Annotated in this window: 34 protein-coding genes (1 of these 34 only partly in view); 2 read left to right on the top strand and 32 right to left on the bottom strand. The window is 34.6% G+C overall.

All coding sequences use genetic code 11. The features are described 5' to 3' along the window. Positions 1–594: 594 nt before the first annotated feature. The 14 genes from LUA91_RS16450 to LUA91_RS16385 form a co-directional block, all read right to left on the bottom strand. Complete coding sequence (locus tag LUA91_RS16450) at positions 595–1,986, bottom strand: undecaprenyl-phosphate glucose phosphotransferase (RefSeq protein ID WP_231427210.1); 1,392 nt, start codon at positions 1,984–1,986, stop codon at positions 595–597. Between the two features lie 235 nt (positions 1,987–2,221). Continuing rightward, positions 2,222–3,364 carry a mannose-1-phosphate guanylyltransferase gene (locus LUA91_RS16445; RefSeq protein ID WP_231427209.1) on the bottom strand — a complete coding sequence of 381 codons (1,143 nt, stop codon included), beginning with the start codon at positions 3,362–3,364 and terminating at the stop codon, positions 2,222–2,224. Positions 3,365–3,377: 13 nt separating this feature from the next. Beyond that, positions 3,378–4,148, bottom strand: coding sequence for a WecB/TagA/CpsF family glycosyltransferase (locus LUA91_RS16440; protein WP_231427208.1), 771 nt, complete (start codon positions 4,146–4,148; stop codon positions 3,378–3,380). A gap of 1 nt (position 4,149) precedes the next feature. Next, positions 4,150–5,319 carry a glycosyltransferase family 4 protein gene (locus LUA91_RS16435; protein ID WP_231427207.1) on the bottom strand — a complete coding sequence of 390 codons (1,170 nt, stop codon included), beginning with the start codon at positions 5,317–5,319 and terminating at the stop codon, positions 4,150–4,152. Next, entirely contained in the window at positions 5,316–6,485 is a 1,170-nt protein-coding gene (locus tag LUA91_RS16430) for an O-antigen ligase (RefSeq protein ID WP_231427206.1), read from the bottom strand. Before LUA91_RS16430 ends, LUA91_RS16435 begins: the two co-directional genes overlap by 4 nt. Next, on the bottom strand, positions 6,485–7,597 hold the full coding sequence (locus tag LUA91_RS16425) for a glycosyltransferase family 4 protein (RefSeq protein ID WP_231427205.1): 1,113 nt from the start codon (positions 7,595–7,597) through the stop codon (positions 6,485–6,487). The genes LUA91_RS16430 and LUA91_RS16425 overlap by 1 nt, the downstream gene beginning before the upstream one ends. 9 nt (positions 7,598–7,606) lie before the next feature. After that, complete coding sequence (locus LUA91_RS16420; protein WP_231427204.1) at positions 7,607–8,569, bottom strand: hypothetical protein; 963 nt, start codon at positions 8,567–8,569, stop codon at positions 7,607–7,609. 2 nt (positions 8,570–8,571) lie between these two features. Further along, on the bottom strand, positions 8,572–9,996 hold the full coding sequence (locus LUA91_RS16415; protein WP_231427203.1) for an oligosaccharide flippase family protein: 1,425 nt from the start codon (positions 9,994–9,996) through the stop codon (positions 8,572–8,574). Position 9,997: 1 nt separating this feature from the next. Next, positions 9,998–11,230: an NAD(P)/FAD-dependent oxidoreductase gene (locus LUA91_RS16410; RefSeq protein ID WP_231427202.1), complete on the bottom strand. Its 1,233-nt coding sequence runs from the start codon at positions 11,228–11,230 to the stop codon at positions 9,998–10,000. A 3-nt stretch (positions 11,231–11,233) separates the two neighbouring features. Beyond that, positions 11,234–12,181, bottom strand: a complete 948-nt coding sequence (locus LUA91_RS16405; RefSeq protein ID WP_231427201.1) for a GDP-L-fucose synthase — start codon at positions 12,179–12,181, stop codon at positions 11,234–11,236. Next, positions 12,181–13,308, bottom strand: a complete 1,128-nt coding sequence (gene gmd / locus LUA91_RS16400; protein ID WP_231427200.1) for a GDP-mannose 4,6-dehydratase — start codon at positions 13,306–13,308, stop codon at positions 12,181–12,183. Before gmd ends, LUA91_RS16405 begins: the two co-directional genes overlap by 1 nt. 7 nt (positions 13,309–13,315) lie before the next feature. After that, complete coding sequence (locus LUA91_RS16395) at positions 13,316–15,673, bottom strand: tyrosine-protein kinase (protein ID WP_231427199.1); 2,358 nt, start codon at positions 15,671–15,673, stop codon at positions 13,316–13,318. Positions 15,674–15,682: 9 nt separating this feature from the next. Further along, on the bottom strand, positions 15,683–16,492 hold the full coding sequence (locus LUA91_RS16390) for a polysaccharide biosynthesis/export family protein (protein ID WP_231427198.1): 810 nt from the start codon (positions 16,490–16,492) through the stop codon (positions 15,683–15,685). Between the two features lie 141 nt (positions 16,493–16,633). Next, positions 16,634–18,358, bottom strand: a complete 1,725-nt coding sequence (locus LUA91_RS16385; protein ID WP_231427197.1) for a capsule assembly Wzi family protein — start codon at positions 18,356–18,358, stop codon at positions 16,634–16,636. Between the two features lie 265 nt (positions 18,359–18,623). On the opposite strand from LUA91_RS16385, the gene LUA91_RS16380 reads away from it, so the two are divergent. Together LUA91_RS16380 and LUA91_RS16375 are read left to right on the top strand one after the other, a co-directional pair. After that, positions 18,624–19,367, top strand: a complete 744-nt coding sequence (locus LUA91_RS16380) for a polysaccharide deacetylase family protein (protein WP_231427196.1) — start codon at positions 18,624–18,626, stop codon at positions 19,365–19,367. Positions 19,368–20,699: 1,332 nt separating this feature from the next. After that, positions 20,700–22,133 carry a DNA/RNA non-specific endonuclease gene (locus LUA91_RS16375; protein WP_231427195.1) on the top strand — a complete coding sequence of 478 codons (1,434 nt, stop codon included), beginning with the start codon at positions 20,700–20,702 and terminating at the stop codon, positions 22,131–22,133. A 331-nt stretch (positions 22,134–22,464) separates the two neighbouring features. Here LUA91_RS16375 and LUA91_RS16370 read toward each other — a convergent pair whose 3' ends face one another. The 18 genes from LUA91_RS16370 to LUA91_RS16285 all read right to left on the bottom strand — a co-directional run. Further along, entirely contained in the window at positions 22,465–23,091 is a 627-nt protein-coding gene (locus LUA91_RS16370) for a trans-aconitate 2-methyltransferase (RefSeq protein ID WP_231427194.1), read from the bottom strand. Positions 23,092–23,146: 55 nt separating this feature from the next. Further along, positions 23,147–24,799 carry a gliding motility protein RemB gene (locus LUA91_RS16365; protein ID WP_231427193.1) on the bottom strand — a complete coding sequence of 551 codons (1,653 nt, stop codon included), beginning with the start codon at positions 24,797–24,799 and terminating at the stop codon, positions 23,147–23,149. Between the two features lie 182 nt (positions 24,800–24,981). Continuing rightward, a complete protein-coding gene (locus LUA91_RS16360; protein WP_231427192.1) occupies positions 24,982–25,212 on the bottom strand; it encodes a polysaccharide biosynthesis protein in 231 nt (76 codons plus the stop codon). Between the two features lie 36 nt (positions 25,213–25,248). Continuing rightward, positions 25,249–26,184, bottom strand: coding sequence for a glycosyltransferase family 4 protein (locus LUA91_RS16355; protein ID WP_231427191.1), 936 nt, complete (start codon positions 26,182–26,184; stop codon positions 25,249–25,251). A 44-nt stretch (positions 26,185–26,228) separates the two neighbouring features. Next, positions 26,229–27,113, bottom strand: a complete 885-nt coding sequence (locus LUA91_RS16350) for an NAD(P)-dependent oxidoreductase (RefSeq protein ID WP_231427190.1) — start codon at positions 27,111–27,113, stop codon at positions 26,229–26,231. After that, on the bottom strand, positions 27,110–27,859 hold the full coding sequence (locus LUA91_RS16345; protein WP_231427189.1) for a glycosyltransferase family 2 protein: 750 nt from the start codon (positions 27,857–27,859) through the stop codon (positions 27,110–27,112). Before LUA91_RS16345 ends, LUA91_RS16350 begins: the two co-directional genes overlap by 4 nt. Further along, complete coding sequence (locus LUA91_RS16340; RefSeq protein WP_231427188.1) at positions 27,856–28,917, bottom strand: glycosyltransferase family 1 protein; 1,062 nt, start codon at positions 28,915–28,917, stop codon at positions 27,856–27,858. Before LUA91_RS16340 ends, LUA91_RS16345 begins: the two co-directional genes overlap by 4 nt. Continuing rightward, positions 28,883–29,881, bottom strand: a complete 999-nt coding sequence (locus tag LUA91_RS16335; RefSeq protein ID WP_231427187.1) for a glycosyltransferase family 2 protein — start codon at positions 29,879–29,881, stop codon at positions 28,883–28,885. Before LUA91_RS16335 ends, LUA91_RS16340 begins: the two co-directional genes overlap by 35 nt. A 1-nt stretch (position 29,882) precedes the next feature. Continuing rightward, positions 29,883–31,118 (bottom strand): O-antigen polymerase, encoded by a 1,236-nt coding sequence (locus LUA91_RS16330; protein ID WP_231427186.1) that lies wholly within the window; start codon positions 31,116–31,118, stop codon positions 29,883–29,885. Positions 31,119–31,184: 66 nt separating this feature from the next. Then, positions 31,185–32,141, bottom strand: coding sequence for a glycosyltransferase family A protein (locus tag LUA91_RS16325; protein ID WP_231427185.1), 957 nt, complete (start codon positions 32,139–32,141; stop codon positions 31,185–31,187). A gap of 1 nt (position 32,142) precedes the next feature. After that, positions 32,143–33,033, bottom strand: a complete 891-nt coding sequence (locus LUA91_RS16320; RefSeq protein WP_231427184.1) for a glycosyltransferase family 2 protein — start codon at positions 33,031–33,033, stop codon at positions 32,143–32,145. Between the two features lie 2 nt (positions 33,034–33,035). Further along, positions 33,036–34,025: a hypothetical protein gene (locus tag LUA91_RS16315; protein WP_231427183.1), complete on the bottom strand. Its 990-nt coding sequence runs from the start codon at positions 34,023–34,025 to the stop codon at positions 33,036–33,038. Positions 34,026–34,047: 22 nt separating this feature from the next. Further along, the gene (locus LUA91_RS16310; RefSeq protein ID WP_231427182.1) at positions 34,048–34,818 is read right to left on the bottom strand and encodes a DUF5672 family protein; all 771 of its coding nucleotides are present in this window, start codon (positions 34,816–34,818) and stop codon (positions 34,048–34,050) included. Positions 34,819–34,853: 35 nt separating this feature from the next. Then, complete coding sequence (locus tag LUA91_RS16305) at positions 34,854–36,305, bottom strand: flippase (RefSeq protein ID WP_231427181.1); 1,452 nt, start codon at positions 36,303–36,305, stop codon at positions 34,854–34,856. A 3-nt stretch (positions 36,306–36,308) separates the two neighbouring features. After that, positions 36,309–37,373 (bottom strand): lipopolysaccharide biosynthesis protein, encoded by a 1,065-nt coding sequence (locus tag LUA91_RS16300; RefSeq protein WP_231427180.1) that lies wholly within the window; start codon positions 37,371–37,373, stop codon positions 36,309–36,311. A 3-nt stretch (positions 37,374–37,376) separates the two neighbouring features. Beyond that, on the bottom strand, positions 37,377–39,890 hold the full coding sequence (locus LUA91_RS16295) for an SLBB domain-containing protein (RefSeq protein WP_231427179.1): 2,514 nt from the start codon (positions 39,888–39,890) through the stop codon (positions 37,377–37,379). Between the two features lie 204 nt (positions 39,891–40,094). After that, entirely contained in the window at positions 40,095–40,823 is a 729-nt protein-coding gene (locus LUA91_RS16290) for a tyrosine-protein phosphatase (RefSeq protein WP_231427178.1), read from the bottom strand. 411 nt (positions 40,824–41,234) lie between these two features. Continuing rightward, positions 41,235–42,131, bottom strand: partial view of a nucleotide sugar dehydrogenase gene (locus LUA91_RS16285; RefSeq protein ID WP_231427177.1) — the 3' portion only. It continues 375 nt past the right edge of the window; 897 of the gene's 1,272 nt are visible here — the last part of the coding sequence; the start codon falls outside the window, past its right edge — the gene reads right to left on this strand; its stop codon occupies positions 41,235–41,237.

Here is a 42,131-nt window from a genome sequence, read left to right as displayed (position 1 = left end):
TAAAGCTAATAACGGAAGGCTGGCCCAATGACCAGCGAAATAAAACCTTTTTTTGGCCCAGTGACGAATGAAATAGGTGGCCCGCTATGCAGCGAAATGAGTGGCCCAGTGACTTGCGTTATAGACATGAGGCATGCTTAAGCCTAACACTAGGTAAACGGTTTGTGGTATTGTTGTCCGGTTTGCTCTACATGAAAGGGACACAATCCTTTCAGGCTTCAGCAAGTTTTAGCTAGAATAGGTATTGGTCCATAGCGTAAACCAATACTTTGATCAGTATATGGGATGATGGTTAGTGGCAACACAGATATGATAAGACTCAAAGAGTGGCTCAAAATTGATTGCATTAATCGCCTTGTTTACTATCCACAACGTCTGCCATTCGCGTATCAGATACTCAAAGATTGGACGAAGACCATGAGCTGGTTTCAGTCATAAACATTTTAAATCAGGTATTTTATGACATATTAAACTTTCTTTTGATAGGTATATGTGAAAAATCAAATATTTAAAAAAAAAGCGAAAAGAAAGTTAAAGCAAAGCCTGATCATTCATTTATGATATAGGTTTTTCTTTATTTTGAAAATATGTCAATTAAAAAGCATTCTCCTCACCTTTTATCATATTAATTATGGTCATAAATATAATTCGTATATCCAGAGCGGCCGTCCAATGTTCCAAATACCAAATATCGTGTTCTACACGTTTTACCATCTTATAGTCTTCTTTAGTTTCTCCCCTGTACCCATTTACCTGAGCCCAACCCGTAATACCTGGTTTCAAAAAGTGTCGTACCATAAATTGATCAACGATACCTTTATACTGCTCGGTATGGCTTAACATGTGAGGACGTGGCCCAACTACACTCATGTGCCCCATAAAAACATTAAAAAATTGTGGTAATTCATCTAAGCTAGATTTCCTTAAAAACTTACCAATGGGCGTTATACGATCATCATTTTTACTAGCTTGTCGTTTATCACTATCCAAATTCATCCGCATACTTCTAAACTTGAAACACCAAAAAGGTTCATCGTCTCGACCACTCCTTAATTGTTTAAATAATACAGGTCCTTTACTTTGTAATTTGATAAGTATGGCGATAATAGGATACAGCCAGGTTAATACAAAAAAAATCACTATGCTACTAAAGACAACATCAATCAAACGCTTTTTAAACCGATTATGCACCTTCTCCAAAGGCTCAGAACGAAGCGAGATTACGGGGAACTCATTGCCTAGATAACTTACAGTATATGGTGATAGTAAGGCGCCGCTAATATCAGGAATAAATTTTAACCGTACACACTGTCTCTCTGCTTCTTCAGTTAATAAAACCATATCACTCATTCTTTCTGGCGCAATGGTTACATAGATATCTTTAATTCCCTTATCTAATGCCAACTGAAAAGACCTTCCTACCATATCTGATAACCGTCCGTCACGTTCCAAATATTCATCAGGAACATTGGGTATAAAACCGTGAAATTCTATATATTTTTGTTTTTCAAAGTACTGAGCTAATTGTGTACCGGTAGCATTATTACCCATGATTGCAACTGATTTTACTCCCCTTAAATGATTAAATAGCATAAATTGAAAGGAAGTACCGATAAACCGATTAATAAGAAAAAGAATGCCTAAGGTGCCATAAAACACAAGAAGAAATGATCTTGAAAACTCATTCTGTTTAGAAAAGAACAAATAAACCGCAAACAAAATGGCATGTAAAATTACACTCCGCCAAGTACCGCGATATATACGTTCAATACGCCTTGACCCATATTCCGTATAAAGACCGAAAGAAGTTGTGGAAACAATCCAGAGTAAGCTACACACTACAACATAATGCCACTGCAACTCTGAACTCACCGTTTTACCAAGATAGCTTGTAAATTCGTATGAAAAAAAATAAACCCCAATAACCATCAAAAGATCGGTTATTGGTAAAATATATTTGAGAATGAATAGGTAACGTGTTTGCATAAGTTAGTTAAGGGCGTCAACCACGCAATACTCTTATCAAAATTAATGCCTCGTTTGTAATTTTGAAAAAGCAATGAAACTTTAATAGAATTAGTATTCCGTTTAAGCACAAAGATAACATTTTTAATAACTACCATTGATGAGTAGTTTTAAATGTCATTTGTACCGATCAATAATAGGAAGTATTAAATAAAAAATGGCCTATAAGTATGATAAGCAATTTTTGAGTAATAATTTAAGAATATTGGGTTCCGTATTTCTCTACCATTTCTTTCGCCACCCCTTTTATTTCCTGTTCTTCTGATTTAGGATAGATTAGAAGCACATGTTCATCATCAACTACAATATAATTGTCCAGCCCCCTGATAACAGCCGCCTTACCTTTTGGAAGATTGATCATGCAATCTGTAGTATTTTTTAAATGAATGTGATCTCCATTGAATACATTCAATTCCTCATCTTTTTCTGCAATTGCATGAAGCGATGCCCAAGTACCTAAATCCGACCAACCAATATCAGCAGGAATGGTATAAATGTTATCCGCCTTTTCTAATATTGCATAGTCAATAGAAATATTAGGACTGTTATGATAATTGTCCAAAATAAATGCAGTCTCCTCTGAAGTGTTGTAGATCGCATTACCAGATTTAAATAGGGTATCAATTTCTGGTGCATACTTTTCAAAAGCTTTTTGTAGGCTACTTGCTTTCCAAATAAAAATACCCGCATTCCATAAATACTTACCATTTTGTAAATATTCTTGCGCTTTTGCTAATACAGGCTTCTCTCTGAAGGCGCTAACTTTTTTTACTTCACTAGCCAATCCTTCCTGTAGATCTCCTTCACCTTTATCTTTATTCCTTGATACTTGATTCTTAATCTTGATTTCTTGATCCTTATTACTTGATCCTTGCGTCTCATCATATTCAATATACCCATAACCAGTATCTGGTCTGGTCGGACTAATACCAAGCGTAAGTAACGCATCATGCCGATCTGCAAATGCCAAGGCCTGTTCAATTTTATCTAGAAAAACATCTTCTTTTAGAATTAAATGATCAGATGGCGCCACTATGATATTGGCATCAATATTTTGCTTTAAGATTTTATAGGTTGCATAAGCAATACAAGGGGCTGTATTGTTACGACTTGGTTCCAGTAGGATATTATTTGATAATATAGTTGGTAATTGTTCTTTAACTAAAGAAGCATAACTTTCGTTGGTTAAAACTAAAATATTGTCATTAGGGCAAACTTTTAGAAACCTTTTATATGTTAATTGTAAAAGGGATTCGCCTGTACCTAAAATATCAATAAACTGTTTAGGAAAGTGGTTTCGGCTCTTTGGCCAAAAACGGGAACCAACACCGCCAGCCATAATTAATACAAATTTATTTGATGAATCCATTACTTTTGATTTTATTAAAAATTACTTTTTTTATTAGTATAAAAACGAATTGCGAATTCGTAAAAAGATATCTTTTGAACAATCGTTTTGGTTCTTGAGATAATCGATGTAGCCATTCTAAACTATTCTTTTGCATCCATTGTGGTGCTCTTTTTTGAATACCGACGAAAACTGGTAACGCTCCTCCTATTCCAATCATACAAGCGTGAATTTTGCCAAACATACTTGCCATCCACGTCTCTTGCTTTGGACACCCTAACACTACAAATACAAGATTAGCATTTGATGCATTAATTTGATTGATTATATCTTCGGTTTCCACTTCGTTTAGATCACGAAAAGGTGGTGAAATCATCCCGGCAATACTTAAGTATGGATAATTTTTTAAAACTAATTCCTGAGTTCGCTCCAACATAAATTCCGATCCACCATAAAAAAAAACTGATAATTTCTTGATACTTGCTTCAGCCAATAGCGTGGGAAGTAAACTCATACCGTCTACCCTATCCTGTTCATGGTTATGCAAATATTTAAATGATTTAGCTATAGGCATACCATCAGGACAGGTAATATTTGCATTATCAATCAAAATCCTAAATGATGGGTTATTTTGTGCTTCGATTAGCATGTGAACATTAGCAATACAAACATAAGAAGATGTTTTCTGTAACGATAATCTAATAATCTCACTCACGAATGAACTGTAACTTCCCAGAGAAACTTTTAAACTTAAAATTTGTTTTTTGTCTAACATTTTAACTTCTTAACTTTTTATCAATAACATCTTTGTAGATGTCTATCAGCAAGTGATAATTTACATCTGGAGTGTATTTGCCTATATAATCTTGGTAAGCGTTAGCCGCCATTGTAGACTTTTCTGCATGACTAAAGGCATCAAACATATTAACCACATCAGATAAGCTTGATGCATTATTTACTTCAAAAAGCATTCCGTTAAATTTTTCTATAATCATAGTAGACATTGCCCCAACATTACTTGCTATTATGGGTAAACTATTTGAAAATGCCTCGATTATGGTCATCGGCATTCCTTCAAACCATATTGAAGGAAAGATTAAGGCCTTTGCCTTCGTCATTCTATCCTGAATATATTCCTTTTTTTGAAACCCTAGATAGGTAATATTAGGATATTTTTCACACGTTTTTATTACACTTTCTCTTAAATCGCCATCACCTATTATTTCCAATGGCTGTCCATTTTCTATGAAAACTTCCAATAAAACCTTAATACCCTTCTCATAGGATAAACGCCCAACAAATAAATATGCACCAGAATGCGTTTTAACAGTATTACAAAAAGAAGAATCCACGAAATTAGGTTTCAAATAACATTTTTCTGACGGTATCGAAAATTTTGACTTCTGAAAAAGAGTACTAGAAAACGCTGTTAAAAAAATATAGGCATCAATTTTACTCCAACTCCCTAATAGCTTATGTGCATAAATTATAAAAGCTAACCAAAAGGTTTGCAAATATGAACCTCTATATAACTTTCTTTTGATCGCAGTCCAAGGGAATCTTTCCTCAAGACTTTTAGTAAAAATTTCATTTCCTGCTAATAATATTGCCGATGGACATAATAACCGAAAATTGTGAACAGTATGAATTATCGGAATATTAAAGTAACTTAACAATAAAAAAGTCAAAGGGCCAAGGGCAAAGTGCCAATTGTGTATATGGATTACATCAGGTTTAAATTGTAGCACTTCTCTTCTTATTTTTAAAAAAGTATAAATATTAAAAATTGAAGTAAAAAATTGAATTGCACCAACTAAACCACGTCTATTAGAGAATGTAATTAGCTTAACCTCATTATTTGAAGAGAGAAGTGCAACTTCCTGATCTACAACGAAATCTTCCCCACCATGTTGTTGATAGTGTGTATGAAGGAATAATATTCTCACTGTAATTTATTTTTTTTTGATTTGAATATGTGGGAATTGAACAATACTCCCGCCCACAAGAAAACAAACCACATTAATTGTTGGAAAATAAGACTTACTGATGAAAAGCTTGAAACAAGAAAAACAATCCAAATGGAAAAAAACACCATAAGTATTTTTTGTTTTAATTGATCATTTTTACAGTCGATGGCAAGTTTAAAAAACCGTTTAAACATCTGAAAAACGAATGATAAAAAAAGTAAACACCCAACATACCCAAACGAAATTAAAATATACAGATAAGTACTATGGGCATTAAACACCTCTTCAGTATTCGCAAAAAGGCTGTTGATTCGAACATCTGCTGTTAAACCTAATCCAAAAAATTGATCAATTATGCTAGAAACTTGAAACTTAGATATTAAGGTTTCCCATATTACATTTCTACCCTGCATATTGCTATCGGAGTAGAAATCATTTAAATCGACAAGTAATAAATCTGGGGGTAAAAATTGTTGGATTATTAGAAGAAATAATAAAAATCCAATTGCTATTAGCGGAGCACCAATCAAAATTGTTTTCTTTGGTGAGTTTATTATTTTTTCTCTAAAATAATATATTACCAAAATTAAAAACGACGATAATAAATGGATTCTAGCATTAGTAATAAATATAATATATAGACCAATCAAAACTAGTAGGAATCTAAATAAAGGCTTTAAATCACCGAAATATAGTAGATAGATTAATGATAACACCATAGACAGGGCCAAATCTGTTTTAAAGAAATATAATCCAGAAAAAGTATAAGCGCCGCCCCAAGTTTGATAACCTATTTTGGCAATTGCTAATATCACATGTATTATAATCAGACCTATACTAATTTTAGCTGCAATGACGGAGTCGCGAAATATTCTCTTTGTAACCATGCCAATAACAAAAAGAAATATTGAAAAGATGGTTTTAAAAAAAATTATACTAGTTTCAGTATCTACTAGCCTTAAGAATGATAATAATATGACTATAATAAAGAAGACCAAAGTAAAAATTGGAAAAATATTAACTGTAGTGAACTTAAATCGATAGAGCATGCCAACTACCGCCAGCAACATGCTTATGTTAACTAGTACAGAAACAATTTTAAATTGCCAAAGAATATCAGCTATTATTCTAAAAATAATGAACATCAGTCGTTAAAAAATAGCCTATTATATCTCTTTTGCATAGCAATGAGACTGAACTCTTCTCTTGCATATTCATATCCTAAATTACAAATACATTCGTAATCTGCGGGTAATAGTTTTTTATCAAAGATGATATTGTAAATTTCTAAAGAATTATTTTCCACCAAAAAAGGATAATTCGGCGGAACTGTTTCATTAAGGCCAGGGATATTATTTGCTACAACTGGTGTTTTGGCAAGTAGACTCTCAATTGTTAATAATGGTAATCCCTCATGTAATGAAGGCATCACCAAATAATCGAAAGAATGTAAAATATTAGCTAAATCATGATAAGGATCGTGAATTTTAAAATTCGTCATATCTTTTAATTTCGTCGAAATATAATCTTTCATACTTCCGTCGCCTATTATATGAAAAAAATTGGGTTCAGAACTAGTTAGTATAATATCACACAGTTTCTCAATTCCTTTCTGTCTTTCAAATCTTCCTGCAAATAAAATATTTTTCTTTTGATTGACTAGACCGTCAAATTTCTTGCCATCTTTGCTAGGCTCTGAAACTCCGTTGGGAATCAAGGTCATTAACGGCAATACAATATTGTGACTATTCAAAAATTTTTTAAAAGATTGATCAACTCCTTTTGAAATGGTGACGGTAAACACTCCTTTCATAGAAAAATATTTTTCGACCATTTTTCCAATAAATTCCCATTTAGACCATAATACTGTGTTATGTATTGTACGTATTAATCTCATTTTCGGCATGAAAAAAGAAAAATATTTTAAAAAAAAGAATATGGAGATATCTGGTATCTCAGTATGGGCATGGACAACGATTGGCCTAAATTTTAACACCAAATAAATTAAACGAAATGGCAATAATAGAATACCTATTTTGCTATTATTCACAGATGATTCGTGAAAGATTATGCTATTCTTATCCAAGTCTTCTTTTATAGAGTCACTAAATCCTTTCACAATATTTTTTTTAAAAACAGTAATAATATGAAAATCTGTGTCCTCTATCAATTGTTTTGAAAGATTAATTGCCACCTGTTGTGCTCCACCAACAGAAAAATGTGATATGACCTGAAATACAACTTTTCTTCTACTCATCTAATTAAACTATTTGGTCATCTTCGACAACTTTACTGGATGGATATATAATGTATTCGCTGGAAAATTATCCTCTAATTTAGTTAAAGAAAAGTCATAAGCTGTTAGAAATTCTATCGATTCATGTTGTAGCCAAAAAGTTAAACCCTTGTTCTCTAAATCTTTCTCCTGAATAATTTTATCAACTGAAAACGTCAAAGCTGTTGGTATAGCCGCCTCTACAAATAAATCTAAAGCTGCAAAAATACCACAATATCTTGAAAATTGACGAGCACCTCTCTTAGGTATAATAACACAATCCGAATAACTTCCTACTAAAGGGTATGGAATTTTTTTTGGATTAATAATCAGTAAAATATTATGATAAAATATTAGTTTTATATTCCTTAGGTTATTAATTAATTCAATTCTTTTAAATGAAAATTTCCAAATGGGTTTTCTAAAAAACATCTTTCGCGGCATATTAGATGTAAATTTCATATCATGGCGTGATATTAATTTTTCTGCTTCATCAGCATCCGGTAAAAACGCCTTTGCTTCAATCCCTTCCTTTTGAGTCTTAAAAGCTAATATGTTATAGAAATGATACCAAAATGGCGCAAATAATCTATGTGGTTCTTTTTTTGCGGGATCGTTCAGTAGAAACAGATTTGGTATAAAGCCAGATTCTTCATTTAGTGAAAAAAAAGATTTATAATTTTTTTCATCAATTTTTGGATTTAAGATTAAGTCATCTCCAATTATAAAATAATGATCATAAATTTCATCAAAAATTTGATCAATCGCTCTATTCAAATATCCTTGAAAATAATAAGAATTCTCATATACGGTTATCACGTCCTTTCTATTTCCAGTGTAAAAAGGCATAACGTAGAAAATATTTGAGAAACGATTACCATAAATTGATTCTAACCGTTCAATATTTTTCTCGAAATTGTGGTTGAAAATAATTAATAATGCTACTTTATTCATTTTCAGTTACCTTTTTTAAATTTAATTATTGAATATATAAACGCGTTTTTAAAGAAAAAATAGTGTGTCAATGCGAATAAGACCAAATAGGTGAAGCCTAAAATCAAGAAGAAAAATAGTAAACTTTTATGGGGCATGTAAAATCCCAAAGAAGTTGTAAGTACCGTACATGTCAAAATTTGAAATATTAAATTAAAATCAAGTTTTATCTTAATAGTTTTTCTTGCTGAATTTAGAATATAAAGAAAAACAACCATTTCTGATGCAAGGCATGCGATAGATGATCCTAGGAAGGTATAATGCGGAATTAATAAGAAGTTTAACAGCAAGCTTACTATTAAACCCACAATCGTTGCATATAGTATATGTTTTTCTTTTCCAATTGGCATTAAATATTGAGTACCCAATACGTTGCAACAGCCTATTACTAAAGGTACAGTAGATAATAATCTCAATGAATTAATCGCATTAATATACTTTTCACCAGAAATCAACATCAAAATCTCAGTAGGAAAGAAAAAGCAAAATATACAAAAAGGTATTGTTAAAAGAAATACAATGCTAAATGATTTCGTCATTATGCTAGCAATTTCACTAGTCTGGTTATTAATAAATAAATTAGAGATCCGAGGAATTAATACGACGCCAGCGCCACTAACTACGACCCAAAAAATTTTAACCAATTTTAATGGAACATTATAATAACTTACACTAACGGGATCTGTAAGCAATCCTAAAATTATCGTATCCAATATAGTATAAACGCTAACACTTACGTTAATGCTAAACAATACCATAAGAGGACGGATATGTTTCTTTATAGTGAAGGTCATAGTATCTTTCTTATAATGTTTCAATATAAACTTCGTGAAATTTAACACGGCATTCAGAAATATCATGAGAGCGGTTACAGAATAATATATAAGTTGATCATCACTTTTTTTAACGAGAAAAATAATTGCTAGTACACTTATAGCTTTAATTATTAACGATCTTTTAGTAATGTATCCATAATTCTCAATACCTTGATAATACCATTCAATGAGAAACGAGCTACTTATTATGGTAATGCATGAAATTATTACGAGAGAAATATTACTATAAATTTTGGGAATTAATAGCGCTAACCCAATAAATGATATAGAAAAAAAAACAGCAAGAGATAATTGTAGAGTGACTAATTCTAAAACAAGCTGAGATTGTTCTGAGTTTTTGCCTTTTAATTTAGCTATTTCCCGAACTCCATAAAACGGTATACCTATTGCCGAGAAAATCACAAAGTATTGAGTAAAAGCATCAATAAAAAAAACATTACCAAGATTTTGGCTTGATAAAACATTAGTTAGATAAGGAAAAGTGATTAGAGGAAAAACTACTGCAGAAGATGTAAGCAATAAATTGCTTATCATATTTTTTCTAATACCCATACTATTTGCTAATATTAGAAATGGAAGCTGCTAAATCAAGACTGCTCTTGATACAGACATCCATATTGTAATATTGCCATTCGCCAAATCTACCTAACGTATAAAGGCCAATTTCTTCTAAATATTTTTTTACCGTGGTTGTAGCCGCATTGTAATTTTCATCAAAAACCACATAAGCATGTTCCGAAACGTTATAATCAACCGGTCTTTTCAAAAAGCTATCCTTCTTGCCATTCTCGATCATCTCTTCTTTAGTTTTCTCTCCCACAACTTCAGACATTGAATAATTTTTTTTCGGTTTGAAGAAACTTCCGATGTGTATATAGCGATGGAAAAAGTTATATGCTTCAGGAATGTATGTCCAGGTTCTATCTGTTTCCTCTGTTTCCCAAAACATTGTCGTTACCTTATTGTAACGTAAAAGATCTGCTGCATCTAAAATGGATTTAGGAGTATTTTTAATTAAATGAGGATATAAATTTAAAGGTAATGTGCTTATTACTAAATCATATTCCTTCTCGTCATTAATTAACCACTTTTCTCCTCGTTTGGCAACTGAAGTAATGGTGAAATCCGTTAATATATTTAAGCCTTCTGCTAACTTATCTATGAATGTATTTTGGTTATTACTATCAGGATAATAAAAGCTCGCATGAGGCATTCTATCACTTTCATTGCTAATTAATCCTTTAAAAAAAGATTCTTTATTAGGTATAGGCAATTTACCGTCTACCCAGGCAGGACTCATTTCGCTTGGGTGTCTATTCCATATTTTCGAGTTATAAGGAATAAAATAAGTTTCTGCTAATGTATTTCCGAATTTTTTTCTAAACCAATCTTCTAAATTTTCGTAAATGTTGTTATCCTCTGCACTGAGAAAATCCCTTGTAATATCAATTGCTAATTCTGGTGCAAAATTGTGAATTTGCTGGATGGCATACTCAATTGGATAAGAAATTTCCTCTTCCTTAAATTTAATTACTGCATTTCTTTGAACCTGATGCCAACTTTCTTTAGGTAGTACCTCATTGAAAACAAAATCCATCACATCGGGATATTTTGAGTTGAAGCAATGGCCACCAACTGGATGATAAGCAACCCCCTCAACAGTTTTGGTTCTCGCAATTCCTCCATGTATTGAGTGACGCTCAAGTAATTCAACATCGTGCTCTTTAGATAGCATCTTACCTACACTTAAGCCAGAAATACCAGCTCCTAATATCCCTATTTTCATTAATTAATTCTTTTTATATTTAAAATCTTCGTACGCCAATCTAAGTCCATCATTCAAGTCAATAGAGAAAGTCCAACCAAAGTTGGTTAATTTGGACACATCCATCAACTTTCTGGGCGTACCATCTGGTTTGGTATGATCAAAATTAATATCACCTTCAAAACCTACAATGTTCTTGATAATAGCTGCTAATTCTTTAATGCTCAAATCTTCTCCAGATCCAACATTAACAAGGCCAGCTTCATTATAAGTTGCCATTAAGAAAACACATGCATCAGCAAGATCATCAGCATATAAAAATTCTCTTTTCGGTGAACCCGTTCCCCAGATTGTTACTGCTGGCAACTTATTCTCTTTTGCCTCATCAAATCTTCTGATTAATGCTGGCAATACATGAGAGTTTTCCGGATGATAGTTATCATTTAGACCATAAAGGTTGGTCGGCATTACAGAGATATAATTACAGCCATATTGATCACGATAGGCATCACACATTTTTATACCTGCAATTTTTGCTATCGCATACGGCTCATTTGTTGGCTCCAGTTCTCCCGTCAAGAGATATTCTTCCTTTAATGGCTGCGGAGCCATTTTAGGATAAATACATGATGAGCCTAAAAACATCAATTTTTTAACGTTTACTTTCCTGGAAGATTCTATAATATTACTTTGAATCATTAAATTCTCATAAATAAAATCTGCTCGATAAGTATTGTTTGCAACAATGCCGCCTACTTTTGCTGCGGCTAAGAATACATATTCTGGTTTTTCCGATTCAAAAAATTCCTGTACAGCGGCCTGGTCCCTTAAATCAAGCTCAGAAGAAGTACGATATACAAGGTTCTTAAACCCATCTTTTTGTAACTTTCTAAATATTGCAGAACCAACCATACCTCGGTGCCCTGCAATATATATTTTTGCATTTCTATCTTGCAAATACAATTCCGACATTATTCGTACTGATTTTTAATAGTGTAACCGTGTGACTTTAATAGTGATTCCTTCTTAAAATGATCCACATCAACGGCTACCATTTCCTTCACTAAGGCAGCAAGATTATATTTAGGCTCCCAACCCAATTTAATTTTGGATTTCGTTGGATCTCCTATTAATAAATCAACCTCTGTTGGGCGGAAATAAGATGGATCAACTCCAACAACTTCAGTTCCTACGGCAATTTGGTATTCTGGATAAGTACAACTCACAACGAAACCTTTTTCCTCAATACCTTCGCCTCTAAATTCTAAGGTGATGCCCACTTCTGCAAATGCCATACGTACGAATTCTCGAACCATAGTAGTTACACCTGTAGCAATAACATAATCCTCAGGAACATCTTGTTGTAAGATTCTCCACATAGCCTCTACATAGTCTTTTGCATGTCCCCAATCGCGTTCCGCGTTTAAATTTCCAAGATATAGTTTACTCTGTAACCCTTGGGCAATTTTTGCTACTGCACGGGTAATTTTTCTAGTCACGAAGGTCTCTCCTCTCAGAGGACTTTCATGGTTAAACAAGATGCCGTTACAAGCGAACATGCCGTAAGCTTCGCGATAGTTTTTGGTAATCCAAAAACCATAAATTTTAGCTACTCCATATGGCGAACGGGGATAGAACGGTGAACTCTCGTCATAAAATCCCTTATCATTTTTATTTTCAGGCATACCACCATAAAGCTCTGAGGTTGACGCTTGATAAACTCTTGTCTTCTTTTCCAAACCTAAGATTCGTACTGCTTCTAATATCCTTAAGGTTCCGATACCATCTACATTAGCAACATATTCAGGCGAATCAAAGCTCACTTTTACGTGACTCATTGCCCCCAAATTATAGATCTCATCTGGCTGAATCTCTTGCACGATTCTGATTAGATTGGTCGAATCAGTTAAGTCCCCATAGTGCAATTTAAAGCGTACATTCTCATCATGTGGATCTTGATATAGGTGATCAATGCGATCTGTATTGAATAATGAACTCCTTCTCTTAATCCCGTGAACCATATAACCCTTATCCAAAAGTAATTCTGCTAGATAAGCACCATCTTGCCCGGTTATTCCTGTTATTAATGCAACTTTCATTTTTTTTTCAAGATTTTCTAAATTTATTAAATAGTTTTGTAATACGGCTTGATTTTATTTCTTCACCGTAGTTACCATAACCATAACCGTAACCATATGATTTACTCACAATATCGTTAACTACAATTCCTAAGTTCTGCATTTTATTCGAGTGATAAAGATCATTTAGAATCCCAATTTGATCTTTATTTGTAACGTTTTGCCTAACGAGGTAGATTGTGGCATTTGCATATTTAGCTAATAACTGTGCATCAGTTATGATGCCGATCGGAGGTGCATCTATGATAATATAATCGAATTCTTTTTTCAACTGGGTAATTAACTGTAAAGTATGGGGACTCATTAATGTTTCTGCAGGATTAGGTGGAAGTGGCCCAGATGAAACAATGAACATATTACTATTGATAGACAATGGTCTGACTATATCACTAGTTAATAGATCAGGATTAATAATATAATTTGTAAAGCCTATTCCATTATTCATACCCAATTTTAAAGATAGTCCCGGTTTACGCAAGTCCAGTTCCATTAATAAAACTTTCTTACCTGATAGCGCCAAAATATTTGCCAGATTGATGGCAGTAAACGATTTGCCCTCACCACTCATGCTAGAAGTGAGTAGAATTACCTTCTCCTCTTCTAATTTTAGATAAAATGAGAGGTTTGTTCTGAGCGCACGAAATTGCTCAGAGATTGCTGATCTTGAATGTGTTGCGACAATTGTATTACTCCCGGCATTGTGACTAATCTCTCCAATTATAGGCACTTGGGTAGCATTTGTAATGTCTTCTTTTGTAGCTATAGTAGTTTGTAGCATATTTAAAGCAAAAATAGCTGCACTTGGCAACAATAATCCTAATATAAAACTAGCTCCAAAGACAAAACTTTGTTTTGGGCTTACTGCTTTGAATTCAGCTTTGGGTGGATCAATTACTTTTGCTATAGAGATATTAGAAGTCTTAGAAATGGCGGTTTCTTCTGCCTTTTGCATCAAAAAAATATACAGCTCTTGCTTAATATCTCGATTTCTCGCTAATTTCAAATAATTTTTTTCAATCTGAGGTACGCCAGATATTTGGCCCTGAGCTTGGTTAAGCTGGCCTTGAAGTTTATTCCTAGTCTGAACAAAAGTATTTTTTGTATTTACAATATTCGATAGAATGCCTCTTCTCAATGCAACTATTTGTTTATCAATATTCTGAATAAATGGGCTCTCTTCCGTGACGCTCAACAATTGTTTGTCACGTTCTATAAGTAAGGCATTATATTGTTCCATTAATCCGGAAAATACCATGTCTTGAGGAAGTAATGAGCTTGGGAATACCCTACGATTTTTAGTTTCATCTTTCATATAAACTTCCAAATCATTTATAATAGCAACTTGGGTCTCAGCCTTCGCAAGTTCATTATTAATTTCGCCAGTGTTTTGAACCAACACTTTTCCCTGCTCAGTCATATCAGCAAGATTATTTTTTTGTTTAAAGGTTTGAACTTCATTTTCCACATCCCCTAATTCTGAAGCAATTAAAGAAAGACGTTCCTTGATGAACTTACCAGTACTATCCGCAATAGCATTCTTGTCGTCGAGATTAGCAATTATATATTGAGAAATGAGCACATTCAAAATGTCCTGGCCTTTTTGCGGAATGGGATAAGACAATCCTAAATCAATAACGGTCACTTGTTTATTAGATACACCAACCGTCAATTTTTTCATAAGTTCGGCTACACGTTCATCAATTGAAGATATCGACACTGAGAACTCACTACCTTTAGGAATGGATCCAAAAGATTTTACAACTTTTAGATTACCAACACCTTTAATAAAAAAAACATCATCAAGTTTAACTTTGCCCACAAAATTTTGTGTATTTACACTTAATTCTCCATTTTCACTAGTTTCTATTCTAATGTGGGTCGATTTGATAGTGTCAATTCCTTTTACAATAACAACCTTAAATGGTGAGGTATACAATTCTCTGTTCACCAAATTACTTCTTTGGTAATAAATTATATTTAATTGCATTTGCCTAACAACCTGCTCCATTAAAAAGCGTGTTTTCAATATCTCGACTTCATTATCAACAGAATTCTTGGCCCCCATAAGACCACCAAGATCCATTAATGCACCCGCTTGTTTAGCAAGCCCACCTTTCTCATCATCATTTACTAAAACTCTTGCGTTGATTTGGTATACCGGTGCAGTGTATTTTAAGTACATAAAAGCACATATAAAAGATACAAACAAACTAATTAAAAACCAATGCCATTTTTCTAATAATTTGTTAAATATTACTTTGAAATCAATCGAATCTTCCTCACTTTTAAAATGGCTGTCTTTATTTAGGCTAGATAGGTTATTCATTTACTATAATTATTTGAAATTGGTAATGGCAATAACAATTACCGAAAGAACTGATGCTATTACCCCAATAGTTTGAATTTGTGCAGAATTAGATGCAGACACTTTACGTTTATTGGGTTCTACATAAACAACATCATTTTGCTTCAAATAGTAAAAAGGACTACTAAAGATTTCAGAGGAATTTAGATTTAAACGAGCAAACTCTTTTTTACCATTGTTGTCACGCACAATCAATACATTCTCTCTCTTTCCGTAGATAGTTAAATCACCAGCTAAACTTAGGGCATCTAAAATAGAAACCTTTTCGTTTGGTAGGGTATAAGCAGAGGGCTGATTAACCTCACCTAATACGCTTACTTTAAAATTAGCAAAGCGCAGTTGCACATTTGGCTCTTTATAAAAAATGCTAACTCTTTCTCTAACTAGTTCTCGAGCTTGATATGTTGTTAAGCCTGCAACTTTGATTTTTCCAACTAAAGCCAACTCAATTTCTCCATTTTTATCAACTAAAAATCCTGTAGTTTGCTGCTGCGCTAGCGCTGTAGAAGAGCTTCCGCCTAATAAAGGAGTAGCAGCGGCTTGATTAATAACCAAACCAGTTTGAGGATTCAAAGTAAAAATATTGATGCTTAGAATATCATCCGACTGTATTACAGGCTCGGTAAATGCTGTAGCTTTTTCCAACTTTGCCTGATTGACTGTTTGAATATCCTGAAAATAAGGAATGTTTTTACTGCTAACGCAGGAAGAGAAAATTGCAACTGCACATAAAAACACACAAAGTTGCAACCTAATTCTGGTAAATATATTTTTATTCATAGGTGTTAAGCAAAGCAAAATATTGCCTTTATAGGTATTGTTTTGATCTTAAAAATCATAAATGATTTTACGAATTTGATGGAGCACTTCAATACAGTGCAAACTTAATAATTTAATTGTAATATGTAAAATCTTGGTTTTTTAATTTATAACGTATACGAGACCCACCTTGGCGTGGAGATTATTAACATCCTGTTTATTCCAGTCCCAGTAGTCGGTAGAACCTAGCTTAGCTTGCCATTGATATTGATAATTTAAGGAACGGATATAAGTCAGTCGACCATTAAGAATAAAATTTTTATAATTCCAACTTACATTCCCCCCTAAAGAGAGATCAACCCAATGCCTGTTTATATATTGATTTTTATCAGATGAGGCGTAGGCAAATTTATAAAATAAATCATTGTTATTCACTAATCTCTCCAACTGGATACCGATTCTTTTCAAACCCTTCACCCAACTCACATCAAATGTTTGTAGATTACTTCCAGGCCCTACACCAGCGCCCAATACTTGGCCTTTATTCGTATAACCATCCAAGACCTGGTAATGACTGTACCAGGTTTCACTAGCCCTAGTCTCCCTAGTTGTAGGTTTTTCAGTTTGCGTCAATTCAATACCGATTTGGATAAATTCATCAGCATTTCCCATCGGGATCAACTTGCGGAAGCCGACTACGTATGCACGGGTATGCTCTGGCTCAATTATAGCATCACGTATATCATTAGCATGGTCATTTCGACCGTATTCAAAGTAGACTTCAGCCTTACTTTCTGGAAGTACGTATCGAGCAAAAAAAGATATATACTGATCTTTTTCTGCATCATCTGCAGCATTGCTTCCATCACCTTGCGCAAAAGCAGATTTATCCACAGCGCCAAACACAGGAACATAATCACCAAATGACCTGCCCATACTAGAACGATTTACAATGAAGGTACGTGCCAAGCCTAAGAATAATTGCGGGACCCATTTTGGTTGGTAAGTAGCAGTGAAGCCAGATATATACCGCCAATCATGCGGCTTTAAAACTAATTCATTTCGGATAGCCAATGGAACAGTGAGATCATTATTAAGATCAATCCCAGATTGCTCCAATCTACCGCCGATCAGTTGTGCTTCGAAAGAACCAATATAGGTTTTAATCGGCCTTATTGTATTCAAAGTTAAATGCCTGAATCCCGAGGAATTATTGCTCATCAACAAGGAGCTTCTTACACCTGGTCCCCACCATAAATTTTCGTTGGAGAATCCTGCTGATATAGAACCAACAATCAATCTAACGCTGCTCTGACCTAAGCTAAATTTATTATAATTTCCATCCTGAAAACGATCAGGCAAATCAATCTTATTATAATAGGTTGTAGTAACTGGTGTATTCCAAAAAACCCCATTAGGTGCATCCGCTAGGCGCTGAAATCCTTTATTCTCTGCAAAAACATATTCTGGCCTAAACTGAATACTTAATGGGCCGATTTTCGCATAGATACCAGCAGATACCTGGGTTTGGTACCCACGAGCCTGCACCATTGATCCATCATTCATGCCATAAGGATGGTGTGTGTTGAATTGCTGCTGCCATGAAAAAGGTAAGGCATAAATTTGAGTGTGGAGTTTAGTATTACTGTAAAGTAAATACCTAAACTTGTTTAATAAAAAGTTGGAATCTGGGTCCAAAACGAGATTATTCCGATCTGACATAAACATTGGTCTGATCAGATATGAGCTATTGGAAGTGTCTTTGCCTAAGAGCTGCTGCCTTCGATACGCATCTTCTACATTTTCCAACAAACCAACAGGTAAAGTTTGCGCTAACGCACAAAAATTTAGAGAAAACATTAATAAGGAAAGATAGATAATCCTCATGGGTATGTTAAAATAGGTAATGAGATTAGGCGTTAAAATTTCTCGAAGATAGGCAAAGTTTTTTCAGGTAGAAAAAATTTTTATACATTTCGGCCATTATCTAGGTTACTACCTCATATTCTAATGGTTGATTTGCTTAGTAGCGTTTTTGGTAAGACAATATGCTATGTTTTTGAAAGGAAAAAATAATAATGCAAGGTTTTATTTGATATATTACGTTTCTTTGAGAAAGATTCGGAAACCCATTTAGATTAACTCCTGTAAATTGAATATTGCTATTGCCATGTTACATCATGTAGCTGATCATCCTCATCCGAGCCTGGAAAAGTGGTGTATCAGTCATAAAAAATTTATTGAATTATTAAATTGCATTGATTCAAAGGGATTAGAAACTACCACATTTTCAGAAATTAATGAGCGCAAGTTTTCAAAGACAGATCTGGAGAAAAAAGTTATCATCAGTTTTGATGATTGTCCTTCGGCGTTATTTGACTTCGCCATTCCTGAATTATTAAAACGCAACATGATAGCTGTTTTTTATATGCCATCTAAATATGTAGGTGGCATCAATATTTGGGACGTAAAGGAGCATGCCATGGCAAGTGTAGAATTGATGAGCGCTGCACAACTTAAACAATTAATCGGCTTGGGCATGGAAATTGGAAGTCATGGTGAAAAACACATCAGATTAAATTTGATATCCGAACAAGAAGCATTCGAGGATATTTCCAATTCAAAAAAAACTTTAGAAAGTTTATTGGATACTAAAATATATTCGATAGCTTATCCTTACGGCAAGATCCCAAAAAAATATAACAATTTGTTAACTAAAGCTGAATATCAATTCGGCGTATCAATATATTCTGCATTTCAAAGTAAGTATACACTCCGGCGGTTTGCGATTAATGAAACAGATGACAAAAAAACAATAGAGTTAAAACTGAGCAAAAGGTATCGGATGATGCGGTTACTCTATGATCCATTTTTTCTTCTACTTAAAAAGCTATAATATTTATACCAATTCGATTTGAAAGTGTAACTGCCTTAAGTAGTTAAACTGTTGATCCAGGTTTAAAAACATTGAGGCCGCCCTTTGGTCGACCTCAATTTCGGTTTTACATTTTATCTATCTTCAAAAAAAATAACCAAACGGCAACGATTATTAATCGACACCTCTCCAGAATAGCGCATTAACAGGGCCTGACTTGATTTTGTTTACTTGTTTTATTTGGGCTGTTGATTGATGCTCAGTGTTCAACAAAATCTTTTGGCTCGCCGCAGCACTCTCAGGCCTTATGTTAACACGGATTTACAACAGGCCACAACTATATCAATGTACAAATATAGTACATGCAAACAAGTTGTTGGTATTAAACTGCTGACTTGTGTTAACGGCTTCAGAACGATAACCGCAAGACTCTTATTAATACCTAATTTTAATAAACGAATATAATAACTATTTGCAAAAAGGACAAATATGTCCTAACCTTTTTTGAGTTTAATATCCACTTTTCCAACGTGGGAAAACATTACCGAGATCAAGAATATTTGAATTGCGTTGGAGCCAAATTGGTTGATCTCCGAGATGAAAAGAATATCTCACAAGAGGAACTTTCTTAACTTACACCAATAGATATTAGTAAAAATGATCGCGTTGAAAGAGCAGAAAGTAAATGGGTCTATAAGTATGCTAAAATTGTTTGCAGATAAACTTGGGGTTGAAATCAGTGATATTTTAGGTGTTTGATCGAGCCCTCATACAACAACTTCATATATGATTGATAAATGCATGTCAAATAGCCTTCTATTTCTGATTGAATCCTCTTTTTAAGTCCTTAAGAATTTATTCTGCTTTAGTGACTTCACAATCTTTCAGTGAGGATGCTGATATAAAGCTGTTTACTTCTACATTTTTTTCCTCTAAATAAGATAATGAATGGATTTTTTTATATAATTCATAAATCAAACATCTGATTCTTGCACTTAAGCTGTAAATCGAGCTAGAATGTTGGATCGGAATCTGGTGTCTACAATCTTTGAAATTAATGAAATCGCTTTCATATTACTAATAGTTACTTCCATAATTTGATAGGTACATCAATCAAATTGTTTTGAGGTATTACCATGCTTTTTTATAACATATTGACGAGCTGACACAAATAACCCAAACTAGTAAGCCGATTCGAGGCTAACTAGTACGTCTTGAAACCATAGATTAATAAAAACTACTCCTTCCACTTTGTTTATAATAATTAACATTGTCCTTGTCTTTTCTTTATAACCTTCGCGTTTCATTTTAAAATGATCTGATTAACGCATCCCATTAGACATTTAAAAAGCAATGAAATTTAAAAACATCCTTATCTATTCCGGATTTATTGGAATCCTGTCTCTATCCGCCTGTTCGAAAAAAACATCCATTGAAGATGAGACGCCGGTAACACCTCCAAAGGCACCAACTGCTTATGCCATTACCGAAACTTTCGAATCCGGAACCAAAGGTGCCTATGCATTAGATAGTGTGCAGCTGTTAACCGGAAAATGGACAATGAGCGATGCCCTCATTGGCAATCTTGCAGCTGATGCTAAAAACGGCTCAAAATCTGTAAGGCTAAGAACAGGTTACCTGTCGATGAACTTTGATATTGCAGGCACCAAAATGATCTATGTATCGCATGCCAAATATGGTACGGATGCCAATTCTACCTGGCAATTATTAGCCTCAACGGATGGTGGTAAAACTTATGCCCAATTGGGTACAGATATCGCCGAAACCAGTACTATTTTGGTTACCGATTCTTTCAAAGTGAGCAGCACAGGTAAAATCCGTTTTCAGATTAAAAAAGCGGGCACCACCAGGATCAATATTGATGACATCATCTTTAAAGGAACAGGCGATCCGGGTATTACCGTGGGCGCACCAGATACCGATCCTATTGACAACGGAAACTCCACTACTCCTACTCCGGGAAGGGGAACACCAGAGGCAGGTGCCGATGCCCCGCCATCAGGTGGAGATAACTCAAACTTATTATTTGGCAATCCTTCAGGCGCCATGGCCACAGTGGTTTCAGCAGAAAACTACCTGATCGATCAAAAATATTATGTAGAAAGTTATAGCATGACCCGCGGCATTCCAAACTGGGTAAGCTGGCATTTAGATCCAAATAACTTCAATGGTACGGCAAGCAGAAAAGATGATTTTGCGTCATTTACTGGTCTGCCAGGCAATTGGTACCAGGTACAAAGCAATAGCTATTCTGGTTCTGGTTTCGATAGAGGACACAACTGCCCAAGTGGCGACCGCACCAGTTCGAGCACAGCCAATTCAGCCACATTCCTAATGACCAATATGATACCACAGGCACCTAACAATAATCAGAAAACCTGGGAATCTTTTGAAAGTTATCTTCGTGGCCAGGCATTGAATGGGTATGAGGTTTATGTGATCATGGGCAGTTACGGTACTGGTGGCATTGGTTCGGCAAGCGCATCTGTTGTAACCACCATCAATAATGGAAAAGTAACCGTTCCGGCAAACGTATGGAAAGTTGCCGTCCTTTTAAAAACTGGAGATAACGATTTAAGCCGCGTTACTTCTTCTACAAGAGTAATTGCAATCAACACACCAAACATTAATAGTACCACTGCAAGCTGGAAAGATTACATTGTTTCAGTTCGCGATATCGAGGCTGCAACAGGATACAACCTACTTTCTAACCTGCCACAAAACATTCAGGATGTAGTGGAAAAAGTGAAAGACCCAGGTAATTAAATTCAAATTACAGAGGTAGTATCTCAAATAGTTTATATCAAAAAAGCCGCATCAATAATTGATGCGGCTTTTTTGATAATGATCCTTCCTGGTAGTATGCTAGAATCCATTACTGTTTATATAGATCATAAATACCTCCTATATGCTTCGGCATTTCGGCACAAATTTTAATAATTAGCAATTTAATATATTAGTCAAGCTTTGTAATCTCTGCCTGTATATTGAAAAAACTGGAAGCGATTTTACGGCGTAAAAGGCATAGATTACTTCGGCTCGTTTTAATCCAGCCTCGCAATGAAGAACTTTGCAGCTAAAATGATCCATGCAGAAACTAAGGTTTAAAAATACAAATCCGCCATTTCTGTCCACTCACATTCGTCACTTCCTCCCAATCTAAAAAGTTGTATTTATCAGCATATCTTTTCCAAAGCTGGGCGTGTTCTTCAAAATAGAACATAGATATAATCACCTGACCACCAGGGTTAAGTGTTTTATCAAGATAGGCACTGAGCTGTTCAACAGGTTTCTTAAAATAATAAACACATTCATTAAAGATCACCACATCAAACTTTTCACTTGGCGTATTCAAATTGAAATCCATTTGTTCAAAACGGAACGGTGGAAATGTTTTTCTAGCCTCTGTAACAGCATTTTCTGATATATCAAAGCCTAAATAATCTTTTGGGTCTTGAATATCTTCTTTTAGATAATGAAATAATACTCCTTGGCCACAACCTGCATCAAGCACACTGCCGCCTGCTCCGTATTGTTTATAAAATTTAACTATGCTTTTATAATGAAATGATTCCGACTCCGAGTAGAGATAATCCCAGGCACCATTTTTAAATTGTTCTTCCCATACTCCTCTACCCACAGGACTTCCGATTCCAAACCGGTATAAAAATTTCCGGAATAATCGTTGTTTGATGAAGTAGAATACTTTTTCTGCGGTAACCATAATTGATAAAGTGAAGAATTATAAAAAATGATGAATATATTAATATGACGAAGTCTTAAAAATCCCTGTATAGGTTTCTAAACGTACTCCTTAAACCAAATGTAATCAGACCAGTATTTTGACTGGCAACCGATGAGGACTCTTTTCGCAGGATTCCGCCAATCTCAGCCCTTAGGTTATATTTTGGATTAATTAAATAGGACACCTTAGCTTCAGTAAAAAATAGATTGGTTTTAATACCTTGACCGATATTATTCCCATAATAATTTACGTGAGTACTGTAATCTAAGAAAATATTTTTCCCATAATTTAGACCTGCTGGATCAAGCCCATAGTTGGCATAAATCATCTGCCCTTGAAAATCAAAGCGCTTATAACTATAGTTGAGTAATCCTAAAAACTCCCTGAAGTTTGCGCCAAATGGATGCGCCAAAGGCTGATTCATAGCAGCATAATTGGAAACACGGTCGAAGTGAGCATAGGTGTAAGGACGGGCCGTGTTAAATTCAGCAAGATAATTTAACCCGGGCACCTTAAATAAATCTGATCCTCGAAAACCCAATTGAACTGCCCATTTATTGGCCCAATATCCATTATTGGAGAAAAATTCTTTTGCTGTAAATTCATCAAACATGAATTGCCCATAAACCGTAGTTTTATCCAATACTTCATATTTAAGGTTGATACCCAAACGCATTTTGTCTGGTGAGCTGGTATTAGCACTTTCAACCGAGCGCAAGAAAATGAATGGATGAATATAATTGAAATCAAAACCTCTTTTTCCTTCAGGTTGCGCATCAGCCCAGGTTACAGCCTGAAAGAATCCAGCTGAAAAACGTTTGGTGATGTTCCAATCCAAATAATGTGCAGCCATCCATTTACCTCTGTCTCCTAATCGGCGATCGGTGGTTAATTTATTTGCACCAGGATCGAGCATGTATGCAAAAATGGTTTGATATTGTATATTACCTAATGATGCCCTTAATCTAAGAAAGGAGTAATTCGCAGCAACATCCGACAATAGCATGGAGCGATATCCATCTCCTATAAAATTTTTATCGTATCCTAAAGCAATATTTAAGTGTTTGTTTGCAGTGAAAGAGAGTAATGCACTGGCATACGTCCAATCTTTGGTTTTTTCGCCTAGCTTACCAGTCATTTCACTTGGGACAACCTGATTGATGTTAATAAAATCGGTTATATAATTGGCAAATACGGCCTGGTTTTCATAAGCACTGGCATAAAAAGAGAACTTCTCACCCACATCACCACCAATCTGAAAACCACGGGTATTTAACCAGGTGGTTTTACTTTCTTTAAATTCCCGCCCAATCTGGAAATCTGGAAGAAAATCAACATACACATTATAATCATCACGATTGAAGTTGACCAAATGTTCATTTGTAAGCTTTCGTCTTAACCAACTTCTTTGATTTAAAGAATCTAAACCTAATGCCATCAATGATTGATAACGATTAACCAACACGCTATCATCGCTATAATATCCTTTTATGGAACTATGAAAACGTGAATTGATATCATAAACCGGATTATTTAATTTCTGATAGAATTGATAAGAATATTGGATGTTCTGGTTTGGCGTTTGGGCAATAGCAAAATTTGCAGCCAAAATAAATAAAAATGTAATGGCAAAGAAAATCTTAGTTTGGATATAGTTTTTTCTCATTTGCGTGATCAAGTTCTTCATAAATAGAATTATTACCTTTATATTCTTGTACCAACTCTTTCATCATCAGCCCTTAGCCGGTTATTGTTTAACTTGGCACAATCGATAAATTTATAAATATGTTGGTCAATATCATTAAATACATATTCCTTCACTTTCCTAATCATAATTTTATAATGTGTGTGGCCATAGTATTTTCATTATCAGTCAAAAGTTCTCCAATGATTTTCCGCCTGGTCTTGGTCCACTGTAAAGGATTTTAATATCTTAGTTGGTAAAAGTCCAGCCAATCGAATCATTTTTTTGGCCAATTCAACAATTTGCTCCGATTTTCCCATATCAAAAATAAAGATTTCACTGCTATTGCCCACATTACCAGCTTTTAACACCAAGCGGAAGGCTTCAGGAATGGTCATAAAGTATTGGTAACCCATTGAGGAAGTATATTAATTTTACTGAACACCATATTTTCACTTATCGCTTATATGTACTCCTTCTAACAAGCTTCTTTTACCTTGGACGAATAGGCGGTATGCGACAAAAAACATACTCGTAGTTGTTAAAATTAGTGCAAGATAGGATATTTTATTGATTGGGAGTAAAATTAGGCAAAGGTTTACAGCCATTTGTACTGCACCATAGATAAAACTGACTTTTAAATGCGGAATACTTTTCTCATTCACCAAAAATTGATAAAAATGAGAACGATGGGCCTCAAAAATATTTTCCTTCCTTAAAATTCTAAAAAATATGGTTGTAACCACATCCAATCCATAAACTAAAAGCAACAAAATATAATTAAGGTTGCCCGTCATAGTAATTAGTTTAAGAATGAAAAACAATAAGATGAAAGCGATGCTCACACTACCCACATCACCAGCGAAGCAACGTGCAATTCTTCTGAAATTGAAAAAATTGAATACCAATACAGCAGTAATTGTCGCAATGATGATCATATGATTAATAAACTGAATATATTCAATATTGATGTATAATAAGGAAAGTAACGTGATCAAACTGTAACTACCAGTTATCCCATTAATGCCATCCATAAAATTAATGGCATTAATTCCACCAATCACAAAAATTAATGACATTAAAACAATATACCAAGGAAACACATAGAAATCCAATTGATAAAATAGTAGAGATACCGCTAATAAATGGATAGAGAAGCGCAGCTTCAAATCCTGATTTTTTAAATCGTCTAAAAAACTAATGGCACTTATGAACATCAAACCAACGATAAACCATCCATATTGATAGCCGGAAAAAATAAATTCCAACAACATGCCAATTGGAAAGATGATGCCCCCGCCTCTTATGGTATAGACAGCGTGTGAGCTTCTTTTATTGGGTTCGTCGATAATATTGTATCTATTTGCAATTTGAAGGTACAGGTACATGATTCCAAACAGTAAGATAGTAAAAAAAATGATTGGAATATATATCATATACTAAAATTATCGACAACAGATTTAGGATTCCAGCCGATGTTATTTCTTGCTCGTTGATCGGAAAAGGTTAAAGTCTGAGTCATTTTATAAAGTTTTTTGCTAGTAACCGGAAATTCCTCCCCAAAAATATCGCCAACTAAAGCAAGTGCTTTTACAATTAAAAAAGGCAAACTTAACGAACTTCTTTTATTTAATTGTCTTGTAATGGATAACGATAATGCTTTAAAGCTCGGATGAAAGCCATCAGTTAGATTGTAAATTCCTCCAATTTTATGCACATCGCTTATAAATGCAGCTACATCATCTACCATCACCATACTTTTTTGGGCTTCGCCTTTATCAATGTTAAAATAGTAACCATTTGTTATAGCTTTAACCATTGCACCAAGATTACCTGGAGGATTTCGACCTGCCAACAAAGGTAGGCGTAGAATGGTGCAAACTACCTCATGTTGCTTACACCATTCAACTACCAGAGCCTCTGCTTCAATTTTACTTTTACCATAAGCATCTACTGCAGAAAGCGGATATTGCTCATTGATCAGCTCTCCCTTCTCCAGCCCATAAACAGAAACAGAGCTAATAAACACAAAATATTTGGGTAAGCCAGAACGCATCAGTCCAGAAAGTAGATTTGCGGTTCCTGTTACATTTACTCGGTAAAAATCAGCCTTCTCCTGATCCGTTGCAGGTACTAAATGTGCCTTTCCAGCGGTATGTATGACCAAATCACTTATTGGCAAAACTGGAATTTCATCGGCCAGATTAACAACCACATCACCCATCGATCGCCCAATCTTGATTAATTCATGCCTGGCAAAATAATTAGAAATCACTTTGCCCAAAAAACCATTAGCACCAGTTAAAATTAGCCTCATTTGATAAACTGTGTTAATCTTTTCAAAATTCTCTTAGGCATTAATGATAATGGTACTTTTAAATGATTTTGTTTCCATGCGGAAAGTATTTCCAAATTACCGTTAATGATGTTTTTCAAACTAACATTCGTTGCACCGCCTAATCGCATTCTTACCAAAAGAATATTGATGTATCTACTTTTGAACCTATAAAGTTTAAATAGACGGAGCATAAATTCATAATCTGCCGCTAAACGCATGTTCAGATTAAACACTCCAACCTTTTGATAGACTTCGCTCTTGATAAATAAAGACGGATGAGGTGGTACATTCCCATCTTCAAAGAAATGATCGTAATAGTTTTCTGAAGACCACTTACGCACTACTTGGGAAAGATCATCATTTTTTACATATACCAAATCTCCGTATACCATCCCCAATTCCTGATCGTCAAGAAAGGCGTCCATTACCGTTTGGATCACCGCACTATTTTCATAAACATCATCAGAATTAAGTATACCAATTACTTCACCAGTACAATGGGAAATACCCTTATTCATGGCATCATAAATACCTTTGTCCTTTTCAGAAAGCACTTGATGGATCTCAGCGTGATAACCTTGTATCACCTCGAGGGTTCCGTCTGTTGATCCTCCATCAATAATAATATATTCAATATTTGGGTATTGTTGGCATAGCACAGACTCTATAGCTGTTTTAATGGTATGAACATTATTAAAAACAACCGTTATAATGGATATTTTCATAATGATAAGTCTTTATAAATAGCTAAGGTTTCCTGATAACATTTCTCCCATGAAAACTGATTTGATTGTACTATGCCTTTAGCGCTTAAGAGATCTTCATGGCCATTGATACTTAAAATAGCATTTTTAAATGAATCCACATCCAGATCTTCAACCAATATGCCTGCCTCCCCGGCAACTTCTGGTATAGACGACTGCCTTAAAGCCACAAATGGTATCCCTGTTTTCATCACTTCAAGCAAAGGTATTCCAAATCCTTCGTAAGAGGAAGGATAAAACAGGGCAAAAGCTTGATTGTAAATAATATTTAATTCATGATTATGAATGTGTGTGAATACTTTCCAGCGCCCAGGAATCTTTTCCTTGAGCATTCTTTGTTCGGATTTTGAAAGTGCTATGCCTACGATATGGAAATCAAAATCAGGCAAAGCTTGCAAAACATCGACTGCAAAATTAAAATTTTTATAATATGCCCTCGATCCTATGAAAACAAGATATGGTTTATTGGAGGAAAGTCTCTTTTGAATAGGAAAAAAATCATCTGAAACCCCGTTATAAACTACATGGATCTGATTTTCGTTTAAATATGGATGAAAATATAATAGATCTTGCTTGGTATTTTCAGATACAACAATAATCTTCTTTGCATTTTCAATGGCCTTATTTTTTTGCAATACATGCAGGTACCTCCTTAAACCACCATAATACTTTTCGTGAACAAAATCATGAATGGTAATGACAGATTTGGCTTTTGAATTACTGGTTGATCGATTATAACTGGAATGAAAGATAAAGGGTTCAATTTGCTGTTTAAGGGCGATTTTTTTAAAGCGATCGACCAATATTCGTTTTGATGAGGATGGAGTAATTAAATCTATAGGAATTTGTAATTCCCTTCTCGATATATTTTCGTTGGGGTTTTCGGTAAAATTGATATCAGTCTTATCTCTTAAAAAACGAGAAATCAATGCAGACCAATAAGAAGAAATGCCACCAGCTTTTTGCAAGCTATAGATGATGTTATCATAATGAATTTTCACACGAACCTCCTTCTTCAATTTTTTTCATCACTTTATCCCGTAACAAATACAGCGTATAGATATACATCAGATTTTTTCCTAAGCCGATCTTAAAAATTCGATGTTTAAACATACTGCTAAGCAGTGGCCAAAATCCAATCCTATAACTTCCAAGAAAATCACCAATCATTTTTACCTGGTAAGCAGTTAAGTCGTTTTTATATATTTTATAGAACGAGTTCACGAGCATATAATTATCAAGAAGAGGTTGAAGCATGGTTTTGCTATTGTTAAAATAACGATTGAAACGACTCAAAAAAGTCATTTTGTTTACATTGCCACTTACGTTTTTTTGATGTTGCCGGTATAGAATGTGGTGTTCATTTAGCAATATATTTTTGCCAAAGGCAGCCACCACCATTGCTATATAATAATCGTGATTTATAGATGAAATGGGTATATGCTGTATTTTCTTTATCGCCGCTAGATTAATTATGATGGTGCAACCCCAGGCATAGTTTTCATTAAGTAAAACAGGCAAATCCAAGGTTTTAGGCAAAGGTAATGTAACCGGAATGCGTTGGTCATTTTCATCAACAAAACTTAAATTGGAATACAAAAGTAATGGGGTAGATGCTCCATACAATTGTTCTTCTTTGAGCATGACTGCTAACGAACGTTCCAATTTATGAATTAGCCAAATGTCATCCTGATCGGCAAACAAAATATAGTTTCGATGATGCTTGTATGCCCAGTCAAAAAGTTGTGAAAAATTGCGACAGGCCGAACCATAAACATCTCCATAATTAAGCAATTTTATCCGGTTATCTTTTTGACAATAATTTTCAATAATCGCTAAAGTATCATCATCTGATCCATCATCCCTGATCATTAATTCCCATGCAGTATAGCTTTGATTTATTATACTTTTTAATTGCTTCTCCAGAAAAGCATCGCCATTATAGGTAGCCATTAAAATGGTTAATACAATTTTTTCTTCCATGCTATTTAATGGCAATGCGATTTACAATAAAGAAAAAGGCTACAAAAAACATATGGAAAAAATTGGTAAAGGCACACATAAAAATACAAAAGATAAATAGCGACCACTCTACAATATAATATTCTCCATTTTTTGACACATAATTTTTAAAGGAGTTCATTGCAAATAATCCGTAAAGAAAATTCATGCAGATCACTCCTACCCACCTGAAATCCAAAAAAGGATCGACAAGATATGTGCCAAGACGGGTATAAGAGCTATATTGTAAAGGATAAATTGCTGCTTTATTGATTGGCAAAAGCGTAATCAACGGTCTGGCTGTATATACACCATAACTAATGTAACCATCACGTTGAGATTCGTGTACAATAAGATTGCCAGTAGACAGATTTACAGCACCATAAAGTGAAAGATAGGTCTCAATAATATTGGTAGGTTTGGTAATGTCTCCGTAGTCTTTTAAGAAATCATTGACCGTCATAGAATTTGCAGCTTCTGTACCACTACCCCTTAGTTTCCCTAAGACAATGAATACCAACACGCAGGCTGTTCCGATTGAGAGTAACCTAAACATTGGAATAGTTTTATAATAACTATAAGCCACTAACATAGAGAAGAAAAACAATACAATGATCTGCCTGCTAAAAAAGTTGAAAATAATAAAACAACACACCAGACTAAGCAATAGAAATTGCCAAAAACGAATTGTTTTCCTTTTAAACAGAATATAAAACATTGCAGGCAATACAGAATTTAAAACAATGAAATTATGTAATGCAGTTACTTCATTTTCATTTAATTCCTGATACATCTCCGCATTCCCTAGACTTAGTATCGGAAGATAGCCCAATTGCCTTACCTCTATCAGAAAGACACCTATTCCTGCAACAAATAACACAAGTAAAAATGCCAAACTGATTCGAGGGCTTAAGGGCAAAATATAGCTCTTAAAACTGAATTTGTATGTTTTCATGGCCACTAATCCGCCAGTAATGAAGCAGGTGATGCTTAATATGATAATCAGCATAAACCGCAAATCATATCCTATTTGCCGATCTGAAATCATAAGGAATGAAAACCCGGCAATGTAAATAAATACACTATATATAGTAAATGGATTAATGATCTGATTAAAGCGCAGGATAGAAAAAACTGTAATACTTTCAGCAATGATTAAAAATGCTGTGAAGGGAATAATCTGTTCTTGAGTACAGCCCCATGATAAGTACCTAATCATCAGAAAGGCATCAAAAAAAATTAATACGCAAATAAGTAGGATTAATATATATGGTTTACCAATCATTTAACTGATACTTTTATAAAATCGAGTTCCAAGCTTTATAACGCCTTTAGCCAAAAGCGGAAGTGAATGAACTGGATTTTTCACAAAACTACTTAAAATATGGCTTAAGCCCTTAGAAATATTCACTGACCGAAGGTGGTGAAGCGCAAGGAGATCCAAATTTAATTGGATCAAACTTTTAGTTTCAATACTTTTTTCTTTATTGGCAAGTGCCTCATGCATATAATTTCTAACCGCAAGCTCTCCTCTAAACATATTTTGTTGGTTGTTCATTGCGCTATGATCATGTATCCGGATTAGTACAAATGATTTATCATCGCCATCATAAATAAAATGTGGATGTATTTGAGCAATTTTAAACCAAAACAACCAATCTTCATTATTTCGCAAATCAGAATCGAACATGCCGGCTGCCAGAACCAAATATCGCTTAATCAAAGGGCTACTGATGGTTAAAACGTTGTTTTGGATGATGCGAATAGACAATTCAGTTTCTGCTAAGCTTTTGCTAGCCAAAAAGTTTTCAGGATATTTTTCTATAATTTGAGGAGTGATTGCTGAACCTTTAAAAAATAGGGATTTGGAAAATACAATATTGACCGAATATTGAATAGCAGCATTAACTTGAACAGCAATTTTGTGCCTACTCAATAAATCATCAGCATCCAGAAACTGAATAAAATCGCCCTGTGATAACTTTATCCCAATATTTTTGGCCATAGAAGTACCACCATTCTCTACACGATGGTAATTAAATTTATAGCCTGGATGGGCAGAAATGAAGTTATTCACGATCAGGGTGGTATCATCCCCGGATTCATCATCAATGATAATGCATTCCCAGTTTTGATAAGTTTGATCCAAGACACTGGTTAGTGTTTCAGTGATGAAGTGTGCATAGTTATATGTAGGGATGATTATGCTAACTAGGGGCAACTGTTTAGCGTTGTATGCCATACTATGAATTGAAAATGATCTTTATTTTTTTCCACATGTTTCCTTTCTCCCTACCTAAAAGCGAAAATAACAGTGTATGTAATAGATGTAAATGCTTTGCTACTACAGCATAAAATTTACTATGAGATTTTTGATAAAATAATTGACGGCTTACCGCAAAATTTTGGTAACGGATATAATTGAACTTGCTGCTAATCTGCGAGCCGCCTTCCAGATGAATAATCTTTATGTAAGGCAAAATAATGCTTTTTAAACCTGTTTTAGCAATTCTGAATGATAATTCTGTTTCTTCGAAGTACAGAAAGAAATCCGGATCGAAAGGCCCTACAAGTTCTATTGCACTTTTTCTAATAAACATAGCTGCCCCCGAAATAAAATCAACTTCTTTGATATGATCATTATAGTTAACTACGCCAAGAAGGTACTTTTGTTGATATTTTTCCCTAAAGAAAAGGTATAAACCAAACATAGAAAATATTCCAAATAAGTTTGGGAAATTTCCAAAAGATACAGTTTCTCGATCATCGCCAGTTAAAAGTTCACCACCGCACACGCCATATTTTTGATGATTAGGATTTCTCATAAAAATTAAAAACTGCTCAACCGCATTTGAAATTAAATAGGCATCCGAATTAAGAAGAAAAACAAATTCACCTTTAGCCATTTCCATAGCTAAATTGTTGGCACGACCAAATCCTTCATTATTTTTATTCAATAATAAATGTACATCAGGAAATTTCTGTTTAAGGCCATAAATCGTTTTATCCATCGATGCATTATCAACAACAATAATTTCATAATCAAGGTTTTTAGTATGCTCAATGATGGAATTGACACATTGCAGGGTTAATGCCGTTGTATTATAATTAACAATGATGATGGATACATCCATAATTATATTTCTTTTTTAATGATCTCTTCTATAAACTTCCATCGGTTTAGCCATTGGTGTTTTTCATTTACAATTTGATAATTCCGCTCTATAATGTGATGGTAACTTTCGTAATTTGTAAGGATGTCCATAATTTGTAAGCCAGGATTTTCGCTATCAATTTCAATCATGGGCATATAGTCAAATAATTCATTCATTTCTGGGGGCATAATACCAACAATTAAACATTTACTAGCCATACACTGGAGATAGCGAAGAGTCATAGTTGAAATATTCTCTGCCCTTTCAGGGTGTGTAATGTTAGATGGAACGCATATGCAAATCTTTGTTTTCGATAAAGCATTCTTGAACTCTAACTTGGTTTCAAATAATATACGTTTATCTGCAGTTGTAAACAGATGCTGTTTCCGCGCCTCAGCCAATGGCCCTACAATAATATCATGATAGCTTTTATAAGTCCTTCCAAACTCCAGCACATCAATAGTTTTATCAGTATAGGGTAGATAGTGATATTCAGTGGCATTGATACCTTCTGGCACCCAATATGCCTTACATATAGAATCGGTATTTTTCTGGTAGTGGTAAGTTACATCTCTTGACGAAAAAAACACTGTCTTAACATTCATCAAATCAAACATTTCCCCCAATTCATGATGAAACCTTGGCCAGGCATCAAACATATATATATAGTTTTGCCTGGCTAAGAAAAAGTCAGGTATACACATTTTCAGATCAGGGCCAATCTGTGCACTAAAGTTTATTTTTTTATTGATAGGAAGCAAAATCCTCGGTTTAAAATATCGAAGCAATCGTCTAAAAATACCGATCCACAATACTTTAAACTTCAGCCATCCCACATCTTTAATAAAAACATTATCCGGATATTTACTTATAAGGTATTGATAAAACTCATCTATACAATCACCACTATACTGGTGCACATTAGTTTGTAATAATTTGAAAAAGAGTTTATCACTCACTTTGTCAATCATTGCCGAATTTAACATAAATCCATTAAATGTTATATCCTAATTTTTGAATATGATCTTTCCAAAACGGCAAATCATATTTCCACCAGGCATGACAGCCAAAGGGTAATTCATTATTGTTCATTTGATAGAGAATTCCAGCATTAACTTCAAAGCTAAATTTCATTGCCGTCAAAGGATCCGGAACAGTAAACTCGGGGAAATTTTGCGGGATAACCTCCGCCCAAAATAGATCTTCATTAATTATGGGCTGTAAAGGGTATCCCGAAAAATTATATATTATCTGATGCTTAAGGTATCTGAAAGCCCGTATCATAGCATTTGGAGCAAAATAGTCGAATTTACGTATGAAATTTAGTCTTTTAAATTGAGAAACAATTTTATAGCACGTTCTGATATTTCTCAAGCTGAAGCCGCCGTTACCTTGACCTACTAATGTTGATGACATTTCAGCATTATCATGCCCTTCAAAAAGTGGTGCACCGATAAAATCGTAACCTTGCGCACACCAATAATTTAAATCGTCGCGGAAAACAAAGGCATCCAACTGATGGATGAGCATAAAATCATATTCAAGAAAACGTTTATAAAATCCGTCGGACTTCATAAGATAGTTATAGCCAGGGATATCTGCAAAAAAATGATTGTCAAACGTTTTATAACGTACTTCACTCTTCAAAACTTCTTGTTTTCTTTGAAATGACTTCTCTAATTTTCTTGGGATAACAAAGTAAATATCGTGTGCCTTTAATACACTAAGGCATTGATCCAGTGAAATCTGCTCGAATACATTCATCTGATCCTGGTAAACCGGAATTATTACACACGCCTTCATCCTATTTTTTGCAAAAACTTTAAAGGACCAATCCCCCCTAATACATCCAAAACATTTTTATTCTTCCATATGAAAAGTTGAATAAAAAGATATATAATACCAGAGAAAAAAACAGTAAGTACGATAACTACAAGGGGAATAACCGTTATTTTTAACACTAGCCATTTCACTAAAAAAAACAGGCCTGAAGTGGCTATGGCCTGAAGTATTGCGAAATAAGGAAATGTTATTTTAAAAAGCTTGAAAGAATAAACGAATAAAATACCAAACACTGTTAATTCAGTAGCAAGTGAACTAATAGCAGCACCATTTTGTTTAAAGTGAGGGATAAGCAAAAAATTTAGCCCCAAACTTATCACTACTCCAAAAAGGGAGGCATAAAGAATTTTTGTTTCCTGGTGGAGTGGCAATAAAATCTCATTTGCAAATACCTGAGAAATTCCAACAAAAATTACAATAAAGCTTAGGATCTGCAACGAACTCACTGCTGCCAAATATTTTTGCCCTGCAAATAAGCGTATGATCTCTTCTGCCAGGCAATAGGTTCCAATAGCGAAAGGAATACTAAAAAAAACAACAAAATTTATTGATTTATTGAGTAACGACCTTGCCTCTTCCCAATTTTTCTCTTTAAATGCAATGGTTAGCCTGGGTAATAATACGGCCGAAAGTACACCTATAATAACTAAACTTAATTTACTTATTCGCATGGAGGCAGAATAATACCCAACGTAGACATTACTGGTTAAAAAACCAAGAATGATGGTATCAAAAACAAGATAGATTGTGGTTATAATGCTATTGGAAAAAATGATAAGAAGCGGCCTTAGATGATGTTTCAACGACAGGTCTTTGAAAGATATTTTAACCATCTTGCTTACAGAATACATATTTGCTACAGCAGCCAGTAAAGTAGCCACAAGATTTAAGGCATAATATGTATTTAGATCTGATACAGCATGAATTAATGTAAAAAGAAGCACAATGGTAAATAATCGGATACTGACAGTTCTTATAGCAATGTATTTAAACTTTTCGATACCCTGAAAAAACCACTCAGCGATAAAAACATTACCCAGCAAAATAGTCATCCCTATTTTGTAGAGTTCAATATTTTCCATCAATCTATCACTTGAGAAAGTTATAATCAATAAAATAACAACTGAGAGAATAGACGTAAGCAAGTGAATCAGTATCAGCTCTGAAAACACACGCCCCAATGCAATCTGATCGTGCTTTACTTTAGCAATTTCCCTAACGCCATAAAGCGGTATACCCAAAGCAGAAAAAATAAGAAAGTAGGTGATGATATTATCGGCGAAATTAATTGCCCCCATACCCTCTGGTCCCAATATCCTTGATGCATAAGGAAAGGTAACCAAAGGAAATAATATTTGAGAAATAGATAAAAGCGTATTAAAGGCAATATTTTTCTTTAATCCCGACATTTATTATCTGATCATAGATAAGAAACCTCTTCTTACCAAAAGAAAAACGGACATTGAAAAACATGCAATAAAAAATCCTGCAACCATTCCTTGTATTTTAGTTGTTGATATTTTGTTTAGGGGGAATACCGGAGCATCAATCATTTGGATTAAAGGCATTTCCTTTTGTTGTGAAAGCTTAGACATTTCCAAATTCTTAACCAATTCTGTAAGTATTGCGGTATTGGCCTGGGCATCAACCTGTTTTTTTTGAGAAGGAACTTTTAATATTTGCCTGGCGGGATTGGCGTTAGGATTGGCGTCTGTTAAACTTGCCATTCCACTTAGAGCCCGGTTGAGCTCGCGTTTTACTGAATCCGTTTGATGTTGTAATACAGCAATATTTTGCATTGACTTTTTAGTTTTCGTCGATACATAGAATTCATTTACATTTTTTACAATTTGATCATTAAAAGCCTTTGAAAATAACTCATCTTTTGAGGTAACTTGCACCTTCAAAATACTCAGTTTTTTATCTGGTTTAGTGACTACCAGATTGTTAATACCAATTGCTTTTACCACCTCACCAATAATGCTATCCTGAGTCCTTGTTAAATGGAGATCTTTACCAGATTGGAAATCAACCCTATTTAAAGCCAGTTCAGTAGACCATTTTTGTTTTAAATTGTTGAAATCCAGATAACGTTCCAAAATCAATTGCTTTTTGCCCTGAAAATCCATTTCTGTTAACAAGGCTTTTTGAACCATAGTTCTTGATTTATATAATTCAATTAAGTTATCGCCTTGAAATACCCCACCTGTTCCACCGGCACCAATATCTATCCCAACCATAGATGCTAATCCAGCCATTTGGCCAAGGCCACTGCCACCACTTGCATCTTCCAATGCAAAAGTACTTACTGCCACGTATTTAGGTTTTTTATAAGATGCATAAAAATATCCTAACCCAACACCCACGGCACAACCTAAAACAATGATCAGCCACTTCGATTTGAGGTATGATAGCCATTCGGTAAGTTTTACCGCCAATTCTTTTAAGGTAATTTCCCTGTTTACAGTTTCAGCCATATTTTATCGCAGTAAGGTTACAATAATTGCAGCCAATGATGCAACAGCTGTTGATATGCCAATAAATGCAGTGGCATTTAATTTTTCTCTCTCTGCCCGTTTTGGAACAAATATTTCTGAACCCGGTTTTACCTGTGGAAAGTTATTAAAAAACAGAAACTTCCGATTGGCCGCTACGGAACCATTGGAGTAGACAATAAAAGCACCCTTTTTATATGCATTATAACTGAAACCACCAGAACCGCTAATATATCCGGTAAAACTTTTTCCTTTAGTGTAAACAATGCTGTTGGGCTTTAATACTTCGCCTGTAACACGAATGGTTTGAAGCTCCTTTGGAACGCGGATCACATCTTCATTCTCAACAATTAAATCGTATCTGGACAGTGGTTTTTCCATGATTTTTTTAAGATCGATACCCACCAAATCACTTCTTAATATTTGAAGATCTTTATCCAAACTCGTGGTATCCCGGGCACCTGATTGTTTTAAACGCTGCAGATTTAAAAGCTTTTCACGGTCTTCTCTTAAAGTTTCCAAGCTATCCATTCTCAAATCGCCTTTTCCATTTCGTCTTAAAGAAGCACCTTCCACATAAGCCAATGGACTTAATCCGCCAGCTCTTTTGATAATATCAGAAATCCGCTCATCTTTTTTTATAATGGTGTAAACACCTGGATACAATACTTCGCCTTCAATTTTAATTTGTCTTTGAATATGATAACTTTCTGAACTGCGAATGGAAACGATATCAAATGGTTTTAAGGTAAAACCATTTTGCTGAATTTTTAAATCCGGATCTACATTAACAGAGAAAACTTCAGCGGTTTGGGCAGATGCAGAGGTTGCATCACTATTTTTGATCCGCCTAGAAATCTCGATGCGATTTGGTGTAGCACCTTCTCTAAATCCGCCCGACATCTGAATCAATGCTTCCAGATTCATGCCATCGGCATAGGCAAAAGTCCCCGGTTGCCTTACTTCACCCTGAACTGTCACTTTAAAATCTTCACGCAATTCAAAAATGGATTTAATCACCACTTTATCTTCACGTTGCAGTTTAATATCTGGTTCTGTTCCAGCCAATATTTTAGCTAAATCAAATGAAACCAACGCCATACTATTATCTGTATTTAAGCGGGAAATATATCCTCGGTTGAGGAATGCATCTTCCTTAACTCCATCAGCCTTTTGGATTAAACTTTTTAATGTAAGCTGATCATCCAGTTCATATTGCCCGGGGCGAAAAACTGCGCCAGAAATCTCTACACGGTTTGCAAAGCGATCCAAGATCCTTTCCACGATAAACTTATCTCCATTTTGTGGCTTATAAGTAGAAAATTCCGCTTCTGTCACATCCATAATTTTTCTTTCCCGGTTTGTATTTTGTAAAACCTTTATTTGTGCAGAATAAGCATTGCTCGAAAAACCTCCTGCAAAACGTAAGGCATCGGCTAATGTTTCATTCTCTTTAATCTCAAAAAACGCAGGCCTTTTTACTTCACCAGATAATTCGATACGGGTATTGTAAACCGGTATATTAATGACATCCTGATCTTGAAGCCTAATATTGCCTTTTTGAATACCATTCATTAAAAAATCATAAATATCAATTGTATTGATTACTTTATTTCCCCTAACAATTTGAATATTGCGGTAAGTTCCATTCACATTCGGACCACCAGCAGTACTTAAAATATTGAATAATGATGCCAGGGAAGATACGGTATACGAACCGGGTTTAACAGCCTCGCCAACTATCGTAACGGTAATGCTTCTGATATTGCCGAGCGTAATGGAAACAGCAGTACGGCCGGATCTTAAGGCAGGATAGGTGGTAGAAAGTGTTGATTTTATCTTTGAAGTGGCCTGCTCTATAGTTAATCCTGCTACTGAAATGAGGCCAATATATTGTACCCTGATATTACCATCAGGACTTACTTTTGACTTATAACTAACTTCATTGTCACCAGTAATATCAATCAATAACTCATCATCTGGCCCAACCACATAACTTTTTGGCGTGGCCATCCTTAAATTTGGCTCAAAAGTTTGAGTACTTAAGCCAAAAAGTTCTTCCCCAAAAATTTTCAACCGATTTGGTGATATGGTATTAGCTAGCGCTTTGCTAGAGAGTACTGAATTTACCCTTTTTAATGAATCTATTTTGCTTTGCGAGCTATTTACTCTCGAACGATTGAGATCAGTAAATGGCTTCGTTAATGTCGGATCTTCTTCAGAATTATTATTTTGTGTTCCATCCTGTTTTCTGATTTTCTCTACCCTCATCCTAAGCTTTTCAATTTCGGATTGCTTCATGCCCTGTGCCAGTGCCAATTGCTCTAATTGCGCATCACTGTAACCAATGGATTCAGCACGTTGCATCAATTCCCTGATCTTTGCATCACTCAATTCATCTACCCTCACATCTGCATAATTGGTTTGAGCATAAATAGAATGAGAAAGTAAAAGGAATGAGAAGAAGAGAAAGGCCTTGATTAGATTTTTAAACTTCATGTGTTTTTGGTAGTTTATGAAAAAAGGTATAACCTTTATTAAGCTAAACAGGGTTAAACATCTTTTCATTTTAATTATGCAAATATTCGAGCAAAAATACAAAATTATTTCATTGCAAAGCTTTCCCAATCAATATAAAGCATTCAGTTTTTAGTAACTAGATTTTAATGAAAAATGAATGGTTCCAGCAAAAATGAGACTTTCCTAACCAAAAATTTCTTTGTTCTTAAATGGATACTGACCGATCAACTCATATAACTTACCTGATTCTACAGCATTACTAAGGGTGGATAGATGCTTGTCATGGTGTAAATCAGTACCAGCCAAATCGTACATATTTTCCTTAAGAAGGTAATCGGCAAGTTGCTTTACTTCTTTACCGTAATAACCGGTTATAGAAAGTAAATTTAACTGTAACAAGCAGCCCTTTTCTTTAAACAATTTAACTTTCGAATGGTCTTTAAAGTAGAAAATATACCGTTCCGGATGGGCCAAAATAGGCTTATATCCTTTTATCCCCACGTTGAAAATTTGCTGGATGATGTTTGGGCTTTCATTCAGGTATGACATTTCAATTAAAAGATATTTATTTTGCAGTGAACAGATTGTAGCTTCAAGATTAAAATCTTGATCAATCATATATTCCGCGGCCGATTCCAATTTAAAATTTATCCCAGCATTGGTAATTGCCAAATCCAATTCGCTCTTTGCTCTGTCAATGGTTTCGAAATTATTTGGATGTAATTCTTTAAATATATGAGGAGTGGCTATAGAATGACAGAAACCTAAGTTTTGAAGTGCTCTTACGAACCTTAAACTAGTAAACACATCAGGCGAGCCATCATCAATACCTGGCAAAATATGCGAATGCATATCAATTCCCAGCCATGATATATCAGTAATCTTATTTCGTTTGGTAAAGAAATTAAACATATTAAGGTATCTCTAAAAAGACTAAATAATTTCGATTGCTTGTGCCTACTATCTAACGTATTTGCAAACATACAGAATAATTTAGTTGATTGATAACAGCCCTAAAAATTCAAACTAACATCTTATGCTAATTAATTCGTTTGAGATCGTCGAGTTTTCTTTCTCTTTTAAATCGCCTGAAAGATAAATAAACAATAACATTAGACAATACAACGGCCGAGATGCCTAGAATGTCATTATTAGTAAACATATTAATTGAGGATAAACCAAGGAAAACAAGCAACAAATAATTCATCTTGTTTTAAATTATTTTATTGTTGCTTCTTTGTTTAGGTAACAACAACTCCATCAACATCCTATTCTCTATCCCCTTATCTTCCATCCCTATTTCCAATCCACCCTTAGAGATATTTAAAGTCTCGCATCAACCAGATCCCGAGCAATAAAAGATTTAGTGTCAAAAATGATGGCACCCTCATGTTTAAATTTAACATAATCTATATCCAAAAACTGCTGGTGGGCTACTGCTATGATAACTGCATGGTATTTTTGGAAGTTATCTTTTGCAATCAAGTCAATGCCATATTCTAGCTCAACGGCTTTTTGGTTTGCCCAAGGATCACACACATCAACATCGATATTAAAATCACGAAGTTCACGGTAGATGTCAATCACTTTGGTGTTTCTGGTATCAGGACAATTTTCCTTAAATGCAAAACCTAAAATGAGCACCTTCATACTATTTATCATACCACTTTTTGCCACCATCATTTTAATCACCTTATTAGCTACAAACATGCCCATATTATCATTCACTCTTCTTCCTGAAAGAATAACCTCAGGCTTATAACCCAAAGACTCTGATTTATGCGCCAAATAGTAAGGATCAACACCGATGCAGTGCCCACCCACTAATCCAGGTTTATAGTTGAGAAAATTCCACTTGGTTGAAGCGGCAGCTAAAACATCTGTAGTATCAATACCCATTTTATCAAATATCAAGGCCAGCTCATTTACGAAAGAAATATTTACATCACGTTGTGCATTTTCTATCGCCTTTGAAGCTTCGGCAACTTTAATACTGGGTGCCAAATGGGTTCCGGCAGTGATGATGGAGGCATACAAATTATTAATAAGAACAGCAGTTTCAGGTGTTGAGCCAGAGGTGACTTTTTTAATTCTTGTTAAAGTATTTACCTTATCGCCAGGATTGATGCGTTCGGGAGAATATCCACAGAAAAAATCAACATTGTATTGTAAGCCTGAAAACTGTTCCAATACCGGAACACAATCTTCTTCTGTACAACC

Source organism: Pedobacter sp. Leaf250, assembly GCF_920984735.1.
Lineage (GTDB): Bacteria > Bacteroidota > Bacteroidia > Sphingobacteriales > Sphingobacteriaceae > Pedobacter.
The sequence above is the reverse complement of the archived record's forward strand: the minus strand, read 5'-3'. Positions and strand labels throughout refer to the sequence as shown.

Bases quoted from the DNA above. Each gene is read 5' to 3' on its own strand.
- LUA91_RS16450 (WP_231427210.1), bottom strand. From the start codon at position 1,986: ATGCAAACACGTTACCTATTCATTCTCAAATATATTTTACCAATAACC.
- LUA91_RS16445 (WP_231427209.1), bottom strand. From the start codon at position 3,364: ATGGCTGGCGGTGTTGGTTCCCGTTTTTGGCCAAAGAGCCGAAACCAC.
- LUA91_RS16440 (WP_231427208.1), bottom strand. From the start codon at position 4,148: ATGTTAGACAAAAAACAAATTTTAAGTTTAAAAGTTTCTCTGGGAAGT.
- LUA91_RS16430 (WP_231427206.1), bottom strand. From the start codon at position 6,485: ATGTTCATTATTTTTAGAATAATAGCTGATATTCTTTGGCAATTTAAA.
- LUA91_RS16425 (WP_231427205.1), bottom strand. From the start codon at position 7,597: ATGAGTAGAAGAAAAGTTGTATTTCAGGTCATATCACATTTTTCTGTT.
- LUA91_RS16420 (WP_231427204.1), bottom strand. From the start codon at position 8,569: ATGAATAAAGTAGCATTATTAATTATTTTCAACCACAATTTCGAGAAA.
- LUA91_RS16415 (WP_231427203.1), bottom strand. From the start codon at position 9,996: ATGGGTATTAGAAAAAATATGATAAGCAATTTATTGCTTACATCTTCT.
- LUA91_RS16410 (WP_231427202.1), bottom strand. From the start codon at position 11,230: ATGAAAATAGGGATATTAGGAGCTGGTATTTCTGGCTTAAGTGTAGGT.
- LUA91_RS16405 (WP_231427201.1), bottom strand. From the start codon at position 12,181: ATGTCGGAATTGTATTTGCAAGATAGAAATGCAAAAATATATATTGCA.
- gmd (WP_231427200.1), bottom strand. From the start codon at position 13,308: ATGAAAGTTGCATTAATAACAGGAATAACCGGGCAAGATGGTGCTTAT.
- LUA91_RS16395 (WP_231427199.1), bottom strand. From the start codon at position 15,673: ATGAATAACCTATCTAGCCTAAATAAAGACAGCCATTTTAAAAGTGAG.
- LUA91_RS16390 (WP_231427198.1), bottom strand. From the start codon at position 16,492: ATGAATAAAAATATATTTACCAGAATTAGGTTGCAACTTTGTGTGTTT.
- LUA91_RS16385 (WP_231427197.1), bottom strand. From the start codon at position 18,358: ATGAGGATTATCTATCTTTCCTTATTAATGTTTTCTCTAAATTTTTGT.
- LUA91_RS16375 (WP_231427195.1), top strand. From the start codon at position 20,700: ATGAAATTTAAAAACATCCTTATCTATTCCGGATTTATTGGAATCCTG.
- LUA91_RS16370 (WP_231427194.1), bottom strand. From the start codon at position 23,091: ATGGTTACCGCAGAAAAAGTATTCTACTTCATCAAACAACGATTATTC.
- LUA91_RS16365 (WP_231427193.1), bottom strand. From the start codon at position 24,799: ATGAAGAACTTGATCACGCAAATGAGAAAAAACTATATCCAAACTAAG.
- LUA91_RS16360 (WP_231427192.1), bottom strand. From the start codon at position 25,212: ATGGGTTACCAATACTTTATGACCATTCCTGAAGCCTTCCGCTTGGTG.
- LUA91_RS16355 (WP_231427191.1), bottom strand. From the start codon at position 26,184: ATGTACCTGTACCTTCAAATTGCAAATAGATACAATATTATCGACGAA.
- LUA91_RS16350 (WP_231427190.1), bottom strand. From the start codon at position 27,113: ATGAGGCTAATTTTAACTGGTGCTAATGGTTTTTTGGGCAAAGTGATT.
- LUA91_RS16345 (WP_231427189.1), bottom strand. From the start codon at position 27,859: ATGAAAATATCCATTATAACGGTTGTTTTTAATAATGTTCATACCATT.
- LUA91_RS16335 (WP_231427187.1), bottom strand. From the start codon at position 29,881: ATGGAAGAAAAAATTGTATTAACCATTTTAATGGCTACCTATAATGGC.
- LUA91_RS16330 (WP_231427186.1), bottom strand. From the start codon at position 31,118: ATGATTAGGTACTTATCATGGGGCTGTACTCAAGAACAGATTATTCCC.
- LUA91_RS16325 (WP_231427185.1), bottom strand. From the start codon at position 32,141: ATGGCATACAACGCTAAACAGTTGCCCCTAGTTAGCATAATCATCCCT.
- LUA91_RS16320 (WP_231427184.1), bottom strand. From the start codon at position 33,033: ATGGATGTATCCATCATCATTGTTAATTATAATACAACGGCATTAACC.
- LUA91_RS16315 (WP_231427183.1), bottom strand. From the start codon at position 34,025: ATGATTGACAAAGTGAGTGATAAACTCTTTTTCAAATTATTACAAACT.
- LUA91_RS16310 (WP_231427182.1), bottom strand. From the start codon at position 34,818: ATGAATGTATTCGAGCAGATTTCACTGGATCAATGCCTTAGTGTATTA.
- LUA91_RS16305 (WP_231427181.1), bottom strand. From the start codon at position 36,305: ATGTCGGGATTAAAGAAAAATATTGCCTTTAATACGCTTTTATCTATT.
- LUA91_RS16300 (WP_231427180.1), bottom strand. From the start codon at position 37,373: ATGGCTGAAACTGTAAACAGGGAAATTACCTTAAAAGAATTGGCGGTA.
- LUA91_RS16295 (WP_231427179.1), bottom strand. From the start codon at position 39,890: ATGAAGTTTAAAAATCTAATCAAGGCCTTTCTCTTCTTCTCATTCCTT.
- LUA91_RS16290 (WP_231427178.1), bottom strand. From the start codon at position 40,823: ATGTTTAATTTCTTTACCAAACGAAATAAGATTACTGATATATCATGG.